The organism is Desulfoluna sp. HI9BLuna, from assembly GCF_056829775.1.
Map to the genome: position 1 here is coordinate 3,938,807 of NZ_CP186555.1, position 57,671 is coordinate 3,996,477.

46 protein-coding genes (2 of these 46 running past the window's edge) are annotated in these 57,671 nt (G+C 61.0%); 20 read left to right on the forward strand and 26 right to left on the reverse strand.

Annotation, left to right across the window (positions count from 1 at the left end; genetic code table 11):
* The 16 genes from ACOYW0_RS15930 to ACOYW0_RS16005 all read right to left on the reverse strand — a co-directional run.
* Positions 1–103, reverse strand: partial view of a hypothetical protein gene (locus ACOYW0_RS15930; RefSeq protein ID WP_482414816.1) — the start only. The gene continues 635 nt to the left of window position 1, outside the view; 103 of the gene's 738 nt are visible here — the first part of the coding sequence; it begins with the start codon at positions 101–103; its stop codon lies off the left edge, out of view.
* Positions 104–638: 535 nt separating this feature from the next.
* Complete coding sequence (locus tag ACOYW0_RS15935; protein WP_482414817.1) at positions 639–1,439, reverse strand: dihydropteroate synthase; 801 nt, start codon at positions 1,437–1,439, stop codon at positions 639–641.
* A 56-nt stretch (positions 1,440–1,495) separates the two neighbouring features.
* Positions 1,496–2,128 (reverse strand): cobalamin B12-binding domain-containing protein, encoded by a 633-nt coding sequence (locus ACOYW0_RS15940; RefSeq protein ID WP_482414818.1) that lies wholly within the window; start codon positions 2,126–2,128, stop codon positions 1,496–1,498.
* 28 nt (positions 2,129–2,156) lie between these two features.
* Entirely contained in the window at positions 2,157–2,537 is a 381-nt protein-coding gene (locus tag ACOYW0_RS15945; RefSeq protein ID WP_482414819.1) for a RidA family protein, read from the reverse strand.
* A gap of 51 nt (positions 2,538–2,588) precedes the next feature.
* Positions 2,589–4,163, reverse strand: coding sequence for a BCCT family transporter (locus tag ACOYW0_RS15950; protein ID WP_482414820.1), 1,575 nt, complete (start codon positions 4,161–4,163; stop codon positions 2,589–2,591).
* Between the two features lie 163 nt (positions 4,164–4,326).
* On the reverse strand, positions 4,327–5,745 hold the full coding sequence (locus ACOYW0_RS15955) for a trimethylamine methyltransferase family protein (protein WP_482414821.1): 1,419 nt from the start codon (positions 5,743–5,745) through the stop codon (positions 4,327–4,329).
* Between the two features lie 58 nt (positions 5,746–5,803).
* Entirely contained in the window at positions 5,804–6,988 is a 1,185-nt protein-coding gene (locus ACOYW0_RS15960) for a mandelate racemase/muconate lactonizing enzyme family protein (RefSeq protein WP_482414822.1), read from the reverse strand.
* 363 nt (positions 6,989–7,351) lie between these two features.
* Complete coding sequence (locus ACOYW0_RS15965) at positions 7,352–8,815, reverse strand: sigma-54 interaction domain-containing protein (protein ID WP_482414823.1); 1,464 nt, start codon at positions 8,813–8,815, stop codon at positions 7,352–7,354.
* Positions 8,816–8,990: 175 nt separating this feature from the next.
* Positions 8,991–10,589, reverse strand: a complete 1,599-nt coding sequence (locus tag ACOYW0_RS15970; RefSeq protein WP_482414824.1) for an ASKHA domain-containing protein — start codon at positions 10,587–10,589, stop codon at positions 8,991–8,993.
* Positions 10,590–11,106: 517 nt separating this feature from the next.
* A complete protein-coding gene (locus ACOYW0_RS15975) occupies positions 11,107–11,907 on the reverse strand; it encodes a dihydropteroate synthase (RefSeq protein ID WP_482414825.1) in 801 nt (266 codons plus the stop codon).
* 55 nt (positions 11,908–11,962) lie between these two features.
* Positions 11,963–12,595 (reverse strand): corrinoid protein, encoded by a 633-nt coding sequence (locus tag ACOYW0_RS15980; protein WP_482414826.1) that lies wholly within the window; start codon positions 12,593–12,595, stop codon positions 11,963–11,965.
* 54 nt (positions 12,596–12,649) lie between these two features.
* Positions 12,650–14,188, reverse strand: a complete 1,539-nt coding sequence (locus ACOYW0_RS15985; protein WP_482414827.1) for a BCCT family transporter — start codon at positions 14,186–14,188, stop codon at positions 12,650–12,652.
* Between the two features lie 23 nt (positions 14,189–14,211).
* Entirely contained in the window at positions 14,212–15,633 is a 1,422-nt protein-coding gene (locus tag ACOYW0_RS15990) for a trimethylamine methyltransferase family protein (protein ID WP_482414828.1), read from the reverse strand.
* A gap of 105 nt (positions 15,634–15,738) precedes the next feature.
* Positions 15,739–17,247, reverse strand: coding sequence for a BCCT family transporter (locus tag ACOYW0_RS15995; protein WP_482414829.1), 1,509 nt, complete (start codon positions 17,245–17,247; stop codon positions 15,739–15,741).
* A 393-nt stretch (positions 17,248–17,640) separates the two neighbouring features.
* A complete protein-coding gene (locus ACOYW0_RS16000; RefSeq protein WP_482414830.1) occupies positions 17,641–19,134 on the reverse strand; it encodes a sigma-54 interaction domain-containing protein in 1,494 nt (497 codons plus the stop codon).
* 185 nt (positions 19,135–19,319) lie between these two features.
* Positions 19,320–19,928 carry a LysE/ArgO family amino acid transporter gene (locus ACOYW0_RS16005; RefSeq protein WP_482414831.1) on the reverse strand — a complete coding sequence of 203 codons (609 nt, stop codon included), beginning with the start codon at positions 19,926–19,928 and terminating at the stop codon, positions 19,320–19,322.
* Positions 19,929–20,166: 238 nt separating this feature from the next.
* On the opposite strand from ACOYW0_RS16005, the gene ACOYW0_RS16010 reads away from it, so the two are divergent.
* Both ACOYW0_RS16010 and ACOYW0_RS16015 read left to right on the forward strand, forming a co-directional pair.
* Positions 20,167–21,078 carry a LysR family transcriptional regulator ArgP gene (locus ACOYW0_RS16010; protein ID WP_482414832.1) on the forward strand — a complete coding sequence of 304 codons (912 nt, stop codon included), beginning with the start codon at positions 20,167–20,169 and terminating at the stop codon, positions 21,076–21,078.
* A gap of 515 nt (positions 21,079–21,593) precedes the next feature.
* Positions 21,594–24,113 (forward strand): response regulator, encoded by a 2,520-nt coding sequence (locus ACOYW0_RS16015; RefSeq protein WP_482414833.1) that lies wholly within the window; start codon positions 21,594–21,596, stop codon positions 24,111–24,113.
* A gap of 454 nt (positions 24,114–24,567) precedes the next feature.
* Here ACOYW0_RS16015 and ACOYW0_RS16020 read toward each other — a convergent pair whose 3' ends face one another.
* Positions 24,568–25,662, reverse strand: a complete 1,095-nt coding sequence (locus ACOYW0_RS16020) for an NADH:flavin oxidoreductase (RefSeq protein WP_482414834.1) — start codon at positions 25,660–25,662, stop codon at positions 24,568–24,570.
* A gap of 109 nt (positions 25,663–25,771) precedes the next feature.
* Positions 25,772–26,644, reverse strand: coding sequence for a PhzF family phenazine biosynthesis protein (locus tag ACOYW0_RS16025; protein ID WP_482414835.1), 873 nt, complete (start codon positions 26,642–26,644; stop codon positions 25,772–25,774).
* 378 nt (positions 26,645–27,022) lie between these two features.
* Here ACOYW0_RS16025 and ACOYW0_RS16030 point away from each other — a divergent pair, with 378 nt between their 5' ends.
* A complete protein-coding gene (locus tag ACOYW0_RS16030) occupies positions 27,023–28,813 on the forward strand; it encodes a VTT domain-containing protein (RefSeq protein ID WP_482414836.1) in 1,791 nt (596 codons plus the stop codon).
* A 67-nt stretch (positions 28,814–28,880) separates the two neighbouring features.
* On the forward strand, positions 28,881–30,083 hold the full coding sequence (locus ACOYW0_RS16035; protein WP_482414837.1) for a hypothetical protein: 1,203 nt from the start codon (positions 28,881–28,883) through the stop codon (positions 30,081–30,083).
* 103 nt (positions 30,084–30,186) lie between these two features.
* Here the strand turns inward: ACOYW0_RS16035 and ACOYW0_RS16040 are convergent, their stop codons facing one another.
* The 5 genes from ACOYW0_RS16040 to ACOYW0_RS16060 form a co-directional block, all read right to left on the reverse strand.
* A complete protein-coding gene (locus tag ACOYW0_RS16040) occupies positions 30,187–31,452 on the reverse strand; it encodes a pectin acetylesterase-family hydrolase (RefSeq protein WP_482414838.1) in 1,266 nt (421 codons plus the stop codon).
* 253 nt (positions 31,453–31,705) lie between these two features.
* Positions 31,706–32,485: a hypothetical protein gene (locus ACOYW0_RS16045; protein WP_482414839.1), complete on the reverse strand. Its 780-nt coding sequence runs from the start codon at positions 32,483–32,485 to the stop codon at positions 31,706–31,708.
* A gap of 419 nt (positions 32,486–32,904) precedes the next feature.
* A complete protein-coding gene (gene cydB, locus ACOYW0_RS16050; protein ID WP_482414840.1) occupies positions 32,905–33,924 on the reverse strand; it encodes a cytochrome d ubiquinol oxidase subunit II in 1,020 nt (339 codons plus the stop codon).
* 50 nt (positions 33,925–33,974) lie between these two features.
* Entirely contained in the window at positions 33,975–35,294 is a 1,320-nt protein-coding gene (locus ACOYW0_RS16055; RefSeq protein ID WP_482414841.1) for a cytochrome ubiquinol oxidase subunit I, read from the reverse strand.
* A 149-nt stretch (positions 35,295–35,443) separates the two neighbouring features.
* Positions 35,444–35,617 (reverse strand): hypothetical protein, encoded by a 174-nt coding sequence (locus ACOYW0_RS16060; protein ID WP_482414842.1) that lies wholly within the window; start codon positions 35,615–35,617, stop codon positions 35,444–35,446.
* 971 nt (positions 35,618–36,588) lie between these two features.
* On the opposite strand from ACOYW0_RS16060, the gene ACOYW0_RS16065 reads away from it, so the two are divergent.
* From ACOYW0_RS16065 to ACOYW0_RS16075, 3 genes are all read left to right on the forward strand, one after another.
* Positions 36,589–37,065 carry a ferritin-like domain-containing protein gene (locus tag ACOYW0_RS16065; protein WP_482414843.1) on the forward strand — a complete coding sequence of 159 codons (477 nt, stop codon included), beginning with the start codon at positions 36,589–36,591 and terminating at the stop codon, positions 37,063–37,065.
* A 606-nt stretch (positions 37,066–37,671) separates the two neighbouring features.
* Positions 37,672–38,244, forward strand: coding sequence for a cytochrome c3 family protein (locus ACOYW0_RS16070; RefSeq protein ID WP_482414844.1), 573 nt, complete (start codon positions 37,672–37,674; stop codon positions 38,242–38,244).
* Positions 38,245–38,423: 179 nt separating this feature from the next.
* A complete protein-coding gene (locus ACOYW0_RS16075; RefSeq protein WP_482414845.1) occupies positions 38,424–39,773 on the forward strand; it encodes a multiheme c-type cytochrome in 1,350 nt (449 codons plus the stop codon).
* A gap of 144 nt (positions 39,774–39,917) precedes the next feature.
* Here ACOYW0_RS16075 and ACOYW0_RS16080 read toward each other — a convergent pair whose 3' ends face one another.
* Positions 39,918–40,604, reverse strand: coding sequence for a Crp/Fnr family transcriptional regulator (locus tag ACOYW0_RS16080; protein ID WP_482414846.1), 687 nt, complete (start codon positions 40,602–40,604; stop codon positions 39,918–39,920).
* Between the two features lie 291 nt (positions 40,605–40,895).
* Between ACOYW0_RS16080 and hcp the strand changes: the two genes are divergently transcribed.
* The 10 genes from hcp to ACOYW0_RS16130 all read left to right on the forward strand — a co-directional run bounded on the left by hcp (position 40,896) and on the right by ACOYW0_RS16130 (position 50,923).
* Positions 40,896–42,509 carry a hydroxylamine reductase gene (gene hcp, locus ACOYW0_RS16085; protein WP_482414847.1) on the forward strand — a complete coding sequence of 538 codons (1,614 nt, stop codon included), beginning with the start codon at positions 40,896–40,898 and terminating at the stop codon, positions 42,507–42,509.
* Positions 42,510–42,639: 130 nt separating this feature from the next.
* Positions 42,640–43,311 carry an HD domain-containing protein gene (locus ACOYW0_RS16090; protein ID WP_482414848.1) on the forward strand — a complete coding sequence of 224 codons (672 nt, stop codon included), beginning with the start codon at positions 42,640–42,642 and terminating at the stop codon, positions 43,309–43,311.
* Between the two features lie 61 nt (positions 43,312–43,372).
* On the forward strand, positions 43,373–44,116 hold the full coding sequence (locus ACOYW0_RS16095) for an ATP-binding protein (RefSeq protein WP_482414849.1): 744 nt from the start codon (positions 43,373–43,375) through the stop codon (positions 44,114–44,116).
* Positions 44,117–44,580: 464 nt separating this feature from the next.
* Positions 44,581–46,545: an anaerobic carbon-monoxide dehydrogenase catalytic subunit gene (gene cooS, locus ACOYW0_RS16100; protein WP_482414850.1), complete on the forward strand. Its 1,965-nt coding sequence runs from the start codon at positions 44,581–44,583 to the stop codon at positions 46,543–46,545.
* Positions 46,546–46,701: 156 nt separating this feature from the next.
* Positions 46,702–47,124 carry a hypothetical protein gene (locus tag ACOYW0_RS16105; protein WP_180137036.1) on the forward strand — a complete coding sequence of 141 codons (423 nt, stop codon included), beginning with the start codon at positions 46,702–46,704 and terminating at the stop codon, positions 47,122–47,124.
* Between the two features lie 26 nt (positions 47,125–47,150).
* Positions 47,151–47,510, forward strand: a complete 360-nt coding sequence (locus ACOYW0_RS16110) for a cupin domain-containing protein (RefSeq protein ID WP_482414851.1) — start codon at positions 47,151–47,153, stop codon at positions 47,508–47,510.
* 29 nt (positions 47,511–47,539) lie between these two features.
* Positions 47,540–48,373: a 4Fe-4S dicluster domain-containing protein gene (locus ACOYW0_RS16115; protein ID WP_482414852.1), complete on the forward strand. Its 834-nt coding sequence runs from the start codon at positions 47,540–47,542 to the stop codon at positions 48,371–48,373.
* A gap of 10 nt (positions 48,374–48,383) precedes the next feature.
* Positions 48,384–48,596, forward strand: a complete 213-nt coding sequence (locus tag ACOYW0_RS16120; protein ID WP_482414853.1) for a heavy-metal-associated domain-containing protein — start codon at positions 48,384–48,386, stop codon at positions 48,594–48,596.
* A 119-nt stretch (positions 48,597–48,715) separates the two neighbouring features.
* Positions 48,716–50,047, forward strand: a complete 1,332-nt coding sequence (locus ACOYW0_RS16125; protein ID WP_482414854.1) for a sigma-54 interaction domain-containing protein — start codon at positions 48,716–48,718, stop codon at positions 50,045–50,047.
* Between the two features lie 138 nt (positions 50,048–50,185).
* Entirely contained in the window at positions 50,186–50,923 is a 738-nt protein-coding gene (locus tag ACOYW0_RS16130) for a DUF1638 domain-containing protein (RefSeq protein WP_482414855.1), read from the forward strand.
* A 180-nt stretch (positions 50,924–51,103) separates the two neighbouring features.
* Here the strand turns inward: ACOYW0_RS16130 and ACOYW0_RS16135 are convergent, their stop codons facing one another.
* Positions 51,104–53,467, reverse strand: a complete 2,364-nt coding sequence (locus tag ACOYW0_RS16135; RefSeq protein WP_482414856.1) for an ATP-binding protein — start codon at positions 53,465–53,467, stop codon at positions 51,104–51,106.
* 463 nt (positions 53,468–53,930) lie between these two features.
* Here ACOYW0_RS16135 and ACOYW0_RS16140 point away from each other — a divergent pair, with 463 nt between their 5' ends.
* Genes ACOYW0_RS16140 through ACOYW0_RS16150 form a run of 3 tightly spaced genes read left to right on the forward strand, consistent with a single transcriptional unit; the run spans position 53,931 to position 57,623 of the window.
* A complete protein-coding gene (locus tag ACOYW0_RS16140; protein WP_482414857.1) occupies positions 53,931–54,947 on the forward strand; it encodes a thiamine ABC transporter substrate-binding protein in 1,017 nt (338 codons plus the stop codon).
* The gene (locus ACOYW0_RS16145) at positions 54,944–56,620 is read left to right on the forward strand and encodes an ABC transporter permease (protein WP_482414858.1); all 1,677 of its coding nucleotides are present in this window, start codon (positions 54,944–54,946) and stop codon (positions 56,618–56,620) included. The genes ACOYW0_RS16140 and ACOYW0_RS16145 overlap by 4 nt, the downstream gene beginning before the upstream one ends.
* On the forward strand, positions 56,601–57,623 hold the full coding sequence (locus tag ACOYW0_RS16150; protein WP_482414859.1) for an ABC transporter ATP-binding protein: 1,023 nt from the start codon (positions 56,601–56,603) through the stop codon (positions 57,621–57,623). The genes ACOYW0_RS16145 and ACOYW0_RS16150 overlap by 20 nt, the downstream gene beginning before the upstream one ends.
* A gap of 4 nt (positions 57,624–57,627) precedes the next feature.
* Here the strand turns inward: ACOYW0_RS16150 and ACOYW0_RS16155 are convergent, their stop codons facing one another.
* On the reverse strand, positions 57,628–57,671 hold the 3' end of the coding sequence (locus ACOYW0_RS16155; protein ID WP_180137027.1) for a bacteriohemerythrin. It continues 370 nt past the right edge of the window; only the last 44 of its 414 coding nucleotides appear in the window; the start codon falls outside the window, past its right edge; the stop codon is at positions 57,628–57,630.

Consider the following 57,671-nt stretch of genomic DNA (forward strand, 5'->3'; position numbering starts at 1 on the left):
CCGGGGCGTCCGGTTGGTCGGACCATGCCGAAGCGGCCAGGGCAAGGACCTCTTCCGGCGTGATGCGTGCATCGATGGTAAGGATGCGTCCCGTGTTTCCCATGATGTTACAAGACTCCACAACCTGATGACCCGTTAGGGACATCGGGTTTTTTTATGCACAAAAAAAGCCCGCGCGAACGGTCCATCCATAAGGACGTTCAAGCGGGCTACATTGCCGATTATGGGGGCTTACGCCATTGTAAGCACCCGTGGTCATTTTTTTAAAAAAAAATAGCACACTCAACGCGCCGAGGGCAAGGCCGAAACGTGGAAAGGCCAGGGCCAACGCATGTAAAAATCCAGTTGCCTCCGGCGGGTCGCTTTTTGAAAAAAGCTCCGCAAAAACGTTCCGGTAATGAAAAAAGAAGAGGGGCTATGCCCTGTAGGGACGCATCCTCAAAAAGCAAAACCTGTTTGTCAAACCCAAGGCATCTAAATTGGCAAACGTTTGGCCCCCGGCAGAGCCGCCGGAGGCAAAAGTCCAAATGCGTTAACCCTTGTGGAAGGGCCGCATGCCGTGACATGGGCCCTTCGGGTCGCGCGCGGGATCCGGCACCGGCAGGGTCGGGGGAATACCCCTGCCGGGCAGGGGCGGATCAGGCGACGATGTCGCCGGCGCGCACGGCTTTCAGGTAGTTCATGCAGAAGTTGTCTTCCCCTTTGAGCATGTCGGCGGTTTTCAGCACGGCCATGATCTCCTTGTCCAGGGGATCCATGATGGCCGAATCAAAGCCTTTGGCCATCATCATGGCCAGGAAGATGCGATTGACCACTTTACGCTGGGGCAGGCCGTAGGAGATGTTGGAGAGTCCGCCGGTGGTGTGGACCCCTTCGAGCTCGGTCATGATTTTTTCCACGGCGTCCATGGCCATGGTCCCGTTTCCTGGGGCCACGCTCATGGGCTGGATGAGGGGATCGATGAAGATGTCGTCCCGTGCAAAGCCGATGCCTTCGAGTTCGGCCACCAGGGCTTTGGCCCGGTGGAAGATGTCATCCACGGTTTTGGGCATGCCCGAGTCGTCCATGCACAGGGCGATGATGCGGCACTCTTTTCCTTTCAGGTACTGCATCATGGGGTCGAACCGGTCCTTTTCCAGGCTGATGGAGTTGATAAGGGGCGTCTGCTCCACCAGGCCGTAGGCCATCTCCAGGATGGCCGGGTCCGGGCTGTCCAGGCACAGGGGGAGCTTGGTGGCCCCCTGGATGACGGAGAGGAGCCACTTCATGTCCTCTTCTTCATGGCCGATGCGGGCCCCGGCGTTGACGTCGATGTAGGTGGCCCCGCAGGCCTCCTGCCGTTTGACGTCCTCTGTGATGTAGTCGGCGTCCCGCTCGGTGACGGCCGCCTTGACCTTTTTCAGGGTGGTGTTGATGCGCTCTCCGATGACGGTAAACATGGTCTCTCCTTACATTGATGAATTCCCGTGAAAAATGAACACCCGCATCGGCAGGTTTACCTGAGCATGGCCTTGGCCAGCTTGCAGGCGGACCCGGCATCGGAGGCGTAGGCGTGGGCGCCGATCTCATCGGCAAAGGCCTGGTTCACCGGTGCCCCGCCCACCATGATCTTCAGGCCCTCGTTTTTGCCGGCCTCGGCGATTTTGTTCACGGTGTCCCGCATGGCCGGCATGGTGGTGGTCAAAAGGGCGGAGAGCCCCACGATATGGGGCTTGAGTTCGTCGATGGCCGCGATAAAGGCGTCGGCCTCCACGTCCACGCCCAGGTCGGTCACTTCAAAGCCTGCGCTCTCCATCATCATCACCACCAGGTTTTTCCCGATGTCGTGGAGGTCCCCCTTCACCGTGCCGATGAGCACACGCCCCGCCGAGGTGGCATCCTCTTCGGAGAGAAGGGGTTTTAAGATCTCCACGGCCTCGCCCATGGCCTGTGCGGACATGAGGACTTCGGGGATGAACATCTCCCCGGTCTCCATGCGTTCGCCCACGATGTCCATGCCTGCGATGAGGCCGGAAGAGAGGATGTCGTTGGGGGCAGTGCCCTGGTCCAGGGCCTGGTTGACCTGGGCAATGAGGGCGTCGCCGTCTCCGGCGATGAGGGTTTGGGTCAGGGCTGTCATGTCACACATCACATTAAGGTCTCCGTTGATTGGGTGATTAATCCAGGGCTGCCACGGCAGCGATTTCAACATCCAGGCCGTCGAAAATTCCGGCAGAGGCCACGGTGATCCGGGCCGGAGGATGGTCCGGGAAGTAGGAGGCATAGACGTCGTTGAAGGCATCGAAGTGGTCCATGGAGGAGAGAAAGACGGTGCAGGAGAGGAGGTTTGCCATGGAACTCCCGGCCGCCTCCAGGACGGCTTTGATGTTCTCCATGCAGCGAAGGGTCTGCCGGGCCACGCTTTCCCGTTCAAAGAGGCCTGTCTCGGGGTTCATGGCGAGCTGGCCGGAGAGGTAGAGGGTGTTGCCGTGGCGAACGGCCTGGGCATACGGGCCCACGGCTTCGGGGGCGCGGGGTGTTGTGATGATCTCTTTCACGGTGTGGTCTCCATGATAAACCGGGCGGCAGGGCCGCCCGGAAAGGTTCGGTTAGCGGGGTACTTCATGTTTTTTGAGCAGCTTGACCATGGCAAAGCAGATGGCGATCATCACAAAGATAATCAGCAGGGAGGCGGCGATGGAGGAGAGCTGCAACCCGGAGATCCCTTCCCCGAAGAGCACCAGGGTGACGCTGATGACACCGATGGAGATGGCCCACAGGGCACGGATGGGTTTGGGTGGCACTTCCGGACCCTGGCTTTTCCGCGTGGAGATCTGTGCGCAGACATAGGCAAAGGAGTCCACGGTGGTGGCCAGGAAGAAGAGGACGAGAAAGAGGAACATGACGCCCATGAGGTTGCCGAAGGGCAGGTTGTTCAGGACCGCAAAGATGATGTCGCCGGAGCCTGATTTCATCTGGCCCACCAGGTCGACTCCTTGCCTGATCTGCTGGTGCAGGGCGGTGGAGCCGAAGGTGGCGAACCACATCCAGGTGGCAAAAGGGGCCACGGCCATGTGAACAAGGACCACCTCTTTGATGGTGCGGCCCCTGGAGATGGAGGCGATGAACATGCCGGTGGCCGGGGCACAGGCGATCCACCAGGCCCAGTAGAAGATGGTCCATCCCTGGGGAAACCCGCCTGCGGCGATGGGGTCGGTGTGGAAGCTGAACTTGAAGAAGTTATTGATGTAAAGGCCCAGGGAGTTGAAGCCCAGGTCGCAGATGAAAAGCGTGGGACCGAGGACCAGCACCATGGCCATCAGGGCAATGGCCAGGGGGATGTTGATGTTGCTGAGGATTTTGATCCCCTTGTCGATGCCCGAGATGGAGCTTGCCGTGTAGAGGACGAGCCAGATACCGGCGATGAGCAGGTAGAGCCCGGCGTTGACCGTCAGCCCGAAGAAGTGGTTGAGGCCCGAGGCAAGCTGCATGATGCCGAAACCGGCCGAGGTTGCGATGCCGAAGATGGTCCCCAGCACGAGGAAGGCATCCAGGGTCTTGCCAAAGCGGCCGTCGGCAAGGGTGCCGATGAGGGGGCGCAGCATGGTGGAAAACCGGGGCGCTTCCTCCCGTCGAAACATCAGGTAGCCGATGGGAGCCGAAATGGCGAGGTATATGGCCCAGGGCGTCCAGCCCCAGTGGAAATAGGTGTAGGCCAGGGCGATCTCTCCGGCCTGCTGGCTCAAGGGGGCGATGCCGAAGGGGGGCGAGGAGTAGAAGCTCAGGGGCTCGGCCGCCACCCAGTAGACCACACCGATGCCGTAGCCGCAGGCAAAGATCATGCTGAACCAGGAGAAGAAGGAGAACCGGGGTTTTTCATTGTCTTTGCCCAGCTTGACGTGACCGAAGGGACCAAAGGCCAGCCAGAGGGCGAAGGCGCAGAAAAAGATGCCGGTGATCAGGTAGAGCCAGCCGAACTGGTGGGTAGCAAAGTTGAAAAAGGCCTTCATGGCTTTGCTCATGGCTTCCGGTGCCATGAGGGTCCAGGCCATGAAACCCACGATGGCGGCCATGGACATGCCCACAACGAACCGGTCCATGCGAAGGAACCAGGCCGCGGGAGGCTCGGCTGGGGTTGGGGTGGGCGGGGTGGTGGTGCTTTCATGTTGACTCATGCTGCTCATCTCACTCCTCCTTACTCTCAGTTGCCGCCGTGTGGGCCGTGACTGTTTGAGGCCAGGGGCACAGGCGGTGGCAGGCATTCCCGGCAGGTCCTGGGGCTGCATGGGCTGCGGACCGGCCGGGAAACAGACGCATACATCATCAAAAAGGGTCAATGGTTTCCGGTCAGGTCAGGTGGTTCAAAACGGTCAGGTCCACTCCTTTTTCCTTCAGGTAATTTTCAAGGTCCCCCTGTGTTTCGGGGGGCAGGGCCGGTTCTTTGTAGGTCCCCACCAGGGACTCCATGGTCTGGTGGACTTTCCCAATGGATGCCTCAAAGGCCGTGGTGCCTTCGGGCAGCGGGCCGCTCAGGGCGATGTCGGAAATCCAGGACGCCTTGCGGCAGTTCTTCATGGTGTGGGGCGAGGTGAGGTATTGCCCCCCCGGACCTGCCGCCCGCACGGCGTCTACGGCCAGGGCGTCGTCATCCACCGGCGTGTCGGCAAAGAACCGCTCGACCCGGCGGATGATGTCCACATCGGCGATGAATTTTTCAAAGGACATGGCCGCCCACCCGTCAAGGATACCGGCGCTGTGGATGACCAGGCTGACCTTCTCCTGCAACGAGACGAACATGGACATCATGGCTTCGGCCCCGCTTTGGGCTGTGGGGCCGTTGGCATCGGTGTTGGTGCCGCCGCAGCGGCAAGGGATGCCGTACATGCGGGACAAACCCGCGCAGTAGGTGACGGCCAGGGCGTGATCCGGTGAGCCGATGTTGACCCCTGCGGTGCGCATGTCCACCGGGGTGGTGTTGATGGCCATGACCACCGGGGTGCCGGGCTGGATGATCTGGGCGATGGCCACACCGGCCAGGGTCTCTGCGTTGCCCTGGGCCAGGCTCCCTGCAAGGGTCACCGGGGCGGTGGTGCCGCACATGACCCCGGCCCCGATGATAACGGGCTGGCGGTGGGTGGCATAAGCCCACAGGGTCTCCAGGGTGTGGGTGTCCATCTGAAGGGGGCTCAGGGTGTTGATCAGGGCAATGAGGCGCGGTTTTTCCCGCAGGGCGTCCGGGCCCCCGAAGAGGATGGCGGCCATCTCCATGACGGCCTCCACCTCCTGGGCGGAGCCGGGCTGGGACATGATGCACTTGTCGGAAAAGCGCATGGCCGCGTAGGTCATGAGGAGCTGGAACTGGGCCGAGGCGATGTCCGAGGGCTGGGCAAGAATCCCCCCGTTGATGCGAAACTCAGGGGTCTGGTGCACCAGCTTGATGAACCGGAGGTAGTCTGCGAAGGTGGCGTTGCGCCTTGACCCGTCGGCTTCAATGATGGCTGGGCTGCCGTACCCGCCGATGTAGGCTGTGGTGCCGGCCCCGACGGTGACGTCATGTTCCGGGTTTCGGGCATGGAGGGTGAAGTGGGACGGGGCCTGGCGAACCCGTTCCATGATCTGTTCCTCGGTGAAGAAGGCGGTGTCTCCCTCCACGCGGATTCCGTTTTTCTCCAAGGTCTCCAGGGTCTGCCGGTGGTGGAGGCGAACGCCCACGTCCCAGAGAATGGTCATGGATGCCTCGTGGATTTTTTGAAGCTTTTGGTTCACGGTGTCCTTATCCTTGACTTGAAGTGGTGGCTTGACTTGGCGCTGGGCCGTTATTCTTTTACCCCAGGGGCACACGCAGGTACGTATTGTTGTTTCCAGGGTTTCGGTACTGGTCCATGGGGCCTTGCTCCACAAACCGCCGGTGGCACCGCTCCATGGCTTCCCGGGAGAGGGTCACCCCGAGGCCCGGCCCTTCGGGGACGGGCACGGTGTTGTTGACGACGTTGTACGGCCCTTCCTCAATGACGTCTTCGGTCATGAAGCGGAAGAGGGACTGGTGGGGCTCGCAGATGTGTCGCACGGCGGCGGTGACGTGCATGTAGGCCGTGGTGGCAAGGCCCGTGTCCCCGCTGTAGAACCAGAACCCGATGCCCATGTGCTCACAGGCCGCGATGAACCGCAGGGTCCGGGAGATCCCCCCCAGGGCCGTAAGGTTCAATACGAAGGTGTCCGGCACCCCGATGCGCGTGGCAAGGGCAAGGTCCGGGGTGTGGGTGGAAAAGGGGATGGCCGAGTGCTTGCGCAGTTTTTCCATTTCCCAGAAGGTGGGGACCGGGTCCTCGAAGTTCCGGATGTTGAGGGGCTCGATGCCGGCCAGGAGCTGCTGTGCCGAGGGAAGGGTCCAGGCCATGTTGCCGTCCAGGCGGATCATGGCGTCCTCGCCCACGGCCTCCCGCACCGCCCGGGTCACCTCAATGTCCAGGGCGGGGTTACCCGTGGAGCATTTGCCTTCAAAGAAGGTGGAGCCGTGCTCTGCGCGCATGCGGGCGCAGTAATCTGCGATCTCTACGGCTGTTTTCAGGCCCCCGGCGTTTCCGTTTTGGGGGCGGAAGGCGTAGTACTCGGTAAAGGGGATCTCCTTGCGGACCGCGCCCCCGAGCAGCTTGTACAGGGGCATGTCCCAGGCCTTGCCGCGGATGTCCCAGAGGGCCATCTCAATGCCCCCGAAGGATTTCAGCGGGGTGTTGCCGTCCGTGTTGGTCAGAACCTTTGTCTCCGGGACACAGAGGAGTTCGCAGGCTTCCAGGTCAAAGGGGTCTGCCCCCATAAGCCTGGGCGCCATGTGATCGTTAATGTCTGCTTCGCACTCCCAGGACGGCGCCTCTCCGATGCCCACGATCCCGTCATCGGTCTCCACTTCCACGATGACGCGCGTGATGCCCGTGTATTCCCCGACGGACCAGATATAAGGAGCGTCAAAGGGGATGCTGACTGCCGTGGCCTGGACACGAGTTATTTTCATTTGTCTTGTCTCCTGTGTGATGTTGGGCATTGCCTGGTGCATGGGAAAACAAACGCCTCACGGAGGTAACCTTCCGTAAATGGCACTGTTTTTTATTGCAAGAGGAGGGCCATGCTTGCCTTTTTGGCAGGAAAAAAAGAGATGAGAGGAGGTCGATTTAAAAAAATAGTCTTGTGTTTCAGTGGGTTGTGGCGGAGTGTCGCATTGTAACATGATGGACAGTTTACGGACAGGGAACACCGAATGACAAATATTTTTGTCGTGCTTGGTGGGGACTGACAAATAAATTTGTCGGAAAAAGAAAAATATATTTGTCTATTTGCTTTGCCGTGCTGTGGCCAGATGGGCGCATAGGGCACTGGGTTATCGGTGCCGGTCTCCCGGGATGCCGAGTTTTCGCATCTTGTGGTACATGAGCTGGCGGGAAATCCCCAGTGAACGCGCCGCTTTGGCCGCGTTGCCGTCATGGGCGGCGAGCTGGCGGTTCAGGATGGTCTTTTCATAGGTGTTGAGCAGTTCAGGCAGCGAAGCACCGGTTTTCATGGGCGGCAGGGGGAGAGTCTCCGGGGCCCGGGGCGCAGTGCCCTTAACCGGTGGGGTGTCGGGTTGGGTCACCGACGCCATGAAGTGGCTGGGCATGTGGATGCGCTCAATCTGGTGCAGGTCGCCCACCAGGTTCATGGCCCCTTCGATGACATGTTCCAGCTCCCGGATGTTGCCGGGCCAGGCGTAAGCATGAAAAAGGCCCATGACTTCGTCGGAGACGCTGCGGATGGCCCGGTTGAGCTTGGTGTTGCACTTGGCGATGAAATGGTCCACCAGAAGGGGGATGTCCTCCATGCGCTCTCGAAGCGGGGGGATGGCGATGTGGACCACGGCGAGGCGATAGTAGAGGTCCTGCCGAAGGGTGGCGGTTTCAATGGCTTTCCGGGGTTCCTCGTTGACGGAGCTGATCATCTTGACTTCGATGCTGATCTCCGTGGCCGAGCCCACCCGCCTGATTTTTTTCTCCTGGATGGCCCGAAGCAGCTTGGCCTGAAGCCCCAAGGGCATGGAGTTGACCTCATCCAGGAACAGGGTCCCTCCGTTGGCCTTTTCAAAGAGCCCGGCCTTGTCCCGGGCATCGGTAAAGGCCCCTTTGGAGGTTCCGAAGAGGATGCCTTCCAGCAGGGTTTCCGGGATGGCCGAGCAGTTGACGGCCACAAAGGGGCTGTCCCGCCAGGGGGCGTCGTTGTGAACGGACTGGGCAAAGAGCTCCTTGCCGGTCCCGCTCTCCCCGTAGATCATGATGGGGGACGGGGAATCGGCCGCCATTTTGGCGGTGTGAAGGCATTGTTGCAGCTCAGGGGAGCTGCCGACGATGTCCCCGAAGGTAAACCGCTTTTCCCTGCCTCTCTCGGTGCTGTTTCCGAGGCGGAACCGCGAGGTTGCGTCCACCTCCCGTTCAATGGCGCTGTACTCCCTGACAAAACAGATGGCTCCCTTGAGGCGTGGCCCGTCAAAGAGGGGGAACACGTTTTGCATGGCAAAGACCGCTCGCCCATGGCGGGTTCGGTAAAACTGGGTGTGGTGGATGATGGTTCGGCCCGTGGCCAGGCAGGCAAGGGTGGGGCTGTCCTCTTCGGTGACGGTGTAGACCTCTGTGAGCTGGCGCCCCAGGGCAAGGCTGCGTTCCGTGCTGTCGATGCGGGACAGGGCCTCATTGTAAAAGAGGATCATTCCGTTGGCGTCGGTGATGAGGACCCCGTCGTCGGTTTCGGACAGGATGCCCGTGAGGTCCTCCAGGCTGAGGCCGATGCGTTTGTAGAGAGTGTCCGGATCCGTCATGGCAGCGTCCCTTTTTTAAAGCGGTGGTGGGGTCATGGTGGATGAAAAGAACTTTAAAGGAGGTGGCGTTGTGGTTTCAAGGGGAAAGTGGTTTTAGCCGGGATAACGCATTCGCAACCCGGGGGGGCCAGGGGATGTATTCCCTGGCCCCCGGAGGCTGGTTTTTCGCGGTGCTTTACGGAAAGCTGAGGGCGTTGATGAAGAGTTCGTTGAACGCCGGGTCATCGGCAAGGTTGAAGACCCGGGTGGTGGCGGCAAGGGCCTCCATGGCGGAGAACTTTTTTCGGTCACACAGGGCCAGCACCGCCCCGGTACCGGCGGCATTGCCCACAAAGCGGATCTTTCCCCGGCTGCCTTGGGGCAGCATGCCCACGGCCAGGGCATCGTCTTCCCGCAGGACGCTGCCGAAGGCCCCGGCCAGGAGCACCTCGGTGGGGGCGTCCATGCCCGCTCGTTTGAGGAGCAGCTCGATGCCTGCCATGAGGGCGCCCTTGGCAAGCTGCAGGGCCCGGATGTCCTTTTGGGTGATGAGGACCGGCGGAAAACCCGATGCCTTGTTCTCCGGGGCAATGGTGTAGGCCGGGAGCCCTTGGGAATCCGTACCCACGGCACCCGGGATGCGCCGGGTGTCGAATCGCCCGTCCGGGAGCACCAGGCCGGTGCGTAGGAGCTCGGCCATGGCGCCTATGATACCGGAGCCGCAGATGCCGGTGGCCCCGGTGCCGGGCTCGCCGATCTGGGTGAAGTCTGCCCGGCCGGTGTCTGGGTTGATGGTGACGCGGTTCACGGCGCCTTCCACCGCGGGCATACCGCAGGAAAGGGCACCGCCCTCAAAGGCAGGACCCGTGGCGCAGGAGGCGGCGTAGATCCCGTCGTGGTTTTTCAGCATGATCTCCCCGTTGGTGCCGATGTCCACCAGCAGGGTCCCGGCGGGCGCGTTCACCAGGTTCACGGCCAGGGCCGCGCTGATGATGTCGCATCCCAGGAACCCCGAGAGCAGGGGCAGGGTGGTCCAGCGGGTGGAGGGGGCCAGGGTGAAGACCCGGTCGTCAAAGGCCAGGCGTCTGATATCTGTGAAGACCGGAGCGTAGGGGGCCACGCCCAACGGGGCCGGGCTGACCCCGGCCAGGATGTGGATCATGGTGGTGTTGCCCACGGCCACAATGCTTTTGAGCTGTTCGGCCTGGGTGCCTGCCTGGGTGAGCAGCTCCCGGCATCCCCACTCGATGGCTCGCACCACAAGGGTTCGCTGGGTGGTAAGGGCCTCGTCGTTTTTGCGCACCGCGTCGATGCGGGCCATGACATCGGCCCCGAAGACGGTCTGGGGGTTTTTCACCGACAGGGATCCCATGAGCTTTTTGCTGGAGAGGCTCACGAGGTAGAGGGCGATGGTGGTGGTGCCCAGGTCCACGGCCACGCCCAGGTCGTCTTCGCGGAAGTCCTCACCTGTCGGGGTGTAGCCGGAAGGGAGAAGGGCCGGGGCCTTGGTGACGGCGGTGGCTGTCATGAGCGTGGCTGCCGGAATGGTGAGTTCGATGTCGCCGTGGATTTTCGTCCGGCAGGCCAGGCGGCTGAGGCCGGTCTCTTCGTCGCCTGAGACCCGGGCCACGGATTCGGACTCAAGGGTCACCCGGCACTTGCCACAGACCCCCTTGCCCCCGCAGTCCGTGCGCAGGAAGATACCGGCCGATGCCAGGGCCGGTGCGATGAATTCCCCGTCCCGGCAGACGATGACCCGTCGTCCCGGCAGGAGGGTGAGGGTGTGTTGTTTCATTTTAAAAAGCCCTTCATTTAAAAAACATGCCTCCGGCGGCCAGGTGGGGGCACCTGGAAACCCTATGGCGAATGCATGGGGGGAGGACGTTATGCGTGTGTTCTCAAGGCATTCGCGTGACGGATGAAATTCGGCAACCGTTTTTGCTGGAGATACCCATGTCATTATGTCGAAAGCCAGGGTCGTGGTTTTTCTGATTAACTTGCTTTCTTTTCGGAATAGCTCCGGTACCAGGGGGGGCGTGGGCAACACCAGCATATGTTTCGGGCGAAGCCCGAGCCGAAGGCCGTTGCGATTTGGCTCGAGGAACGAGGGACAAAACGGAACGGCAATCAGCTTTCGAGGTGGCTCACCTCGCCGCCGGAGGCAGGCTTTTCCATGCATTTTAACCCGTGACGGCCTGCGTTTGCCTCTGGCAAATGGGGAAGGGCCGCATGCCAGGCATGGGCCCTTCGGGTCGCGCGCAGGATCCGGTTCCGGCAGGGTCGGGGGAACGCCCCTGCCGGGCAGGGGCGGATCAGGCGACGATGTCGCCGGCACGCACGGCTTTCAGGTAGTTCATGCAGAAGTTGTCTGCGCCTTTGAGCATGTCGGCGGTTTTCAGCACGGCCATGATCTCCTTGTCCAGGGGGTCCATGATGGCCGAGTCGTAGCCCTTTGCCATCATCATGGCCAGGAAGATGCGGTTGACCATTTTGCGCTGGGGCAGGCCGTAGGAGATGTTGGAGAGTCCGCCGGTAGTGTGGACCCCTTCGAGTTCGGTCATGATTTTTTCCACGGCGTCCATGGCCATGTTCCCGTTTTCCGCGGCCACGCTCATGGGCTGAATCAGGGGGTCGATGAAGATGTCGTCACGTGCAAAGCCGATGCCTTCGAGTTCGGCCACCAGGGTTTTGGCCCGGTCGAAGATGTCGTCCACGCTTTTGGGCATGCCCGAGTCGTCCATGCACAGGGCGATGATGCGGCACTCTTTTCCTTTCAAGTACTGCATCATGGGATCGAACCGGTCCTTTTCCAGGCTGATGGAGTTGATGAGGGGCGTCTGCTCCACCAGGCCGTAGGCCATCTCCAGGATGGCCGGGTCCGGGCTGTCCAGGCACAGGGGGAGCTTGGTGGCCCCCTGGATGACGGAGAGGAGCCACTTCATGTCCTCTTCTTCATGGCCGATGCGGGCCCCGGCGTTGACGTCGATGTAGGTGGCCCCGCAGGCTTCCTGCCGTTTGACGTCCTCTGCGATGTAGTCGGCGTCCCTCTCGGTGACGGCCGCCTTGACCTTTTTCAGGGTGGTGTTGATGCGTTCTCCGATGACGGTAAACATGGTCTCTCCTTCATTGATGAATTGCCGTGAAAAATGAACACCCGAACCGGCAGGTTTATTTGAGCATGGCCTTGGCCAGTTTGCAGGCGGACCCGGCATCGGAGGCGTAGGCGTCGGCGCCGATCTCATCGGCAAAGGCCTGGTTCACCGGCGCTCCGCCCACCATGATCTTGACGGCGTCTTTCTTGCCTGCCTCGGCGATTTTGCTCACGGTGTCTCGCATGGCGGGCATGGTTGTCGTCAGAAGGGCGGAGAGCCCGACGATATGGGGGTTGAGCTCTTCGATGGCCTTCATGAAGGCATCTGCGTCCACGTCCACACCCAGGTCGGTCACTTCAAATCCTGCGCTCTCCATCATCATCACCACGAGGTTTTTCCCGATGTCGTGGAGGTCTCCCTTCACCGTGCCGATGACCACGCGGCCTGCGGTGCTGGTCTCTCCTTCGGCGAGCAGGGGTTTTAAGATCTCCACGGCCTCGCCCATGGCCTGGGCGGACATGAGGACTTCGGGGATGAACATCTCCCCGGTCTCCATGCGCTCGCCCACGATGTCCATGCCTGCGATGAGGCCTTCGGACAGGATTTCACCAGCGGGGATGCCCTGGTCGAGGGCCTCTTTGACTTGAACCATGAGGGTGTCGCCGTCGCCGGAGATAAGGGTTTCGGTGATGGTTTTTAAATCAGACATGATGACTCTCCATTGTTATGTGTCGGGTTGTTGGTGATCCTGTTATTCATCTGCTCAGACCTTGGGTCTCCCTTCCCGGACCAGTTCCCGGGTGAGGGAAACAAGAAGGCAGAGCATGACGAAGACAAAGGGAAAGGCTCCGATGATGGAAGCCGTCTGCAGGGCCTTGAGCCCGCCGGACCAGATAAGGACCATGGCAAGGCCGCCCAGCAGCAGGCCCCAGAAGATGATGAGGAGCCGTCCTTCGGGGGATTCCGGCCCCCCTGCGTGGCCGCCGGTGGAAAACCGGCTGATCACGAGGGTGGCGGAATCGGCCGAGGTGATAAAAAACGAGGCGATGAGCAGGTTTGCCAAAAGGGCCAGCACCCCGTAGAGGGGCATGTGCGCCAGGGTTTCAAACAGCGCAGCCTCCAGGCTCTGGCTCACCGCGTTCATCAGGCCCGCTCCCTGCTCCAGCTCCAGCCAGACGGCGGTGCCGCCCAGGGCCGTGGAGAAGAGGATGGAGAAGAGAGCCGGCAGAAACATGACCCCCAGGACGAACTCACGGATGGTCCGGCCCCGGGAGATGGTGGCGATGAAGGCTCCCACAAAGGGGGCCCAGGCGATCCACCACGCCCAGTAAAAGACGGTCCAGCTTTCGGTCCAGGCACGGTTTCCGAAGAGGCTGAAGGTCGTGGAGAGCGGGAGGATGCCTGTTGTGTAATCGGCCAGGGCGATCCCCAGGGTTTTGATGATGAACCCGAAGGGGCCCTTGACCATGAAAAAGAGCAGCAGCAGGACCATGAAGGCCACGTTGAGCAGGGAGAGCATGCGGATGCCGCGCTTGACCCCGCTCAGGGCCGAGGCGATGTACAGGGCCGTGATGACCCCGATGACTGCCGCCGTGGTGCCCGTGCCTCCGGGAAGTCCCCAGGAGAGGTGAAGCCCGCTGGTGATCTGCAGGGCCCCGAGCCCCAGGGAGGTGACCACCCCCATGACCGTGGCCCAGACCGCCAGCATATCCACCAGTTTGCCCGTGCCCCGCGAGGCCCCACCGTTCCCGGCTGCCCGGGGAAAGAGGCAGTGGGAGACGGTTCCGGGCAGGCCCTTTCGGAACTGGAAGTAGGCCAGGGGCAGCCCCACGGCCACGTAAGTCCCCCAGGCATGGATCCCCCAGTGGTGGCAGAAGATCTGGAAGGCCAGGCGGGCCGACTCCGCGGTTGCCCCGGTCCCCTTCGGGGGGGAGGCATAGTGGTAGAGGGGCTCGGCAATGGACCAAAAGACCAGGCCGATACCCATGCCCGCGGAGAAGAGCATGGCAAACCAGCTGAGCCAGCTGTACTCCGGTTTTTCGTCGTCGCGGCCCAGGCGTATCCTGCCGTAAGGAGAGAGTGCCAGGGCCAGGGCCGCGACGACGAAGAGGTTGACGCTGGAGAGGTAGAGCCAGCTCCAGCTTTGGGTTAGGTAGCCCAGGGCCGCCCCGCTCATGCTTTTCAGCAGGGCGGGGGCTGCGGCCCCGAGCAGGACAAAGGGAACCACCAGGACGGCTGATCCTGTAAAGACTGCTGTGTCTAGGTGACGTCCGATGCGACGGGTGATTCCTCCGGATTCCATGGTGTGTCCTTTCAACTCTTCGGTTAAGCGTTCTTGCGACGGTTCACGTATTCGGTGAGCTCCTTTTCCACGGCCGGGTCGATGTCGGGTTTCTCGTACTTGGCCAGGCGCTGGCTCATCTTGTCGCCGGCCACCTCGTGGATGCGCTTTTTGCCTCCGGCGCTCCAGGCGTCGTAGTTGGTACGGGTCATGAGATCGGGCAGGAAGAACTCGGTGCGGCAGAGCTTAAATGTCTTGGGATTGGTGAGGTACTGCCCGCCGATACCGGTCTGCTTGATCATCTCCACGTCGATGCTCTCTTCGTCAAAGCCGATGGGCTTGAGCATCTGGCGGATCATGCCGGCAAGCTCTTCGTCCATGAGGAATTTTTCAAAGCTCATGGCGATGTAAGAGCCCAGGATGCCCGCGGAGTGGAGGATGAAGTTGATGCCGGACCGGGCTGCCGTGGACAGGGCCAGGGCCGATTCCAGGCCAGCCTGTCCGTCGGGGTAGAGGGCGTCGGTGAGGCCGCCGCCGCTTCGGCTGGGCAGGTCGTAGAATCGGGCCATCTGGGCGGTGACGTTGATGTTCTTGGACAGGGCCGGGGCGCCGATGGACAGGGCCCCTGTCTTCATGTCCATGGCAGAGGAGGTGGACCCGTAGATCACCGGGGCCCCTTCCCGCACCATCTGGGCCAGGGTGATGCCGGCCAGGATTTCGGCGTTCTGGAGGGCGGCCACGCCCCCTAAGGTCACGGGACCCGAGGCACCGGCCATGATGAGGGAGGCCACCACGCAGGCCTGGCCGTGGCGGGCCAGCTCGATGAGGGAGCCCACCATCTCATCGGAGAACTGCAGGGGGGACAGGGAGTTGATGAGGGAGACCGACACCGGGGTGTCCATGATCTTGTCCTTGCCGCCGAAGACGATGGAGGCCATCTCGATGCCGTCCATGGCGCCCTGGCGCGAGACCGGGGAGCCCATGCAGGGCTTGTCGCAGAGGAGGAAGTTGGAGAGCATCATGTCCATGTGGACGGTCTCCGGCGGCATGTTCGAAGGCTCCACCATCATCCACCCGTTCATGTCGATGTACTTGGAGGTGTGGATGAGCTTGCAGAAGGTGTCGTAGTCTTCCATGACCGCTTCCCGCTGCACCCCGTCGGCATCGATGATGTACGGGGCGCCGTAGCCGGGGACAAAGACGAAGTCGTCCTTTCCGATGGCCACGTTTTTCGCAGGATTCCGTCCGGCGACGGTGAAGCTTGCCGGGGCTTTTTCCACGGCGCTTCGCACCTGTGCTTCGGTGAGAAACACCGTCTTGCCCTCGGTTTTTACGCCGTTTTTCCGGAAGATGTCGATGGCTTCCTCATCGTTGAAGACAATCCCCGTGTTCTTGAGAAGATCCATGGCGCTGTCATGGATCCGGGTAAACTCCTCTTGGGTTAGTTCCTGCATTCTGTCGTACATCGATGGTCTCCTTCGTTGGAACATGTCCGGGACATGGTGAAAAACAGGCACCGGCGGAGCCGGTGCCCCGATTTTGCGGGGCGGCGTCCATGCCCCGCGTGCGGTCTATTCGTCGGGTGTCTCCTTGATGTGTTTGTTCAGCCCCCGGAAGGTGCCCCAGAGGCAGATGAGCAGAAGAAAGATCATGGGAAAGGCCGTGGCGATGGAGGCGGTCTGGATGGCCTTGAGCTTGCCGGTACCGGCTAGGACCGCGGCCACGGCGCCCAGGGCGATGCCCCAGAAGGCCCGCAGGTTGCGTCCCGGGTTCTCTTTTCCGGAGACAAAGCAGGCCAGGGAGAGGGCCGCGGAGTTGGCGCTGGTGACAAAAAAGGTGGTGATGAGAAAGATGAGGAAGATGGCCAGGATGCCGGTTAAGGGCAGGTGCTGGGCAATGGCGAAGATGGCGCTCTCCACCCCGTGCTCCTTGAGGATAGGGGTGACATCAAAGCTGATGCCCGAGCCGCCCACCACGCCGTACCAGAGGAAGTTCCCCAGGGTGGGGAGGATCAGGACCGCGGCGATGGTCTCACGGATGGAGCGGCCCTTGGAAATGCGGGCGATGAAAACCGAGACAAAGGGCGCCCAGCTCATCCACCACGCCCAGTAGAAGACGGTCCAGCCGCCGATCCAGTTGCCCTCGATGCCCGGTGCCGTGTAGAGGCTCATGGGCAGGAAGTGAACGAGGTACTGGCCCAGGGCGTTGGTGGTGAGGTTGATGAGAAAGATGGTGGGCCCGAAGACGAGGATAAAGAACCAGACCCCGATGAAGACCCACATGTTGACGTCGCCGACGATCTTGATTCCTTTCTCCACCCCGGTGTAGACGGCCACGGTGAAGATGACGGTGAGCACGGCGATGATGATGTAGATGGCGTTTGTGCCCAGCTCCAGGCCGTACTGGTACTTCAGGCCGCTGGAGAGCTGAAGGGCCACCAGGCCCGTGGTGGTGGCCAGGCCCCCTAAGGTGGCGAAGACGGCAAAGATGTCGATGATTTTTCCCCAGATGCCGTAAATACGGTCGCCGATGGCGTAGTAGAAGGCGCTGGAGAAGTTTAAGGGGAGGTTCTTGGTGTAGCAGGCGTGGGCCAGGGCGATGGTGAGGATGGCGTAGATGGCCCAGGCTGAGAGGCCCCAGTGGAAAAAGGAGTAGGTCATGGCGTTGGCGCCGGTCTCCGGGGTGAGGGCTTCACCGCCGAAGTAAGGGGGCGGGCTCATGAAGTGGTAGGCCGGTTCCGCCGGTCCCCAGAAGACGATGCCTGCGGCAATGGCCGAGCCGAAGAGCATGGCGAACCAGGAGAAGTTGGAGAACTCGGGCTTGTCCCCGGGAAGCCCAAGTTTCAGGCGGCCGTAAGTCCCCCCCATGAGGACGAGGCAGCCGGCCACCAGCAGAAACGCCGTCAGGAGATAGAGCCACCCCCACTTCTGGGTGGTCCATCCGAAGACGGCGTTGATGGTTGTGTTCATGTTCTCCGGAAAGAGGATCGACCACAGGATAAACAGCACGGTGACGGATGCCGAAACCCAGAAGATGATCGGATCGAAGGGCCTTGCGTTTTGATGATCGGTCTGAGACATGTGTAACCCCTTTATTAGCCATGATGTTGCATGCGTACGCGGAGGCCGGACGGCCCGGTACGGACTGGAAACCTCATGACCGCACTAAAGAGCAAGGGGTATGCCAAGGGGTTGTCTTTGCGGTAACATCGGTGGGTTAAAACGTGAGAACGTGCGTGATTGCGGTGGATGGTGCTGAACGCTGTTTTGTGTCAAGGGGGGCGGGCAGGGTGAAAGGATTTTTTCGGTTTTTCGGTTTTGTCAAAAACCTTTTCTAATTTAGCAAAATATTTTTCACCCTGCCCCGGCCGGACAGGTCCGGGGGAAAGGCGACATGATTATTACTTGTTGAGTGGCGGTTTTGCCTTTGAGTTCTGTGTGTTGACTTGATTTGCTGCGGATGCACCTCGCCCCTTACCCGGCGGGCGGATCGGCGAAGGTCTTTCGGTTGAGCTTGTGTTTCTTCATTTTGTAATGGAGGAGCTGCCGGGAGATGCCCAGGATCTTCGAGGCCCTGGAGACGTTGCCGAAGGAGTGGGTCAGGGCATGGGCGATGGTCTGCCGCTCGGTGGCCTTCTGGGATTCCGACAGGTTGCTTGTGGCGGAAAGGGGGGCTGCGGCCGGCATGAGCTGGTGAAAAGGACCCGTATCCGAGGATTCCCAGGCCGTGTCTTCAAGGTTGTCGCCCATGACGTTCAGGGTCTCAAAGGCGGAGGTAAAATGCCGGAGGCCGATGATCTTGTTCTGGCCCGCGCTGTTCATGGCCCCTTCGATGAGGTGCTCCAGCTCCCGGACGTTGCCGGGCCAGCGGTACCCTTTAAACAGGTCGAGCACCCTGGGGGAGACCCCTTTGACGTGGGTCCCGAAGGTGTGGTTGAGGGTGAGGATGAAGTGGCTGATGAGGTTCTCCAGGTCATCGAGCCGGTTTCGAAGGGGGGGGATCTGGACGATGACCACACCCAGGCGATAGAAGAGGTCGGTTCTCAGCTGGCCGTTTTTCACGGCCTCCCGTGGGGAGCCGTTCATGGCGCTGATCACCTTGAGCTCCACCTCCACCTCTTTGTGGGAGCCGATGCGCCGGAATTTTTTCTCCTGCAGGACCCGTAAGAGCTTGGCCTGGAGGGTGGTGGGCATGGCCAGGAGCTCGTCCAGGAAGAGGGTGCCCCCGTTGCCCATCTCCAGGAGGCCCGGTTTGTCCAGGGCACCGGTGAAGGCTCCTTTGACGGTGCCGAAGAGCACTCCTTCCAGGAGGTTTTCCGGGATGGCCGCGCAGTTAAGGGCGGTGTAGGCCTTGTTTTTCCGGGCGCTGTGATTGTGGATGGACTGGGCAAAGAGCTCTTTGCCCGTGCCGGTCTCGCCGATGAGCATGATGGGCGACGACGAGGAGGCCGCCTCCCGGGCCGTGACCATGGCCCGCTGAAGGTCGTAGCTGTCTCCGATGATGTCCCCGAAGGTGTAGCGGGTGCCGTTTCCCTTGTTTTTGTTGAAACTGGGGACGGCGATCATGGGGGTGCTCTTCTGGAGGATGTTGTAGTCTTTGACAAAGCAGATGGCCCCGGTGACGCGGGAGCCATCAAGGAGGGGAAAAATGGAATGGATGGTGTGGGCCACCTTGCCTTTCCGGGTGCGGTAAAAAAAAGTGCGGTTTCGGATGGCGCGTTTTTTGTCCATGCATTTGGCAATCATGCTGGTCTCGTCGGAGAGCTCGTAGACCTCGGTGACATGCTTGCCGATGATCTCCTCGGGATCGGCCCCGTCGATCTGGGCCTGGGTGTCGTTGTAGTAGACGATGATCCCCTGGTGATCGGTGATGATAATGCCTTCGTCAAGCTGGTCCAGCACGCTCAAGAAGTTGATGCGGGTGACATCGAACAGCGATTCGGACCGTGACTTCCTGTGTTGACCCATTGAACAGACTCCACGTATGACTGGGGTTGATACGGTGTTGCCTGGGGCACAGCCTCAGGGCGCCGGCCGAGGGCAGTCGACCGGTCTTGTCATCCCCGGTGAGGGCGACAATGCCTTGAGGGTGAACGGTGCCTGATAGGTGTACCTTGAACGATCTCTTCGTGGATGTCAATCTTGCCGGTGTGTTAGGCCATGTTTACAAGAAGGGAAAACGCGATGCCCCACATGACGAGGCCCACCAGGGTGTCGAGAATGCGCCAGGCCCTTTGCCTTCGAAAGACCGGGGCCAGCAGGTTGCCCCCCAGGCTGAGGAGAAAGAACCAGGCAAAGGAGGCCGTGGCCGCTCCGAACCCGAACCAGGGGCGCTGCTCCAAAGGAAACTGGCCGCTGATGCCCCCCATGAGGACCAGGGTGTCCAGGTAAACGTGGGGGTTCAGCAGGGTGACGGCCAGGGTGGCCAGCACCGCGGTTTTAAGGGGTGTGCGTCCTGCCTCTTCCGCCTCCAGGCTGCCTCCCCGGTGTGCCGACCGGAAGGCGCAGGCTCCGTACCAGAAGAGAAAGGCGGCACCTCCCCAGGCTGCCGTCCGGGTGAGCAGGGGATGGGCGGCCACGGCCGTGCCTACCCCGAGGATGCCCACAGTGATCAACAGGGCGTCGAAGAAGCTGCATATAAGGGGGATCACCAGGTGATGGTTGCGCTTCACCCCCTGGCTGAGGACAAAGGCGTTCTGGGCGCCGATGGCGATGATCAGGCCCGCGCTGGTGCCGAACCCTTTGAGAAATGGCGAAATCATGATGTCGTGTGTCCCTTGTGATGTCAATGCCGGTGCCGCCTGAGGCTGCCGGTGTCGTTCCTGTGGAAAGCCGGGGGGCATCAGCCTGCCCCTGCGATGATGACGCCCCCTTTGTAGGGGGATTCAATTGTAAAAGTAAAATTAATTATATATATACATCATAAGAAAAACGAATAATGTGACGGGGCCTCGCCTGCCCTATTAAGAGCGGCTTTTTAAGAACTTTTCGGAGCACGCCATGTACGATTACAAGCTGATAGAGGCCATGGCACGTGTGGTCCTGGAGGGGGGCTTTGAAAGGGCGTCCAGGGTTCTCAACATCTCGCAGTCTGCTGTCTCCCAACGGGTCAAGCTCCTGGAAGAGCAGGCCGGTCAGGTGCTGTTGAGCCGGACAGCCCCGCCGTCTCCCACCCGGGCCGGTGAGCTCTTTCTGGCCCATTACTTTAAGGTGTCCCATCTGGAGGCGGACCTGGGGGAGACCCTGGCCCCGGGGGCGGATGAGGGCTTTCATACCCTCACCGTGGGGGTCAACGCAGACAGCCTGGAGACCTGGCTCCTGCCCGGGCTTGCCGCGTTTCTGGAGAAGGAGCGAGTCCTCCTTGATTTCTGCGTGGATGATCAGGACGAGACCCTGCGGTTTTTAAAGAGCGGGGAGACCGTGGGTTGCATCACCTCCAGTGCGGAGCCGGTCCAGGGGTGCCGCATGGCCTACCTGGGGGCCATGGTTTACCGCATGGTGGCGTCCCCTTCCTTTGCCGGGCGCTGGTTTGGCGACGGGTTCGGTTCGGGGGCTGCGGCTCGGGCCCCGGCGGTGCTCTTCAATCGCAAGGATGAGCTCCATGGGCGGTTTCTCAAGGCCTGGTTGTCAGATCCTCCCTCGTCTTTTCCCCGTCATTACGTCCCCTCGTCTGCAAGTGTGGTGACCACCATTGTCCAGGGCATGGGGTACGGCATGGTGCCCATGCAGCAGGCCTCGCCCCTGCTTGCCGCCGGGGCGCTCACGGATGTGGCCCCGGGCAGGGAGATAAAGGTTCCGCTGTACTGGCATGTCTGGAATGTGAAGTCGGCGCTTTTGGAGCGGTTCTCCCATGGACTGGTGGAGGGGGCCCGTTGCACCCTCCTTCAGGACACGCCCGGCGAATCGCCGTGACGGAAGGGCGACGAGGCGAAATGAGAGAGACGTCGCTTTCACGGTGTGGGGCTGATGGGCGTGATGCCCCGCCATTCGGTGCATTACAGGGGGCTGGGTGGTGCCGATGCCGCGGGTGGGCACGGACAAGGGGTGCGTCTTTTCGTCAACTGGGAATAAAGGTTTTGTCAACTGTGACGAAAAGTACATTAAGGAAAGGCTTGATGGGGACGTCAGGGTTCGGGGGAAACAATTCACACGGCTGCGTCATGTGGGCCGCCTCTCGGTGTTTTGTATCAGCCTGAAATACATTGAGATTGACCGGCTGTTTTGGGCTTGGGATTGCGCCGCAGCTCGGTGCGTGAGCTCCGTTCATTCCGTGTGGGGTGTGCGGTGCTTTTACGAAACACGCAGGGGACATGTGAATGATCAATTTCTCATCATCAACGATGCGCAGACAGACGGGGGGGCGAACCGGACGTTTACGCCCATGCGCCTTTTGTTGCCTGTGCCCTGTGGCGGTGCTGTTTTGCCTGGTGGTTTATCTTTCGGTCTCCTTTGCCGCTCCTCCGGTTCCGGATCCCCTGACCCCGGAGCAGCGCCAGTGGCTCGAAGCCCGCAAGGGCCAACTCACCCTGGCCTTTGAACCCAACTGGCCCCCGGCCTCCTTTTTTAACGATGAGGGGCAGGTGCAGGGCATCGCCCCTGAGTACATCTCCCTTATCGAAGAAAAACTGGGCTTTGTGTTTACCCGGGTGCGCTACGCCACCTGGGCCGAGATTCTCCGGGCCGGGTACCGGGGCGAGGTGGACGTGATCCCCTCCATAGCCCGGCTTTCATCCCGGGAGCCGCACCTGGCGTTCACGCGGACCTATTTCCAGATGCCCACCACCATTGTAACGGGGCCGGAAACAACGGGGGGCATTAACCTGGAGGGCTTGGTGGGCAAGCGGGTCTGCGTGCTGAAAGGGAGCGTGGACCATGAGATCCTGTCCAGAAAGTATCCGGGGATTCTGGTGGAGCCCGTGGATTATACCCTTGAGGGGCTACTCAAGGTGGATCGCCGGGAGGCCGAGGGCCTGGTGTCCGATGTGGCCTCCACTTCTTACCTGATAGAGAAGCACGGCCTGGTGCGGCTTCAGACCCTGGGATACACCCACTACAGCTACGAGATCTGCATGGGCATCTCCCGTCAGCAGCCCATGCTGGTGGATATCATGAACCGGGGCCTCTCCTTGATTTCGCCGGAAGAGAAACGGGATATTTTTAAAAAGTGGCTCTACCTGAAAACCCACCCCGTCTACAGGGACCCTTCTTTTCGTACCTATGCCATCGGCCTGGTGGTGTGCCTGGTTGTTGCGGTCCTCGGTGGGTTTTTTGTCTGGAACCGGAGCCTGCGGCACGCCGTGGACCGTGCCACCCGGCTGAGCCGGAGGGCGGAAGAGTCCCTTCGGGCCCAGGCCTCGGAGCTGGAGGGGGCCAGGCAGCGGGTGGCCCGGGCCAACCTGGAGCTGACCCAGGTTTTCAACGCCTCCATCCCCATGCTGATCATTGACCGAAGGTTTCGCCTGCTTCGCATGAACAGCACCTTCAGCGAGCTTTTTGGTGAGGATGCCTCCCTTGCCGTGGGCAAGCACTGCTACGAGGTGATTCGCAGCGACATGTGCCGCACCGACGCCTGTCCCCTGGTCCAGGCGCTTTCAGGGGTCACCCCTGTTCGGGGGGAGAGCCTGTTCTCCACGGCGAGTCGGGAGGGCATCCCCTGCATGGTGGCCGCCAACCCGCTCACGGACCGGGACGGTCGTCTTTTGGGCATTGTGGACAGTTTTATCGATATCTCCCGTCTTTTCCAGGCCGAAGAGGAAAAGGAGCTGCTGCGTGCCCAACTCCGGAACTCCCAGAAGATGGAGGCCCTGGGCACCCTGGCCGGGGGCATTGCCCACGACTTCAACAATATTCTCTCCCCCATTATCGGGTACGCGGAGATGACCCAGCTTTCGCTGCCCCCGGACAGTCGGGAGGCGGAGAACATGACGGGCATCCTCAAGGCCTCCCAGCGGGCGCGGGACCTGGTGCGAAGGATCCTGACCCTCTCCAGGCGTCATCAGTCCGAACTCAAACCGGTCCATGTCCAGGCCGTGGTCCAGGAGGCCCTGACCCTCCTGCGCTCCACCCTGCCCAGCACCATCGCCATCCGGGAGAGGCTCCACGCCGAAGGCCGTCTGATATTCGGGGACCCCACCCATGTGCACCAGGTCATCATGAACCTGGGGACCAACGCCTACCACGCCATGGAAGGCATGGGGGGCGGGACCCTGGAGGTGGCACTGGAGACTGTATTCATGAACGAGAAGGAATCGCCGTTTCCGGGAAACCCCTCCGGCTCCTGCCTGAGGCTTGTGGTGAAGGACACGGGGGTGGGCATGGACGCGGCCAGTCGAGACAGGATCTTCGACCCGTACTTCACCACCAAGGAGGAGGGCAAGGGCACGGGCCTGGGGCTCTCCGTTGTCCACGGCATCGTCCGGGAGTGCGGCGGCACCATCACCGTGGACAGCGAGCCGGGCAAGGGCAGCACCTTTACCCTCTGCTTTCTCGAAGTGGAAGGGGAGGCCTTGCTTCCTGAGCCCGTTTCCGCCGAGGCCCCTCCCAGGGGCCGCGAGACGGTTCTGGTGGTGGACGACGACGAAGAACTCGCCTTTTTGCTCAAGCGGATGCTGAGGCGGGCCGGGTACCGGGTGTCGGTGTTTACGGAGAGCAAAAAGGCGCTGGACCATTACCGGGCGAGCCGGGGCAACTACGATATCGTGGTGAGCGACATGACCATGCCCGGCATGACCGGTATGGCCCTGACACGGGAGATCAAGGCCATGACTCCCGGGATACCGGTGATCCTCTGCACGGGCTACAACGACCGCAGGGCCCGCCAGGCAGCCGAGACCATCGGTGTTCGGACGTTTTTGATGAAACCCGTGGAGATGCACACCCTGCTCACAGCCGTGCGACAGGAGCTGGACGCGGGTGATGAGGCGTGGACACCGTCAAAATCAGGTTAAATCCGATGCCCAGCGGGCACAAAGTAAAAGCCAAAAGCGATGTTTTTTATTGTGAAAGTGCATGGCAAAACCAGCCTCCAGAGGCAAGGTGGGGGCACCTTGAAACCCTATGGCGAAGGCATGGAGGCCGTTGCCATGCGAATGCTGCCAGGGCATTCGCGTGAAGGGTGAAGTCCGGCAACCGTCAAGGCAGGGGAGGCCCATGTCATTCTTCTAAAAACATGACGCGGGCGTTCTCAGACTCGTTTGAGTTTTAACGGAATAATTGCCGGTGACAAGGGTGGAGTAACCACTTAAATTAAATGCCCTGAACGCAGGATGCAAATGCGCTTTGTCCGTCGGGAAAAGTCACATTCAACGTTTATAACGGAATCCATTCAAGACGAAACTTTAAGATCTGTTTGTTAAACTTTTTAAAAGTTTAGCCCCCGGCAGGGCCGCCGGAGGCGTCTTTTTATCCTTTTTTCCGTGCCATGCAGCGGATGCCGTCCCCCCTTCGGGCCGGGACAAAGCATCGACAGCAGGAGTTGCACAGGGCGGGGGCGGTGTCTCCCTGTTCCCATCGGGCGATGAGGTTGGGCTCCCGGATGAGGGGGCGGGAGAGACTGATGAGGTCGGCCCGGCCTTCATCGTGCATGGCAAGGGCGGTCTCAAGGGAGCGGATGCCGCCCACGAGCATCACGGGGACCTGCACCGACTCCTTGACGGCTTTGCCTGCATCGCGGAAGTAGGCTTCCTTTTCCGGGGCGTCGATGCGGGGCCGGATGGGGGCAAGCTCCCCGCTTTCCGGAGTGCCGCCGCTTACCTCGATGGCGTCGATCCCCTCGTGGGCCAGACGGACGGCCACGGCGCAGGCCTCGTCCAGGGTAAAGCCGCCTTTGACGTGGTCGGCGCTGTTGAGCTTGATGAGCACCGGGTAGTCGGGGCCCACGGCGTCACGGATGGCGGTGGTGACCTCCAGGAGTAAGCGCATGCGGTGCTCCACGGGGCCGCCGTACCAGTCGCTGCGACGATTTTCCAGGGGCGAGAGGGACTGGCTGAGGAGGTAGCCGTGGGCACTGTGGATCTGCACCCCGTCGAAACCGGCTTTTTTGGCCCTGACGGCTGCCTCGGCAAAGGCGGTGACCACCAGCTTGAAATCGCAGGGACCCATCTCTTTTACCGGGGGCTCTTCGGCGCCGGTGACGGAGATGATGCGGGGGGGACGGCCCGACTCGTCGGTGTTGGCGCGCCTTCCGGCATGGGCCAGCTGGGCCACGATTTTCCCGTTGCGGGCGTGGACCGCCTCCACCATCTTGGTGAGCCCGGGGAGAAACGCGTCGTCGTGGATACCCAATTGTTTCGGGCCTGCCTTGCCTTCGAGTTCCACAAAGGCGTGGCCCGTGATGATGAGGCCCACACCGCCGTCGGCCAGGGTGGCCATGCAGTCGATGAGCCGTTGGGTAACGCAGCCGTCGGGCCCGGCCATCCCTTCCCAGGTGGCGGACCGGACAAAGCGGTTGGCAAGGGTCATGCCGTTGATGGTAATGGGGTCGAAAAGGGGGTGCATTGCGATCTCCTGTCTGGTGTATCAGATATCAATTATCCTGATGAAGCTATATCAAATGGTTGTGATCACGCCAATAAAAATGTGGCGTCCCTTGTCCGGCCACGGAAGGTCAACCCGATGTCGGCGGGGGAACCGTCTTTTCCACAGGGGTGCCGCCGTATCCTCCCACGGTGACCCTGGTGGGTCTTTTCTCATCACAGGCAAGGAGGACATCCATGCGGGACGGGCTGCCCATGGCGTGTCCCTGCTCGAAGATGTAGCGCTCCTGCTGGTGACCGTTCATCCACAGGTAGGCGGCCAGGGCTCCGCTGGCGCTTCCGGTGGCCGACTCCTCATCAATGCCGTATGCCGGGGCAAAGTTCCGGCAGCATGCGGTATGGGCGGGGTTCCGGGGCTCCATGCAGAAGAGGTGGAACCCCACGGTGTCGGTTTCGGTGTTAAAGGCTGCCATGGCCCCGAGGTCCGGGACGACCGCTTCGAGGAGCCTTCGTGAGGGCAGGGGGACCAGGATGTCCGAGAGGCCTGTGGAGACGGGCTGGATGGGCAGGCCCGTTGCGGTGAGGTCCTCGGGCGCAAGCCCCAGGATGGGGGCCACCCGGGCCGGATCAAGTATCGGATTGAAGGCAGGGGGTTTTTGATCTATCCACACCGCCCCGGAGTTATCCAGGGTAACGCTGATCTCTCCTTCCCTGAGCCCTTGACGATGTCGTCCCGGCCGCACAAGGCCCAGGTGGGCCATGACAGTCCAGGCCGCCACAGTGGCGTGGCCGCAGAGATCCACCTCAGCCACCGGGGTAAAATAACGGATGACAGGGCAGCTGCTCAAGAGATCCGAAACAAAGGCGGTTTCCGAGAGCCCCACGTTGCGGGCCAGGGCCTGCATGGCGGCCTCGTCCATGTCGTCGGCGAAAATCGCCACCCCTGCGCCGTTTCCACCGCACCCGGCGTCGGTATAGGCTTGCTGAAGAAAGAGTCGCATCATACTTATTTTGATAGCATGCCGGAGCAACGGGGAAAAGCAGAAACATGGACAAGTAACAACAACGGTTCCTGTTGCGTCGAAGCTTGTGATCCAGCCCGCAGAAATCATCAAGGTTTATGCCGGGCGAAGCCCGAGTCGAAGGCCCTTGCGCTTTGGCCCGAGGAACGAGGGACAAAGCGCAAGGGCAATATGCTTTCGAGGTGGCTCACCTCGCCGCCGGAGGCATGCTTTTAATGCTGGCTTTGCCATAGACGTCTGCTTTTCTCAATGGCTGGCGCTGATGTCATTGATATTATCATTTTGACATCCGGGGGGCGCCCACACCATTCTACCGTTTACCCCTGAATTCCCCTTACCATGACAGGAGAGACCATTTTCGTGAAAACAGGAAGCCTGCGATCCTTTTCCGACCCTTCCCAATCCATTCTTCCCCGGTGCACCGGCTGCGGCAAGTGCCGGGTGGGGTGCGCTTTTTTAAAGGAGCACGGAAGCCCCCTGGAGATTCGGGAGCTGTTGGAGACCCGGCCGGAGGAGGCCCTTCGCCTGGCGTTTCTCTGCTCTCTGTGCGGGCTCTGCACGGCGGTCTGTCCGGAAGGGGTGGATCCCGCGGCCTTTTTTCTTGCCTTACGGCGGGAAGCGGCGGAGAGCGGCAAGGTGGATTTGTCGCCTTACACGCGCCTGCTTGCCTACGAGGCCCGGGGGGTGTCCAAACGGTTTACCTGGGCCCATCTGCCCGAAGGGTGCGATACGATCTTTTTTCCGGGGTGCGGCCTGTCGGGAACGCGGTCCCACAAGACCTTTCGCGTCTGGCAGTACATCAGGGAACAGGTCCCCCAGGCGGGCCTGGTTCTGGACTGCTGCACCAAGCCCTCCCATGACCTGGGGCGGCAGGGGGCCTTTGAGAACGCCTTTGGGGAGCTGCACCGCTGGCTTCTGGATCGGGGCGTGCGCCGCGTGGTGGTGGCTTGCCCCAACTGCTTCAAGGTGTTTCATCACTACGGCACGGGCCTTGAGACCCAGAGTGTCTATGAGCTCATGGCAGGGGACGCGGACCTTGTCCCAACATCTGTAAGCGGGGCGTTGAGGATGCACGATCCCTGTGCGGTGCGGTTTGAAGAAGGGATCCACGGGGCGACCCGGGAGCTGGCCCTGCGAAGCGGGGTGTCCCTGGTGGAGTCTGCCCGCAGCGGCAGGCGGACCCTCTGCTGCGGGGAGGGGGGCGCAGTGGGAGCGGTCTGTCCCGGCCATGCCGAAGCCTGGCGGCAGAGGATTCAAGGGGATCGGGCCGGAGAGGCGGTCCTCACCTACTGCTCGGGGTGCGCCTCGCGTCTCGGCGGCCGGGGAGGCGCCCGGCATCTCCTGGATTTGTTTTTTAATGACGGCAACACGATTCCCAAAGCCACCGGGAGCCCTCTGACCTATCTTCACCGCCTGGGGCTCAAAAGGCGGGTGAAAAAGATCTCGGAGCCTGCAGTGACCCGTGAGCGGCACGTCTCCATGGGCGGCGGCCCAAAGGGGGCATGGTGGGTCAAGGGGGTGATCCTCATGGCCCTCATCGGCATGGCAGCCGCTTTGAAAATTTCAGGCTTCACGGATTCTTTGGCCCCGGAGGCGGTGAGGCAATGGGTGGAAGGCTACGGCCTTGCCGCGCCCCTTATCTTTGTGGCCCTCTACTGCATCGGGCCCTGCCTGCTTCTTCCGGCAAGTCCCCTCACCCTTGCCGCAGGTCTTCTGTTCGGTCCGGTCATGGGGCTGGCCTGCACCATGGTGGGGGCCACGGGCGGTGCCACCCTGGCTTTTCTTGTGTCCCGCTACCTGGCAGGGGACTGGGTGCGCGGGAAGGTGGCGGGCACCGGCCTGGAGCGCCTGGACCGCAAGGTGGCCGAGGAGGGGTGGAAGGTGGTGGCCTTTACCCGCCTGGTGCCGGTGTTTCCTTTTGTTCTCCTCAACTACGCATTCGGGCTGACCCGGGTGCGACTCTCCCACTACGTGGCGGCCACCGTTGTCTGCATGTTTCCCGCCACCCTTGCCTTTATTCTCTTTTCCAGCTCCCTGCTGGACCTTCTCCAGGGGCGGATAACTGCGCCCTTTGTCGGGGGATTTCTCCTTTTGTGCGCCGTGGGCACGATTCCTTTTCTCGTGAAGCGTTTCTGGAAGAAGGCTCCGTGATACGGCCTCGACAAACAGGTTGTAAGGGGCTATGATACCGGTGCGTTAAGCGGATGAAAGGAGGGGTATGGCGCGTGCTCGGGCTTTGCTTACCGGTGTCTCTCTGTTTTACCTTACCTTCTGGGTCCCCCTGGCAGCGGTTGTCTACACGCCGTTCTGGTACGATGCCGCCTGCGGGATCCACGGCCGCTGCGTGCGCCTGAAAGCCGGGCCGCCCAGGGTTCTGGTCCGGGAGCTGACCTCTTTTCTCTCCCATGGCGGGGCCCTTGCCCATGGGGCATGGACGGCCAAAGAGCGCCGTCACCTGGCAGAAGCCCGGGACCGGCTGGATCTTGCTGCGGTGGTCGCGGCGGCAGCCCTTCTCAGTCTTGCCTTTGCCGCGACCCCGTCTTTGCTCAGGGGCAGTGCCCTGGTCAACCTTGTTCTGTTCCCATTGCTTTCGGGAATCTTTCCGTTTTTTACCACCTTCTGGCGGGACCTGTTTCACCCGCTTCTTTTTTCCAATCAACTCTGGCTCAACACCCCTTTGGATGTCTCCTATTACCTGATGCCCAGGCTGTTTTTCTTCTGGACTCTGGCCCTGGGCATCGGCGCTGCCGTGGCTGCCAACCTTCTGGTTCTGGCATGCACGCGGACCATGAAACAAAGGGGCATGGACCGGACCACAACGACAGGAGGCAACATGGCGCGTATCGGCTGGGTGGCAGTGGGTTTGGTGGCAGGTGTTCTTTTGACCTTGGGGGCCCGGATGGTCGTGGGCAAAGGGGATGTCCCGGAACAAGGGATGGATACAGCGGCCCTTGAAGAGACGGTGGCCGGTCAGCACGGCAGTGCGGTCGAGGCCCAAAGCGGAGAAACCGGTGAGAAACCGGTGGCCCGGGAGCCTGAAAAGCAGGAGCCCTTTATGCCGGACATGGACCGCATGCGGGCAAGCCTTCCCGACAACCTGGCCATTCCGCCCCAGACCGAGGAGGAGCGGTGGCAGCGGGAGGAGGAGAAAAAGTCCCGCAACGAACTCTTCGGACGCATCAGCGCCAACATCGCCTCCGAGGACGAGGTCCACAGCTACTACGACGAGCAGGCCCTTCTGACACGGGACAGCATCGCCATGCTGGAGTGGATTTTAAAGGAGCATAAGGGCGAGATGAGCCAGCGGGACCTGGCCCAGCATCAATTTTTGCTGGAGCAGTTCAAGAAACGGCTGGAGGCCATTCCGGAGCGGGAAGCGCGGGCCCTGGATCGGATCGAAACCAAGCAGGCCAACGGGTAAGGGCCGAAGGAACCACAGGGACAAAAGGGCTCAGGGAAAAAGCAGGCCCCCGGCAGGGCTGCCGGGGGCCTGAGGTGAATCGTTACGTTGTCTGTTCCGTGCCTTACAGAGCGCCCATGAGCAGGTCAAGGAGGTTCCAGAGGGGGTAGGGCCTGTTGAGCTCTTCCTCGGTGGGCTCTTCGTAGTACTGCATGGCGGCCATGCCGGCCCCGTCGTTGATGAGGCGATCGGCGTAGTCTCCCACGTTCATGCCCGTGCCGGTGATGTCGGTGTCGTCAAAGGAGAGGATGCAGGAGCAGTGGCTGTCGTTGAAGGGGCGGTAGTAGGGGACGAAATAGCCGATGTTGCCGTTTTCAGCAAAGAGGTCGTCGTACATGGCCATGAGGTAGCCCTGGTCCGCGGCCCACATGGCGTGGATCTCTTCTTTGGGCGGGTAGTCGTAGAACCGCTCGTACGAGTAGCCCGAGTAGTTGCCGTCCATGGTGAACTGGGTATGCGCCAGCTTGTCGGCGGGATACTGACGAGACAGGGCAACGCTTAAGCTGCCGTAGTCATCGGCGTCGAAATCACCGGGGATGTCCTGGCCCAGGATGTCGATGACGCTGTCCACGTTCCAGGCACTGCGGATCTTGGTGTGCAGGGGCAACGAGAACTGGGGAGAGTCTTCGGCCGTGGAGTAGATGGGACCGGAGTCGTTGAGGAGGATGGCCTCGCCCACGCGGTCGCCCAGGCCCTTGCGGATGAAGTGGTAGTTGAGGATGGAGCCGGCGCCTCCGGCGCTGCATCCGCTGACCATGAGCTTGGGAATGGAGTCGAAGTGGTCCTTGAAGGGCCCATTGGTCATCCAGTTGATAATTCCCTGGGTGTTGGTGTAGCCGTTGTGGTGCCACTCCAGGCTCTCATCGGAATCCTCGGATTCGTAGGTGGCGGTGTTGTTTCCGATGAAGATGTCCCCGGTGCAGTACGGAACAAAGATGATGGTCCAGCCCTGGGTGTCCACACGCTCCCAGGGGTGGGCGCGAAAGATAAAGGGCGACATGATGGCGGGGATGGAGAACCCGTCCATGTAGTCGTCGGGGATGCCGTTGGGGTTGGCCGCACCCCGGATCCCGCTTTGTCCCGAGCAGCTGGGATAGTCCCAGCAGGCCCCGCCGGCCTCAAAATAGATAAGCACATTGTCACTGGTCAAAGACGGGTTGACGAAGAATTTGTAAGGGGACCCGTTTCCGCACACATACTCCACGTCTCCCTCGGGTTCAAGCTGCACAAGGTTCCACTGGTAGTACTTGATGTCCTCGTCGCAGCCCCCGAAAAGGAAGGGGAGCAAAAGCACGATGACCAAAAAAGGGATAACGGACCATCTGCGCATGGCTACATTCTCCTGATTTTGGGTTGGTGGGGTGCCCACGCGGGAAGGGTCCGAAGATCGCCCTGAAAGGGCCGACGCCGGGTGTTGAACGGGGATGACACAGGGAGCCGGTTTCTTTCATGTCGCGTGTGCACGGCATGTCATGGGCGGGGGGGAGGCTCCGGTGGCAGTGTGTGGCCCGGGCGGCTGAGGAATGGGATGAATTGCATTTGGTCTATTAAACGCCGTTCAAATGAAAAAATCAACAATTGATTCATTTCGTTAGGGATGCCCGCGGCTCAACGGCCATGATGGTGACAAAGCCGTCGTCGTAAAGGGGAGACACCGGGGGATCCAGGTGAGGGGTGAGGCAATCGGCCACGCTTACAAGGTGGATGGGCTGGTCCATGGCACCTATTGTGGCTGCCAGTTTTCGGTACAGGGGAAGGGTTGTCTCCGAAGGCCTTACCGGGCGGTAGAGGTAAAGGAGGGTGACGCCGGAGAGATCGGTGGCAAAGAGGTCCCCGTGGCGCCAGGAGACGCGGTGGTCGGCAATGCCCAGGATCCGTTGGAAGAGGCGCCCGGCGCTCAGGTGCCCTTTGGAGAGTTCCACCTGCAGGGTGTGGCGGTGGGGGCAAAGGCACTGGAGGAGGAGACCCTGGAGGCCGTTTCCGGCGCCGAGGTCGGCCATGCATGTGTCCGGGGAGACAAGCTCCTTTGTCATGAGCAGGGGCAGGAGGCCCCCGGAGAGGCCGTGGAGGCCCTTTTGCTCATCCAGCTGCTTTTTTTCCTCTTCGGTGTATCCGGCGCCTGCGGTGTGGAGGGTGCGGTAGAGCTCCAGCAGGGCATACTCTTGCTCTTCGGTGTCTCCGTCGACCCGGGCTTCGGCAAGGTGGTTGCGCCAGGTTTCGGCTTCCGGGGCGAGGCGCAGCACCTCGGGGTTGCCGGCCAGGGTCATGAGGGCTTTTTCGATGACCTCCACCCCCTGTACCGTGCAGATGGTGGCCTCAAGGGCGTTGCGGATGGCGGTGAATCGGTTCTGCAAGGCGTCCATGGTCTCTCCTGGTTCAGCTGGCTCGGGGTTGGCAGCACCTGTGGTGCCGGGTCAGTTGACGGCACCTACGGCTCATAGCACAGAGAAGGGCAACTGCAACCAAAAAAGCGTGCCTTCTATGGTTAAAGTGGGCAAGAAAAGCCTGCCTCCGGCGGCCAGGGGATTTTTAGCCTAAGTGGCTTCGCCACCCCTGGACCCCAGGTTGCGAATGCCCTCTCCCTTCGTTCCTCAGGGTGAGGGCATTCGCGAAGGTTTCTGGATAAGTGAGCAAGACCTGTTTGTCAAACTTTTCAAAAGTTTGGCCCCCGGCAGGGCCGCCGGAGGCAAATATCTAAATGCGTCTGCCCTGCAAAAAAAGCCCTGCACGCGTGCAGGGCTTTTTTATTATGGCCTTTGGGTCAGCGGAATGTGTTGCGGTCTTAGTGGGCGTAAAAATCCTCCTCGGTGACCTTGTGGCTGAAGACGCTGTAGGCCCAGACCTGGTAGGCGATGACCAGGGGGATAAAGATGAGCACCACGGTGAGCATGATCTTCAGGGTCAGGGGGCTGGATGAGGCGTTGAAGGCCGTGAGGCTGAAGGCCTCGTCCAGGCTGGAGGGAAAGAGGCTGGGAAAGAGGCCGACGATGCCGTAGAAGGTGGCGCCGAAGATGGTGGTGCAGGAGGCGAACCACGCCTTGAACCAGGCTTCTTTGGCGATGAAGAACCGGATGGCCGCAAGGGCCGCCACGGTGATGGCGATGATCACAAAGAGCGCGGGCTGGGCAAGGTAGTTGCCGTAGAGATCCGTTGCAAACCAGCTGGCGCCCAGGAAGGTGACGGCGGCCACCAGGAGGATGGGCCAGAGGATCCGTGCCGTGCGGATGGTGCGTGCCTGGAGGTCCCCTTCGGTGCGGATGCAGAGCCACAGGGCACCGTGGAGGGTGAAGAGGAGCACGAAGAGAACGCCCCCGGCCAGGCCGTAGGGGTTCAACAGGGTTAAGAGGTTGCCTTCGTAGACACCCTCTCCGTTGAAGGGGATCCCTTGGAAAATGTTGGCAAAGGCCACTCCGAAGAGGAGGGCGGGTACAAAGCTTCCGATGAAGATCGTGGTGTCCCAGACCCTTGTCCAGACCGGGCTGACGATCTGGTCCCGGAACTCAAAGGAGACGCCGCGGATGATCAGGGCAAACAGGATGAGCATCAGGGGCGTGTACAGGGCTGAGAACATCACAGCGTACACCGTGGGGAAGGCGGCGAAGGTAACGCCCCCTGCGGTGAGGAGCCACACCTCGTTGCCGTCCCACAGGGGGCCGATGGCGGCCACCATGGTGCGCTTGTCCGTTTCGCTCTTGCCGAGGAAGGGGTAGAGAGTGCCAACCCCGAAGTCAAATCCGTCGGTGATAAAAAAGATGGCCCAGAGGAGCCCCCAGAGAAAAAACCACGTTGACTGCAAAACCATGAATATATCCTCCCTAATTCAATTCTGAAGATGTGTGCTGCGTTTTCAGCTTAAGCGGCGGTTTCCTGTGCGGGTGCCGGGCCGGTTTTGGCGTGCTTGATCATGAGCCAGAAGCCCACGAAGCCCAGGAGGCCGTACACCACGATAAACCCGATGAGGCTCGCCAGGACCTGGGACGAGGCCACCGGCGATGCTGCCTGGGAGGTCTTCATGAGGCCGTAAACGATCCAGGGCTGCCGCCCCACCTCGGTAAGGACCCATCCGGCTTCGATGGTGAGCAGCGGCAGGGGAATGGCAAGGACCATGGCCGTGAGGAGCCTGCGACTCTCAAGGAGTTTGTTGCGTTTGACAAAGGCCCACACCGTGAGAAAAATCAGCAGGGTGGCGCTGCCCACCATGGTGCGGAAGGCCAGGGAGGTGATGAGGACCGGGGGCCGTTCGTCTTTGGGGATGTCCTTGAGGCCGATGATTTCTGCGTTGAAGTCATGCTTGCCCAGGAAGCTCAAGAGGCCGGGGATGCGTCCGAACTCGATGAGGTTCCGTTCGTTCTTTTCATCGGGAATGGCCAGGATAAAGGAGGGAGCCCGGGTGGTGGTTTCCCAGTGGGATTCCATGGCAGCCAGTTTGGCGGGCTGGGTGTTGGTGACGTTGACCCCGTGCATGTCGCCGGAGACGGCCACCACGATAGCGGAGAAAACCCCGAAGATCAGGCCGAGGCGGAAGGCTCGTGTGAAGAGCTCCACGTTCTGCTTCTTAAGAAGGTGCCAGGCGCTGATGCCCATGACAACGAAGGCGCTGTACATGTAAGCGGCCGACAGGGTGTGAGAGATCTCCAGCAAGGCATACTTCTGGGTGATGACCGCCATGAAGTCGGTGAGTTCGGCGCGGCCGTTGCGGATGGTGTAGCCCACGGGGTTCTGCATCCAGGCGTTGGCGATGAGGATCCACACCGAGGAGAGGGAGCCGGCCAGGGCCACCAGCCACATCACCGTGGCGTGGGCTTTGGCCGAAAGCTTTTTCCAGCCGAAGATCCAGATACCGATGAAGGTGGACTCCAGGAAAAAGGCGGCGGTGGCCTCAATGGCGAGGAGGGAGCCGAAGACGTCCCCTACATATTCGGAGTAGCGGGACCAGTTGGTGCCGAACTGGAACTCCAGAGTGATGCCGGTGACCACCCCCAGTGCCACGTTGATGAGAAAGAGTTTGCCAAAAAATTTGGTCATGCGAAGCCAGGTCTCATCCCCTGTTTTCGCGTAGCGGGTCTCCATGATGGCCACCAGAACGGAGAGCCCCAGGGTCAATGGGACAAAAAGAAAATGGAACATGGTCGCAGCGGCGAACTGCAGACGGGAGAGCATTACGACATCCATGAATTCCTCCTTACAGCCGGGTCCAGGTCAAGGTAAATCTTTATAATTAAAGTTAGTGGTGTATACGTCGCCTCCGCACAGACGGCTTCGCGTGCCTTGCCAAAGGGGGCCATGCGAAGCCGTCGCGGGTCGGTTTGTCCTCGTGCGCGTTAACCTGCGGTGTTTTTCACATCCAGGACCTCTTTGCAGGAACGGCACGTGTGGGTCTTCTCCACCTCGTCCGAGAAGACCTCATTGACGGTCCCGCATTTTTTGCAGGTTACTTCAATGGGTTGAATGCTTTTAAAGGGCTCGTGCCCGGGACAATGTTGGGTGGTGTTCATGGGTGCCTCCTTAAGTGAAAGTGGCTCTTAAACCATCGTTCATTGTGGGTGGGCCCGGCGGTGTCAACGGTGCGGGCCTCTGCATTCAAACAGGGACGAAACGGGTCGGCGAACCGAGTGCCAGGAAGAAAAGCAAAACATGTGCCAAAAATGAGCGCAGGCAGGGGCTCGGTCGCCGGTAACTGGGGTCGGTCAAAAGCAACCACACCGTTGGGTGCGCGGATTGGGATAAAAAACGAATAGCGGTCGGTCCGTCTGTCCAACAGGGGAATCATACGGCTTAATACCATGGGGTGCAAAGGGAAAATGCTTTTTTTTGCTGCAATCTCGAAGGGATGGGGTGATGCGACCCCGGCTGGGCCGGAGACGCTACTGTCTCGAATCGTTTTTGAGACAGGCCGGGTCGCATATGCGATACGTCCTTTTTCTAAACATTTCGGATGGGTTAAAGAAGAACGCTGTCGGGGAGCCCTTGGCGGGGCAGGGGGGAAGGCGTCCTTCTCGGGACCGGCGGCCGGTTGGAATGTCTCATTTTTCTAATGGATGGAACAGGGGCGATGGTTCATGGACAGGGCAGGTCGTCGCTTTTGGTGCCCTGCTTGGTAACGCCGGAAAGCGAAAAATAGCGCACTGACTTGACTTGTTCGGGTTAGGAATTATATATGTGTCTGAAACAGAGGCGGCTAACTGACGGAATATTAGGGGCTTTGGATGCCCCGTTTTTTTCCGGGACGGTTCGTGCCGCTGCGCCGTACCCATTGGGTGGCACGAATCTTGAAACAATTGTCCCTTGAAGTGAAGCACAAGAAACTCCGGCTCCGGGGCCTGGCGGCCTGAGATTGTCAGCGTCGCGGGGAACTCGATGTCATCAGACAAAGCCGGAGATGCAGCAGACGTCTAATCGGTTTGAAGGCGAATCGGTTCTTCGCTTTCGACACGTGATCATTTACCATTCTTTAAGGAGAAGAGAGATGGGCCTGGGTTTTAATGCAGACGAAATTTTCGAGATGGCAGAGCAGATTGAACGCAACGGAGCCAAATACTACCGCGATGCAGCCGAGGCGGTAACCAACGCAGATGATAAGGACTTCCTCGTTGAATTGGCCGCCATGGAAGACGACCACGAAGTGACCTTTGCCGGCCTGCGAAAAGAGCTGAGCGCCGACGACAAGGCCGAGGTAACCTTTGATCCCGAAGGGGAAGCGGCTCAGTACCTCAAGGCCCTTGCCGACACCCGCGTGTTCTATGACAAGGCCATGGACCTCTCCTCCATGGAGGGCATCCTCAAAGGCGCCATTACCGCGGAAAAAGACTCCATCGTCTTTTACCTCGGCATGAAGGACCTGGTCGCCGGAAACCGTGGCAAAGCCCGCATCGACGACATCATCAAAGAAGAGATGAAGCACATCAAGCTTCTTTCCGGCCGTCTTCTTGCCAACGGCAAGTAAGTGACGGCTTCCGGGGGGCTGTCGGCCCGTTGAGGGTGACTCCCCGGATATGCGGATTTCAAGGCACCTGCTTCCTTTCCATGGCACGTGAAAGGGGGCAGGTGTTTTTTTTTCGGTTTGTCACGGTTGAAGACCCATAAAGCAATGATTCAGGAGTGCCTCCTATGGTTCACGTCGGGTCAGAGCGCAAGGCCATCGATTCGGGCTGCGCCGCCACCACATTTGTTTGTCGGACGTTTCAAGGGCTTTGTCCCCAACAGGGCTGCCTGCGGTGACAGCAATCCGGATCGTGACAGGATAACTTCTCCTTGAAAAAAAGCTGTAAAAAGGATAAATTTCCAGAATGATTATCAATCATGCCTCAACCGGCTGCCAACGCCCCTTCTTCCTCCTCCTGAGATAGTCTGCCACTCCCCTCCGGCGTGTTACTCCCTGCAATCGGTGCCGGTTTTTCTGCTTGTGCCGGTGGTGACGTTATTTTATGCGGCGTTGCCTCCCGGTGTTCTTGATGCGTCCGCCGTTTTTTTGAATCCACGACGAGACCGGCCGTGTCGCCTGAATCACGGGCGACGGCGTTTCCGGTGACATGCATGAAGGAGGCACGGTATGACCCGACCCGCGTGGCTCACGGGAAAGACCCCTTTAAAAATCCTGGGGTGGGGAGCAGGCTTCGGCATTATGGCGACGGTGCTTCTGGTGCTTGCCTCAGGATTTATGATCGAGTCCACCAACACCGACACCTTCTGTGTCCGGTGTCATTACATGCATCCCTTCCGGGATTCCTGGCGTGCCTCTGTCCACGGCGGCAGCAACCCGCGGGGCGTGGTGGCCCAGTGCGTGGACTGTCACCTGCCCCACGACAACTACATCCAGTACCTTGTGATCAAGGCCAAAACCGGAGCAGGTCATATCTATAACCACCTGTCCATTGATCCCTACACCTACGACTGGGCAGGAAAAGCTGAGGCCAACCGCCAGGAATTTACGTTTGACAGCGCCTGCAGGGCCTGTCACATGGACCTGACCCCTCCGGGGATGAGGCGGGGTGGCTTTATCGCCCATCGGGCCAAGCTGCGCGGCGAGACGGATATGACATGCTCCAAGTGCCACCCCCATGTTGGCCACCGGGACATGCTGGATATGGTGGAACGATATTTCTCCAAAGGCAAGGCCATGTAAGGCAACCGGAAACGGTTGCCTTTTTTTATGGTTCCCTTATGGGCTTTTCGGCTCCGTTGGGGGCTTCCTGTGCCAATCAGAGGGCAGTCTCCACAAGGCCGTTGTCCCTGGGGACGGCTCCGCAATGTTCATACGACACGCGTGTTGATGCAAACCCAAAGTAATGTGAGGAGGTGTTCATGTTGAATTCAGGCAGACGGGTTTTGTTGTGGGGTTTTGCTTTTCTAACGGGGATGGTTGCCCACGGGGCTGCGGAGACCGGGTATCCGGACCTGGCGACCAAGGAATTCAAGATTGTCCGGGGCTACAGCCAGGAGGCCCTGGCATGCATCGAATGCCATGCGGCCAAGACCCCCGGGGTGGTGGAGGGCTGGAAGCTCAGCAAGATGGCCCATGCCGGGGTCTCGTGTTACGACTGCCACACCGTGACCAAGCGCTCGCCCATGGCCTCCCAGTGCGAGGGGCTCAAAGGGACGGACACCTTTATTTCCCCCATGGTCTCCTCCGGGACCTGCAGCCGCTGTCACCCCGTGGAGGTGGAGCAGTTTCTTAAGAGCGGCCACGCGGAGCTTGCCTCGGCGCCGGTGGTGGAAAACGAGAAGTTCCTGAAGCTCATGTACCATTACGAAGGGGCCGAGTTCATCGGCAACCCCCTGGGTTCCTTTTCCAACCGGGCCGCACGGTCCAGCGGCTGCCAGATGTGCCACGGCACCCAGGTGGAGGTGGGACCCGACAACAAGCCCATCAAGGAGACCTGGCCCGGAGGTGTCGGTACCCGGTACCCGGACGGCAGCATCGGCAACTGCACGGTGTGCCACACCCGCCACCGCTTTTCCATTTCCGAGGCGCGGAAACCCGAGGCGTGCGCCAGCTGCCACCTGGGCCCGGACCACCCCAACATCGAGATCTATATCGAGAGCAAGCACGGGCAGATGTTCCTGGCCCACGGGGATGAATGGGAGTGGGACAGCGCCCCGGATACCTGGGAACCCGGGGACTATACCGCCCCCACCTGCGCCACCTGCCACATGAGCGGTATCGGCGAGCTGGCCACCTCCCATAACGTGAACGAGCGGCTCAAGTGGGACCTGGTTCATGCGCGCAGCGAGCTCAGGAGCGGGGTCCGGGGGGACGGCAAAAAAGGCGAGGAGATGATGAAGAAGGTGTGCGCCAACTGCCACGGGACCAGCCATATCAAGGCCCAGCGGGACACCCTGGACAGCACGGTGGAGCTGTACAACTTCTACTGGGACAAGGCCGTGGCCATGAAAGAGGGCCTGCAGGCCAAGGGACTCCTGAAGGACGATCCCTGGAAAGACGGGTTCCAGGAGCTGATGTACTACCTCTGGCACCACACGGGCAGAAGGGCGCGTCACGGCGCAGCCATGGGCGGGCCGGATTATGCCCACTGGCACGGGTTTTTCCAGATCTTTCAGGTCTACAAGGACATGGAGGACCTGTATGATTTTCGTATGAAGGCCAACAAGATCGAACCGTTGAGCCCAGTGATGAGCACCGGGCCCCTCTGATAGTGGGGAACGTCGGAGACATAAGGGCGGTTCCGCATGCGGGGCCGCCCTTTCTGTGTGGCACGGATCGTGCGTAAGAAACGTCAAGGGAGGAGACGTTCGGCCCGGGCATCGCCCTGGAAAGAAAGAGACCGCGGCCCCTGGCTACAGCTTGCCGTTTTCCGCCAGGTCCTCCAGGCGCTCCACGTCCAGGATAGTGATCTCGCGTCCGGAAACCCGGATGAGTCCCTCGGAGGCCATCTTGGCCTGGATTCGGGAGAGGGTCTCGGGGATGGTGCCCAGAAGGCTTGCCAGCTGGCCTTTGGAGATGGTGAGGGTCACTTTTTCCCGGTTGTTCTGTTCTCCGGCAAGGAAAAGCAGGTGGGAGGCGATGCGTCCCGGCACCTCCTTGAGGGAGAGGTTTTCCACCTGGACGGTGAACTGCTTGAGGCGCATGGACAAGACAGCCAGGAGCTTCATGGCCAGGGCCGGTTCCTTGGCGATGAGGCGGATGAAGGCCTCCCTGGGGAAGAAGAGCAGGGTGGTCTTGGCCAGGGTGGCCGCAGAGGCCGGAAAGGGGATGCCTGCAAAGACGGCCACTTCCCCGATGGGCTCCCCCGGACCGAAGACGTGGAGGATCTGCTCCTTGCCCTCGGCCGAGGCCTTGAAGACCTTCACCTGGCCGTCGGCCACGATGTAGAACCCGTCTCCGGGGTCTCCGTCGGAGAAGATGAGTTCGCCTTTCCGGTACTGCTTCTGAATGGCCAGGCCGGCCAGGAGGTCCAGGTCGTGGGGTTCCAGTCCGCTGAACAGGGGAACCGAGGCGAGGATGGCTGGGATGGATCGGGACATGGGCATACATCTCTTGTGCGGTGAAGGGCCCACTTGTTGTCGGACCTGATTTAAACAGTGACCACGATTTTTTCTGTTTTTGCACGCTCCTTGACCTAAGTCAAGGTACGGGGACGGGCAGTGGGGTAGGTTGGGATCACGACGGAGAAAGCCCCTTTGCCGACAAAGCGGCTTTCTCGGCATACACGAACCAACAATGACCCAGACGCCTGGTGAAGGAAAAAATGCCGGCGGGCATGACTCGGGTCCGATAGAGACAACAACCATAAAAAAATGAGCGAGGAGACCACCATGTTTTGTTTTCAGTGTGAGCAAACGGCTAAGGGAACCGGGTGTACCAAGATTGGCGTCTGCGGAAAACAGCCTGAGGTTGCAGCCCTGCAGGACCTTTTGATCCACGCCCTTAAAGGCCTCTCCCTATACGCGGTGAAGGCCGCCGAGATGGGCTACCGGGATGAGAAGATGGACCTTTTCACCTGTGAGGCCGTCTTTTCCACCCTCACCAACGTGGATTTTGACCCGGCCCGCTTTGTGGAGCTCATCGCCGAGTGCGAGGCATACACCAAGGTACTGAAAGAGAAGACCGGCCTCAGCCTCGAAGGCGCTTCCTGCACCTGTGCCGGCAAGAGTCAGGCCGAGCTGGTGGCCCTGGGCGAAGGCGTAGGGATCAATGCGGACCCGACCCTGGATGAAGACATCCGCTCTTTGAGGGAGCTCCTCGTGTACGGCATCAAGGGCCTTGCCGCTTACGCAGACCACGCGGCCATCCTCGGCCAGAAGGACCCCGCGGTCTTCGCCTTTGTCTACGAAGCCCTGGCAGCCACCCTGGACAGCACCCTGGGGGTCAACGACCTGGTGGGGCTCTGCCTCAAGTGCGGTGAGGTGAACATCCGCGCCATGGAGCTGCTGGACGCGGGCAACACCGGTACCTACGGCCACCCCGTCCCCACGGAGGTGCCCCTGGGCGCCAAGGCGGGCAAGGCGATCCTCGTCTCCGGCCACGACCTCAAGGACCTGGAGATCCTGCTCAAGCAGACCGAAGGCAAGGGCATCAACATCTACACCCACGGTGAGATGCTTCCCTGCCACGGGTACCCGGAGCTCAAGAAATACGACCACTTCTACGGTCACTACGGCACGGCATGGCAGAACCAGGCCAAGGAGTTCGACGCCTTCCCCGGCGCCATCCTCATGACCACCAACTGCATCCAGAAGCCCAAGGAGACTTACAACGACCGCATCTTTACCACCGGACTGGTGGGATGGCCCGGCGTGTCCCACATCGGCGACAGCAAGGATTTTACCCCGGTGATTGAAAAGGCCCTGGCCAGCGAAGGGTTCCCGGCGGACACCGACAAGGACACCGTCATGGTCGGGTTTGCCAGAAACGCCGTCCTCGGCGTGGCCGACAAGATCATCGACGCGGTGAAGGGCGGCGCCATCCGTCACTTCTTCCTGGTGGGCGGCTGTGACGGCGCCAAGCCGGGCCGAAACTACTACACCGAGATGGTGGAGCAGATCCCCCAGGACTGTGTGGTGCTGACCCTGGCCTGCGGCAAATTCCGCTTCTTTGACAAGAAACTCGGTGACATCGGCGGCATCCCCAGGCTCCTGGACGTGGGCCAGTGCAACGACGCCTACTCAGCCGTGCGCATCGCCATGGCCCTGGCCGAGGCCTTTGACTGCGGGGTCAACGATCTGCCCCTCTCCTTTATCCTCTCCTGGTACGAGCAGAAGGCCTGCGTCATCCTGCTCTCCCTGCTTCACCTGGGGATCAAGGACATCAAACTGGGGCCCTCCCTGCCGGCCTTTATCTCCCCCAATGTGCTCAACGTACTGGTGGAGAACTTCAACATCGCCCCCACGGGCACCGTTGAGGATGACCTGAAGGCTGCTTTGGGATAGGCAAAACCAGGTGATCGCACCACGCGATCACCTTCAGGACCCAAGGCGCCCCGCACCGGATGAGGGGGCGGGGCGCCTTGTTTGAGATGACCGCCGGGCGGGAAACCGCCCGAATCAAAGGGGGTGTGCCATGAAATGTCCGGGTCAGGATACCCAGTACTGGGGATACGGTGCCATCTTTGAGGCCGACTGTCCCGAGTGCGGGACCACGGTGGAGTTCTTCAAGGACGACACCATGCGCACCTGCAAGGGGTGCGGCAAGCGGCTGGCCAATCCGAAGCTCGACTTTGGCTGCGCCTCCTATTGTCAGTTCGCCGACGCCTGTCTGGGCTCGTTACCCCCGGAGCTGCTGGCGGAAAAACGGAACCTGATCAAAGACCGGGTGGCCGTTGAAGTGAAAAAACGGTGTGGAAAGGATTTTGCCAGGATCGGCAGGGCCGCGCGACTCGCCGCCCATGCCGAGCAGATCGCCACCCGCGAGGCCGGGGCCGATCTTGCGGTCCTGCTCTGCGGGGCGTACCTGGCCGCGCTCTCCCGGGAAGAGGCCCGGGAGGTGCTCGGGGCCATTACCGCACCGGAGGGGCTCATCACCGAGGTGACAGCCCTTTTGGAAGGGGATGTCCCTGACCACAAGGCGGATACGAACCGGATGATCCTTGAGGATGCCCGCCGCATCGCCGATGAAGAGGACCGGTGCGGGGGATCCCCCCTGGACGAGGCGGCCTTTGAAGAGGGACTGGCTCGCCGCCTGAAGACGGCCGGGGCCGTGGACGAGGCCCGCAGGGTCCTTGTGCGACCGTAAGAACCACCACGCTTAAGATAACATCGCCGGCAGCGGCGTAACGATACAAAGGGGAATGACCATGAAAATCATGCGAAATATCATCGAAATCGACGAAGAAAAATGCACCGGATGCGGGCTCTGTGTTCCTGCCTGTGCCGAAGGGGCCATTGAGATCATCGACGGCAAGGCCAAGGTGATCAAGGACCTGCTCTGCGACGGCCTGGGGGCCTGCATCGGGGAGTGCCCCGAAGACGCCCTGCACATTGTGACCCGCGAGGCCGATGCCTTTGACGAGGAGGCGGTGCACGCCCACCTGGCCGCAAAAGAGACCGCGGACAAAGGGGCTGCCCAGCCCGCGCCCCGACCCGGCGGCTGTCCGTCTGCGGCCCTCATGGACTTTTCGGACCCCTCGGCCTGCCAGAAGGCCAATGTGCCCAAGGATCAGGTGTCCGGTGTCTCGGCATTGTCTCACTGGCCGGTACAGATTCGTCTCATTCCCCCCACGGCGCCCTTCCTCAAGGGGGCGGACATCCTGGTGACCGCCGACTGCGTGCCCGTCTCGTACCCTGACCTTCACACCACCTATCTCAAGGGCCGCAAGGTGATGCTGGGCTGCCCCAAGTTCGACGACGCCCAGAGCTACATCGAAAAGTTCCGGGACATTTTTTCCGTTGCCGGCATCAAGAGCGTCACCGTGCTCATCATGGAAGTTCCCTGCTGTTCGGGGCTCCCCACCATCGTCAAGAAGGGGATGGAGCTCGCAGGCGTGGATGTTCCCGTGGAAGTGGTGGTCGTCGCCCTTGACGGACGCATCAAAGGATAGGCCTTTTTTAGCCTTTTGTCCCAAAGGCAGGGGCTGCCATGCCGCAACGCATGTTGAGAAAATGATCCCGGTGGGGTATTGTGAAATATACCCCCATCGGCACGAATCATGCAATTGTTTCGGTAAGATCTCCGTATCGGTGACACAGGTGAGGCCTTGAGCCTCACCTGTTCTCCCGCTCGATCTGGTTTGTATTTCGAATGAGACATGATGTCAGGGACTCGGAAACGATGAACGAGGACATACGGAGGTTGCGGCCGGTTCGGCGATGACGCCGACGGTCGGTGATCCTGGCTGCGTGAGACCGAAACAGCCTTTCTGTCCTCCCCTTGTTGATTTCCATGTCCCTCCCAATCAATCGGTCTGCAGAAGCAGGCTCAACACCAAGATCCGGTGGCCGCGCCACTCCGGTCCAGGTTCCATCCCCGTCTTCGATATCGGCCGGCTGCCCAGGGGAGTGAGTTATGGAAAAATTGGACAAGAAGGTCAAGAAGGCCGTTCCCATCAACGAGGTGACCCAGTGCGAGGCCACCGGCCGCATGCTCGAAAAGGCGAGAAGAGACGGCGTGGTGGTGGCTTTTGACCGGGCCGCTGAGATGAAACCCTGCCCCATAGGGGCGGAGTCGGCCTGTTGCAAGATGTGCTATATGGGGCCTTGCCGCCTCAACGCCAGGGACCCCTACGGCAAGGTGGGGGTGTGCGGCGCCACCATCGATACCATTCAGTCCCGGAACCTGGCCCGCATGGTGGCCTCGGGTTCTGCGGCCCATAACGACCACGGCATGGCGGTCCTGGAACTCTTCAAGGGCGTGGCCAACGGCACCATCACCGATTACACCATCAAAGATCCCTATAAACTCGATGCCCTGTGCGCGGAGCTTGGCCTGGACGTGGACGGCATGACCGTCCAGGAGAAGGCCCTGGCCCTGGCCGACGAGCTGGAGAAGACCTATACCCAGACCGAAGGGGAGATTCCCTTTGCCAAGCGCGTTCCTGAAAAGACTCTGGAGACCTGGCGCAAGCTCGATATCGTCCCCCGGGGTGCCATGATCGAGGTGCTGGGCATCATGAGCCGGACCCACATGGGGTGCGACCAGCACTACGAGAACATCACCAAGGCCATCAGCAAGGCGGCCCTGGCCGACGGGTGGGGCGGCTCCATGGTGGCCACGGAGCTTGGGGACATCATGTTCGGAACCCCCTCTCCGGTCCAGGCCGACGTGAACTTCGGGGTCCTTAAAGAGGACCACGTCAACGTCATTGTCCATGGCCACGAACCCAACCTTTTTGAGTCCATGCTGGTGTCCGTGAGTGACCCCTCCCTGGTGAAGATCGCCCGGGAAAAGGGTGCCAAGGGCATCAACCTGGTGGGCATGTGCTGCTCCGGCGCGGAGATGATGTCCCGCCACGGCGTGCCCCATGCCGGAAACTTCATGAGCACCGAGCCCGTTCTGGTGACCGGTGCCGTGGACGCCATGGCCGTGGATATCCAGTGCATCCAGCAGGGCCTGGTGAAAACCGCCGAGTGCTACAAGACCCACCTCATCACCACCAACCCCCGCTGCCACATCGAAGGGGCCCGTCACATCGAGTTCGACGAGCATGTTCCCAGGGAGTGCACCGACGAGATCGTCACCCTGGCCATTGCCCGCTTCGGAGACCGGGGCGTGGACGTGGAGATTCCCAAGATCGTCAACTCAGGGATCCACGGCTTCTCCCACGAGTACATCAACTACATGCTGGGCGGCAGCTTCCGCAGCAGCTACGCCCCCTTGAACGACAACATCATCAACGGCCGCATCCGAGGGGTGGCAGGGGTCGTGGGCTGCGTGAACCCGCGGGTGAAACAGGACTGGGTCCACGTGGAGCTGGTCAAGGAACTCATCAAAAACGACGTGCTGGTGATCCAGACCGGGTGCTCGCAGATCGCCCTGGCCAAGGCCGGGCTCACCGTGCCCGAGGCAGCGGTCCTTGCCGGGCCGGGCCTCCGTGAGGTGTGCGAGGCCGTGGGCATGCCGCCGGTATTGGGCCTGGGCTCCTGCGTGGACAACACCCGGATCCTCATCGCCGCCACGGCCATGGTGAACCAGGGCGGCCTGGGTGACTCCATCGCGGATCTGCCCGTGGCCGGAGCCGCACCCGAGTGGATGAGCGAAAAGGCCGTTGCCATCGGCCAGTACTTTGTGGCCTCGGGAGTGTTCACGGTCTTCGGGGTGGGCTTTCCCACGGTAAAGGAGACCAAATTCCACGACCTCCTCTTTGGCGGTTTGGAGAATCAGGGGCTGGGCAAGTGGGGCGTCACCAAAGATCCCTATGAGATGGCCGCCATGATGGTGGCCCATATCGACAAAAAACGTAAAGAACTCGGCATTGACAAGGCACGGGAACGCGTCTTGACGGACATGGCTTCACGCCGGGAGCTGGCCTGATAAAACGCGGGCACAGGGGCGCTGGAGGGCGCCTTGTGCCCGGAAGACAGTGTTGTTCAAAGCGGGATGCCCGATCGGGCATCCCGCCGCAAGGTTTAGAATTCGCCGATTGGGTCTCAACAGGGCCCAGCGGCACAACCCATGCAGGAAAAAACCATGATTTTATATGACGGCATCTACTCCTGGTCGGGAAAGACAAGCTCGGGAAAGCGGCCGGTCAGCTGGTGGCCCGGGTCCTACCGGGTGAAAATTGTCGACCTGTCCGACACCACGCCGGACGGGGTGTTTCATATCAAGCCCGTAATCTGCCTTTTTGCCGATACGGGCAAAGGGTTCAACGTGCGGAACCATTTTCAGTATTTTGCCCAGTCCATCTGTCAGGAGTTCGGGCTTACGTTGAACAAGGTGCTCTGGGTGGAGTATTACCCGGAAGGGACCGCCATGGATGTGGCCACCCTCAACGAAGGGGCCATGGTGGGCAAGGAGAGACTCTATACGGTCCACTGGCGACCCGTCCACGAGGACGAAGCCCAGTTGATCGGGGCCCATAAGGGGACGACAAACGGGCTGTTTGCCTGATCTATACATACGAAGGAGTGAAACCCATGAGCGACGAGCTGATGAAGAACATTGAGATGTCCTGTGCCGTGGTAATGAAAGACCTGGTCTCCTATGCGCCGAATCAGGTGGTGAGCCGGACCCTGGCCACCACCCCCGGGGTGGTCATCACCCTGTTTGCCTTTGACGAGGGCGAGGAGATCAGCGCCCATACCGCCCCCGGAGATGCCCTGGTTCAGGTGCTGGACGGGCGCGTCAAGATCAACATCGACGGTGCTGTCCTGGAGGCTGGGACCGGAGAATCGGTGGTCATGCCCAAAGACGTGCCCCACGCCCTTGAGGCCCTGACCCCGTTTAAGATGCTGCTGACCGTGGTGAAAAAACCAAAAACCATCGGCACGTTGTGATGCGGCCGTTCCAAGGAAATGGATTGAGCATGAAGTGGACTCCAGAAGCAGAAGCAGCGATCAAAAAGGTGCCGTTTTTTGTCCGCAAGCGGGTGAAAACCCGTGTGGAAGAGGAGGCCGCAGAGGCCGGTGTGGCCGTGGTGACCTTGAAGGAGGTCAACCGGACCCGGGCGCGGTTTTTAAACAAAATGGAGGATGAAGTGGCAGGCTTTCAGGTGGAAGCCTGTTTCGGCGACGGGGGCTGTCCCCGGCAGGCCTGCGGGAGCAGGGGGCTCCAGGAGAAGGTGAAGGCGCACTTAGAGGCCGAGGACATCCTCGGGTTTCTCCGGGAGCGGGTCAAGGGCAAGCTCAAGTTTCACCATGAGCTGCGCGTGGCCTTTGCCGACTGTCCCAACGCCTGCTCGCAGCCCCAGATTCGGGACATCTGCATCATCGGGGCCATGGTACCGGAAACCTCGGAGACCCCGTGCACCCAGTGCGGTGCCTGCGTCACCGCCTGCGCCGAAGAGGCCGTGACCCTGTCGGACACAGGCCCTGTGCTGGACATGGAGCGCTGCCTGGTCTGCGGCAGGTGTGTTGCGGTCTGCAAACCCGGAACCCTGGTGGGGCTCCGCAGGGGGTATCGCGTCCTTCTGGGTGGGCGGCTGGGGCGCCACCCGCGCCTTGCCATGGAGGTGCCCGGGATCTTTGATGAAGAAGCCGCCTTTGACATCGTCCGGCACTGCGTGGCCTTTTACAAGGCCCGAAGCACCGGCGGAGAGCGGTTTTCCCGCCTTTTTACCGAGGCTGACTTTCATGAGGTGGTGCTGCGTTTCCGCGACAGGTCCCTGACCGCCGTCGGAAGCTCACGGGCTGCCGGGTGAGGAGGAGAAGATGGCTGAGAGGCGTGAGTTGAAAGTGGCCGGCATGAACTGCATGCATTGCGCCGGCGCGGTGACCCGGGCCGTGGAGGCGGTGTCCGGGACCGACAACGTCATGGTAAGCCTCGAAGGGGCCTGCGTCACCTTTGAGGTGGACGACGAAGGGGTCGTGGAGAGGGTCAGGCGGGCCATCACCGCGGCGGGTTATTCCGTCACCATGGCGTGAGACTAACCGGGGCCCGGGGTGGCCGGGATACGTTGCGTGTGACGGCGTGATCTCTTTGCGATGGTAATTGACTTTCCTATCATAATATTCTAACTAAGCTCATTATGAGTGGATTGTCATTGAACAACATAGTCGGCAACGTCAAGAACCTTGAGCGCATCCTCGATAACCTCAAGGACGGCATCGTTGCCCATGATTTCCAGCGCAGGATCTTTTACTTCAACAGTGAAGCCGAGCGCATCACCGGATTCTCCCGGGAAAACGTCATCGGCAGGGATTGCCACGATGCCCTGGGCGGGCCCCTGTGCGGTGCCCGGTGCTCCTTTTGCGGCGAGTCCGTGGACCTGGCCGAAACCACCTCCTACCAGACCAACATCGTCACCCGAAGCGGGGAGACCCGCACCGTGGAGATGACCGTCTCCATGATGAAGGACGACGAAGAGCAGCCCTTCGGTGTGCTGGCCGTCTTCCGGGATCTCACCGACCTTCTCGAACTGCGCCGAAAGGCCGGCGAGATGGTGAGCTTCTCCAACATCATCGGGCGCGACGTCAAGATGCTTGATGTGTTTCAGCAGGTGCGGGACGTGGCCGAATACGATTTCCCCGTTCATCTCTTCGGGGAGACCGGCACCGGCAAGGAGCTGGTGGCCGCGGCCATCCACAACGAAAGCCAGCGGGGCGGCGGTCCCTTTGTGCCCATCAACTGCGGTGCCCTTCCGGAGAACCTCATCGAAAGCGAGCTCTTCGGTCATGTGAAAGGGGCGTTCTCCGGGGCGGTGCGGGACAAGAAGGGACGCTTTGAGCTGGCCGAGGGCGGCACGGTGTTTTTGGACGAAGTGGCCGAACTCTCCCTGGAGATGCAGGTGAAGCTCCTGCGCTTTCTCCAGGAGGGGACCTTTGAAAAGGTGGGGGGAGAAAAGACCCTGACCTCCGACGTCCGCATCATCAGCGCCACCAACAAGGACCTCAAAAAAGAGGTGAAGGCCGGCAGGTTCCGCGAAGACCTTTTTTATCGCCTCAACGTCATCCCCATTATCCTGCCTCCCTTGCGCGAACGGCGCAACGACATCCCCCTTCTCGTGGACCATTTCCTCGACAAGTGCACCATGCGCCACGGGCGAAAGTCCCCCGATTTTTCCAAGGACGCCATGAGCCGTATGGTGGCGTATACCTGGCCCGGTAACGTCCGTGAGCTTGAAAACGCCGTCCAGTTCTCCATTGTCCGGTGCAAGGGAAAAACCGTCATGCCCTCGGACTTGCCCATGGAGCTTGGCGTGGTGCAGGAAGAGTCGGTGAAACGGGGCCCCACCCGGAAGCTGGAGGACGCCTCTGTGAGGGAAGCCCTGGTGAAAACCGGCGGCAACAAGGCCAAGGCGGCCCGTATCCTGGGGGTCGGCCGGGCAACCCTCTACCGGTTTCTGGACGATCACCCGTCCCTTGCCGACGAGTAAACCCACGCAGACAGTGTTGTGATTTTTTAAAGGCGTGCCTTCCTTGTGAGGGCACGCCTTTTTTGTTGCCGGTGGAGGGGCGGGGTGGCAGACTGAAGGCAGTATTCCAACCAACATGTCAACCCGAGGAGGCCGGGCATGGAGACGTCAGAACCCCGCAGACAGGTGTTTATCGGATGCAGCGTGATGAAGGAGGAGGCAACCCGCCTTGCCTCCTTGAGCCGGCACCTCACCACCCTGTCGTTTATCGACATGGGGCTTCACGACACACCGAAACGGCTCCATGAATCCATTCAGGAGGCCGTGGACAACGTGGACGCGTCCCAGGATGTGATCCTGCTGGGCTACGGCCTCTGCAGCAAGGGACTGGAGGGGATCCGGGCCGGGGAGCTTCCCCTGGTGGTCGCCAGGGCCCATGACTGCGTGACCCTCTTCCTGGGCTCGGCGGAGCGGTACCGCCGCCATTTTTCACGGCACCCCGATACCTACTGGTACATGCCGGGGAGTGTAGAGGGAGGCGAGGTGCGCGGGCCGGAGCGCCATGCCCGGCTCATCCGGGACTATACCGAAAAATACGGGGAGAAAAAGGCCAGGATCCTTGCTGATTTGGACCGTCAATCCGTGGCCCATTACAGGCGGGCCGCCTTTGTGGACCTGGGCATGGGGGACAGTGCAAAGGCCCGGGACAAGACAAAGGAGGCGGCCCAGTGGCAGGGCTGGGAGTATGAGGAAATCCCCGGGGACAAAGGGCTCCTTTCAGATCTCCTGAACGGTCCCTGGGACCGGGAGCGATTTCTTGTGGTCAAGCCCGGCCAGGTCATCGTCCCGGTTTATGACGACACAACCATTATCGATGCCCGGGACCCGGATGCATAGCCACCTGTGCCTCCGCGCGCAGGCAGGCCCGGGCCGTGAATCACTATCTCAATAACCGGGAGCCCCGCTATACCCAGAACTTCTGGGGCTTTCCCTGCAGGATGGACCGCACCGTCCTTCCGTTGACCTCCGTTTTATCCCAAAAAACGCCCCCGGTTCCCGGACCGTGCAGGGCGTTTTTTAGTGCTCGTCCGGGCAGTCGGTCTTGGGCGGGGAGAGGTAGGTCTCCATAAGGGCAAAGAGGGCGGCCTTTTTAAATGGCTTGCCCAGGAAGTCATCGCATCCGGCCTCCAGGGCTTTTTGCCGGTCCATGCCGAAGGTGCAGGCCGTGAGGGCGATGACCGGGGTGACGGCCCCTTCGGGGGTGGCCTTGATAAGTTTGGTGGCTTCTATGCCGTCCATCACCGGCATCCGCAGGTCCATGAAGATCAGGTGGGGCCGGATGTCCTGGAACCGTTCAACGGCCTCCTGGCCGTCCACGGCGCAGATGACCTCAAAGCCTGCGGAGGCGAGAAGGCGTTTCAGGAAGAGGCGGTTGGCGGCGTTGTCGTCCACCACCAGGATGCGCCGGGTCTCCGTTGGCATCTCCTCGCCGTCGGCGGACCGCTGCCTGGACGGGGCACAAGGGGGGGCCACCTTTCGGGTGCGCAGGGACAAGCGGAAAAGGGAGCCCTTACCCGGGGTACTGGTGACGGTGATATCGCCAGACATGAGGCGGGCCAGCTGGCGGCAGATGGTGAGGCCGAGGCCGCTGCCCGGCTTGTTGTGGGGCATGCGCCTGCCCTGGGCAAAGGGGGCGAAGATGTCGGCGAGATCTTCTGACGGGATGCCCTGGCCTGTGTCCTCAACGTAAAAGAAGAGGTCCGTCAGGTCCTTGTCCCCAGGGCACGGGCGGTGGCTGACATACAGGTGGATATAGCCTGTCTTGGTGAATTTTAGGGCGTTGCCCAGAAGGTTCATCAGCACCTGGCGAAGACGGAGCCGGTCCCCCACGATAACCTCGGGGAGCCCCTCTTGCCAGGTGCAGTGAAATTCGATCTCTTTCTCTTTGGCCCGGTGGGCAACGACCTGGAGGATGGAGGCCAGGCCGTTTTGCAGGTGGAAGGGGGCATTGACCACGGAAATATCCCCTGACTCGATCTTTGTGAATTCCAGCACATCGTTGATCAGGTCCAGAAGGTGTTCCCCGTTTTTCAGGATGATCTCCAGGCTCTCCACGTGACGGCCCGGGAGATTCTTCTCCTGTTTGATGAGGCCGGAAAACCCGATGATGGCATTAAGGGGGGTCCGCAGCTCGTGGCTCATGTGGGCAAGGAAGGTGCTTTTGGCCCGGTTGGCCGCCTCGGCCTCCTCCTTGGCCCGTTTGAACTGGGCGGTTCGTTCATGGACCTTCTGCTCCAGAAGGGTTCGGGACTGCTCCAGGGCGCGGGCCACCTTCCTGCGGCCCGACAAGTGGACGAGGAGCAGGCAGATGCCCGTGGAGATGAGCAGGGTGTAGGCGCCCACCAGCCACACCAGGGTCTTGTAGGTGGCGTAAAAGGAGAAGGGGCGGTGAACCAGGGTGCTTTCACGGGGAAGGAGATGCTCGGAGATTCCGAATCGCTCCAGCTGGCGGTGGTCGAACAGGTTGCGGTTGGCTCCGCTCTTGACCACGGGGATGGCAAAGGGGGGCGTCCCTGACAACACCTTTTTGGCCAGGACAACCGCCTGTTGCCCCTGGCTGCCGCCGTTGATGAGGTTGCCCCCGAGCAGGCCGTGGCCCAGGTAGAGGTCCAGCAGGCCGTAAACGGGGACGGATGAGGCCCGTGAGATGCGCTCCATGCTCTCCTGCTCGGTGAAGTAGCGGTTGGCGGCGTCCCGGAAATAGACCCCCATAAGGAGGATGGCCGTGTCGGGCAAGGCGGCTAGGCGCTTTTCCAGGTTTTCCATGGTCAGGTCCGGAAGGTAGGTGATGGCAAGGCGCTCTTCATAGGGCCGCAACTGTTCTCGGATGGTTTGGGCCCAGGCCACCCCCGTGGGCAGGTGGTCGTTGAGGACGTAAACGTGGGTGGCATCCGGGTGAATGGCCAGGGCGATGTCCAGGGTCCGGGGGGCATCAAAGGCTTCGGCCACCCCGGTGAAGAGGGGCAGGGCCTCGATCTGTTCGTCGTGGAAAAAGTTGACGCCGCAGAAGACCACCGGCGTTTTGGGGAAAAGGGCCTTGTGGCGGGTGCGCATGAACTCAAAGGCGTTGTTGTCGCAGGCGATGACAAGGTCCGGTGGACGGCGGGTGAACTTGTGCCGGAACAGATCCGTGAGCTGGGCTTCGTAGGACGGGTCGTAGGGCGTCCTTTTGGTGTCCATGTGCTCCACGTGAAGGTCCACGGGGTAGGGGGCGTTCTTCAGCCCCTCCTTGACGGCGTGGTAGATCTCTTCTTCCCACACCAGGCTCTGGTGGTAGGAGAAGAGAAGAAGCACTCTGACAGGCGCGGGGGGCGGCTCCGGTCCGGGGACGGAGAACACCATCGACGGCAGCCAGGTCAGGAGGAGCACCATGCCCCACATAACGGCAGGCCGTGTCCCGGGCCATGGGCGGCCCCGGCGATGTCTGGGGGCAGGGGTCATAACGGTTGTGTCCCTTGATGTTACGACTTTCAAAGGGGCGAGGGCATTTCAGGACAACGGGAGGGAGGTGCGGCAAAAGGGTGCCATGGAGCGGGGAAACGCGATGTCACGGGGGGAATCAGATCCTTTATGTATACCATACTTCCCTGGCGGAGGGGACTCTGAAAAATGAAATCCGGGGCCGCCCCTTTCCCGTCGGGACCTGTACGGATTTCACCAGAAAGCCGTTGACAGGGGCCGCTGTCACCGACTACTTAAGAGCCAGCCACCGATAAATCCCGGCCGACAGGATAAAGGCCTCGAATATAAACGTGAAGCGTGCCGTGGCGTCCATGGCCCGCAGGGTGTTTTAGAGACGTTTTTGCAAACCTTTTTGAATTCAAAGAGAAAACGAGGGGTACCCATGATGAAACGAGTGATGCTGGCCGTGCTGTGCCTGTGCCTATCCGCACTGCCCGCCTATGCCGCGGATGAAAAAAATGACGACACATTGGTGATTTACACCTACGACTCCTTTGCCTCGGAGTGGGGCCTGGCCCCCAAGGTGATTCCCTCCTTTGAGAAGATGACCGGGATCAAGGTGGAGCTGATCTCCGTGGGCAGCTCCGGTCAGGTGCTCCAGCGCGCCATGCTGGAGAAGGATCACCCCAGGGCCGACGTGGTCATCGGCATTGACAACAACCTGCTGGCCAAGGCCAGGAAAGCCGATGTGCTTTCCCCCTACCGCTCCAAGGGGATCGATCAGGTGCCCGAGGCCCTTCGGTTCGACCCCGAGTTCCAGGTGACGCCCTTTGATTACGGCTACTTTGCCCTGATCTACGACAGCGAGGTGGTCAAGAATCCTCCCAAGAGCCTGGAAGACCTGACCTCCGAGCGTTTCAAAAAGTCCGTTATCCTCATGGACCCCCGCACATCCGGCCCCGGCCTGGGTTTTCTGCTCTGGACCGTGTCGGCCTATGGCGACAATTTTGCCGATTACTGGAAGCGCCTGACCCCCAGCATCCTCACCATCACCGACAGCTGGAGCTCCGGCTACGGTCTCTTTACCAACGGGGAAGCCCCGGTGGTGCTGAGCTACAGCAGCAGCCCCGTCTACCATGTGGCCTTTGAAAAGAGCGACCGCTACAAGGCCCCGGCCTTTGAAGAGGGGCACTACATGCAGATCGAAGGGGCCGGGATCCTCAAGGGGGCACCCCATCGCAAGGCCGCCGAGGCCTTCATCGACTTCATGCTCTCCGAGACCTTCCAGAAGGAGATTCCCTTAACCAACATCATGTTCCCGGCCAACAGCGCCACCCCCCTTCCCGAGAGCTTCTCCCACGCGGTGAAGCCGGGGAAAAACCTCCAGCTTTCTCCTGTTGAGATCATGACCAAAAACGAATCCTGGATCTCTACCTGGGTGGATACCGTCTCGAAATGATCCTGTCATCGCACAGGGGGTGGGGGGCGCGGCTTCTCTGGCTCGTGCCCCTCGTTCCCACCCTGATTCTTTTTTACTTCCCCCTGTCGGTGATCCTGATGGAGGCCCTTGACGGGGGGGCGGGACCCTCGCCCTTTGTGCGTCTCTTCTCAAGCCCCTACACCTTCCGGGTCATCGGGTTTACCCTGTGGCAGGCCCTGGTGAGTACGGTGGTCTCCCTGATTCTTGGATTGCCCGGGGCCTGGCTGCTGGGCCGGGCCTCCTTCCGCGGTAAGCGGCTGCTCAAAGCCCTCACCGCCATTCCCTTTGTGCTTCCCTCCATTCTCGTGGTGCTGGCCTTTGTGATTTTTTATGGTAACAGCGGGGTGCTCAACCGGTTCGCCATGGGGGTGCTGGACCTGAAGCGGCCCCCCTTTCCCATTCTCTACTCCTTTTCCGCCATTATCCTGGCCCACGCCTTTTACAATTTCCCCCTGGCCGCGCGGCTCATCGGCTCGTTCTGGGAACGGCACAACGACGGCCCGGCCCAGGCAGCACGCACCTTGGGGGCCGGGCCTTATCGCACCTTTTTCACCGTGACCCTGCCCGGGCTCCTGCCCGCCATCTTTTCCGCCGCCGGGCTCATTTACCTCTTCTGTTTCATGAGCTTTGCCGTGGTCCTGGTGCTGGGGGGCGGGCCCCGGTACACCACCATCGAGGTGGAGATCTACCGCGCCGCCCGCATCAGCCTGGACCTGGACATGGCCGCGGCCCTTGCCGTGGTGGGGGCCGTGCTCACCCTGGCCCTTCTTTTTCTCACCGTAAAGATGCAGCACCGGGCAAGCCATGTGGTGAGGGGCCAGGCCGCCCGGCGCGGGACCATGCGCCTGACGGGACCGACGCGCCTGGTGTGGGGCCTTTACATCCTCATGGTGGTCCTGGTGGTGGCCTCGCCCCTTCTGGCCCTTGTGGGCCGGTCCTTCCTGGCCCAGACCTCCCGTTCCGGTCCTTTGGTGTGGACCCTGAAGTGGTACGGGATGCTCTTTACGGACACCGGGCCGTCCCTCTCCCTTGCGGCGGTGAAAAACAGCCTCACCTTTGCAGGGCTCACCGTCTGTGCCGCCTTGCCCCTGGGTCTTGCCGCGGCCTGGGTCACCACCCGGAGCAAGGGACCGTTGGGGCGGCTTACGGAGACGGCCATGATGCTTCCCATGGGGGTCTCCTCCGTGGTCCTCGGGCTGGGCTATTTCAAGTGCCTGGCCCTTTTTTTTCCCGATTACAGCGGAAGCCGGGTCGCGGTGGTGGCGGCCCACGTGGTGGTGACCTACCCCTTTGTGCTTCGTTCCGTCTCCGCCTCCCTCAAGCGCATCAGCCCCTCTCTGCCCCAGGCGGCCCGTACCCTGGGTGCCGGGCCCTTTCGCACCTTTTTGACCGTGGAGCTGCCCCTGATCCGATCCGGCCTGGTGGGCGGGGCCTGTTTTGCCTTTGCCCTCTCCATGGGAGAGATCAACGCCACCTTGATCCTGGCACGGGCCGATACCGTGACCATTCCCCTTGCCCTGTACCGACTCATCGGGGCGTATCGCTATTTTGCCGCCTGTGCCCTGGGAGCCCTTCTCATGGGGTTGTGTGCGGGCTGTTTTTTACTGCTTGAATGGATGGGAGGAGAGAGCCTTGACCCTGAACGTGACTGACCTGTTTCGGACCTACGGCGACTTTCAGTTGCGCGTGGACCTCACCGTGGCCCAGGGGGAGTTTCTGTCGGTGATCGGCCCGTCCGGGTGCGGAAAATCGACCCTCCTGCGCATGGTGGCGGGGCTGGAACCCGCCGACGGCGGAAGCATTGCCTTAAACGGGGACGAGATCTCCGGCCTGGCCCCTGAAAAGCGGGGCATCGGCATGGTGTTCCAGGATTATGCCCTGTTTCCCCACATGCGGGTGGCCGACAACGTGGCCTACGGGCTGAAGCTGAGGCACATGGACAAGGCAGGCAGGGAAGCCAGGGTGAGGGAACTTCTGGACCTGGTCCGCCTCACGGACAAGGCCGATGACTTTCCCGCCACCCTCTCCGGCGGGGAGCAGCAGCGGGTGGCCCTGGCCCGGGCCATTGCCCCGAGCCCGTCGGTGCTGCTCCTGGACGAGCCCCTTTCGGCCCTGGACGCCAGGCTTCGCATCGATTTGCGCCGGGAGATCAGGGAGGTCCACGACCGTCTCTCCCTCACCACCCTTTACGTGACCCACGACCAGGAGGAGGCCCTGACCCTTTCGGACCGTATCGCCGTTATGAAGCAGGGGCAGATCCTCCAGGCCGGCAGCCCCAGATCCCTGTATGAGAGCCCGGAGAACCTTTTTACCGGGACGTTCCTGGGACTTTCCAACACCCTTGAAGGGCGCCTTCAGGCAGGGTGGTTTGTCACCGAGGAGGGGATTCAGGTGGTTCCTGCAGAGGGAGAGGATGGGAACGGTGTGCTGTTTTTCCGGCCCCATCATGTGACGCTTCACGGGGAGCCCGCTCCGGGGAGACTTCCCTTTGCGGTGACGCGGGTGGAGTATTGCGGGGGATGGTCCCTGGTTCATGGAGCCGCAGGGGCCCACAGGGTGGTGGTGTTTGAACCGGCCGACACCCGGTGGACCGCAGGCAAAAAAGGCCACCTGGCGGTGGGGGCCGACCGGGCGCGGTTTTTCCGGGGGGAGTAAGGCGTCAGGGGATGTATCCCTCGTTTCTGAGGTAGGCGGCGAATTTTT

What these genes read in the sequence shown, in the direction of transcription:
- ACOYW0_RS16095 (WP_482414849.1), top strand. Translation starts at nt 43,373, where the DNA reads ATGAAAATCATGCGAAATATCATCGAAATCGACGAAGAAAAATGCACC.
- ACOYW0_RS15970 (WP_482414824.1), bottom strand. Translation starts at nt 10,589, where the DNA reads ATGAAACAACACACCCTCACCCTCCTGCCGGGACGACGGGTCATCGTC.
- ACOYW0_RS15995 (WP_482414829.1), bottom strand. Translation starts at nt 17,247, where the DNA reads ATGTCTCAGACCGATCATCAAAACGCAAGGCCCTTCGATCCGATCATC.
- ACOYW0_RS16060 (WP_482414842.1), bottom strand. Translation starts at nt 35,617, where the DNA reads ATGAACACCACCCAACATTGTCCCGGGCACGAGCCCTTTAAAAGCATT.
- ACOYW0_RS16080 (WP_482414846.1), bottom strand. Translation starts at nt 40,604, where the DNA reads ATGTCCCGATCCATCCCAGCCATCCTCGCCTCGGTTCCCCTGTTCAGC.
- ACOYW0_RS16000 (WP_482414830.1), bottom strand. Translation starts at nt 19,134, where the DNA reads ATGGGTCAACACAGGAAGTCACGGTCCGAATCGCTGTTCGATGTCACC.
- ACOYW0_RS15965 (WP_482414823.1), bottom strand. Translation starts at nt 8,815, where the DNA reads ATGACGGATCCGGACACTCTCTACAAACGCATCGGCCTCAGCCTGGAG.
- ACOYW0_RS16055 (WP_482414841.1), bottom strand. Translation starts at nt 35,294, where the DNA reads ATGGATGTCGTAATGCTCTCCCGTCTGCAGTTCGCCGCTGCGACCATG.
- ACOYW0_RS16135 (WP_482414856.1), bottom strand. Translation starts at nt 53,467, where the DNA reads ATGTGGGGCATGGTGCTCCTCCTGACCTGGCTGCCGTCGATGGTGTTC.
- ACOYW0_RS15990 (WP_482414828.1), bottom strand. Translation starts at nt 15,633, where the DNA reads ATGTACGACAGAATGCAGGAACTAACCCAAGAGGAGTTTACCCGGATC.
- ACOYW0_RS15940 (WP_482414818.1), bottom strand. Translation starts at nt 2,128, where the DNA reads ATGTGTGACATGACAGCCCTGACCCAAACCCTCATCGCCGGAGACGGC.
- ACOYW0_RS16075 (WP_482414845.1), top strand. Translation starts at nt 38,424, where the DNA reads ATGTTGAATTCAGGCAGACGGGTTTTGTTGTGGGGTTTTGCTTTTCTA.
- ACOYW0_RS16090 (WP_482414848.1), top strand. Translation starts at nt 42,640, where the DNA reads ATGAAATGTCCGGGTCAGGATACCCAGTACTGGGGATACGGTGCCATC.
- ACOYW0_RS16120 (WP_482414853.1), top strand. Translation starts at nt 48,384, where the DNA reads ATGGCTGAGAGGCGTGAGTTGAAAGTGGCCGGCATGAACTGCATGCAT.
- ACOYW0_RS15960 (WP_482414822.1), bottom strand. Translation starts at nt 6,988, where the DNA reads ATGAAAATAACTCGTGTCCAGGCCACGGCAGTCAGCATCCCCTTTGAC.
- cooS (WP_482414850.1), top strand. Translation starts at nt 44,581, where the DNA reads ATGGAAAAATTGGACAAGAAGGTCAAGAAGGCCGTTCCCATCAACGAG.
- ACOYW0_RS16035 (WP_482414837.1), top strand. Translation starts at nt 28,881, where the DNA reads ATGGCGCGTGCTCGGGCTTTGCTTACCGGTGTCTCTCTGTTTTACCTT.
- ACOYW0_RS15950 (WP_482414820.1), bottom strand. Translation starts at nt 4,163, where the DNA reads ATGAGCAGCATGAGTCAACATGAAAGCACCACCACCCCGCCCACCCCA.
- ACOYW0_RS16045 (WP_482414839.1), bottom strand. Translation starts at nt 32,485, where the DNA reads ATGGACGCCTTGCAGAACCGATTCACCGCCATCCGCAACGCCCTTGAG.
- ACOYW0_RS16140 (WP_482414857.1), top strand. Translation starts at nt 53,931, where the DNA reads ATGATGAAACGAGTGATGCTGGCCGTGCTGTGCCTGTGCCTATCCGCA.
- ACOYW0_RS16105 (WP_180137036.1), top strand. Translation starts at nt 46,702, where the DNA reads ATGATTTTATATGACGGCATCTACTCCTGGTCGGGAAAGACAAGCTCG.
- ACOYW0_RS16130 (WP_482414855.1), top strand. Translation starts at nt 50,186, where the DNA reads ATGGAGACGTCAGAACCCCGCAGACAGGTGTTTATCGGATGCAGCGTG.
- ACOYW0_RS15975 (WP_482414825.1), bottom strand. Translation starts at nt 11,907, where the DNA reads ATGTTTACCGTCATCGGAGAACGCATCAACACCACCCTGAAAAAGGTC.
- ACOYW0_RS16065 (WP_482414843.1), top strand. Translation starts at nt 36,589, where the DNA reads ATGGGCCTGGGTTTTAATGCAGACGAAATTTTCGAGATGGCAGAGCAG.
- ACOYW0_RS15935 (WP_482414817.1), bottom strand. Translation starts at nt 1,439, where the DNA reads ATGTTTACCGTCATCGGAGAGCGCATCAACACCACCCTGAAAAAGGTC.
- ACOYW0_RS16070 (WP_482414844.1), top strand. Translation starts at nt 37,672, where the DNA reads ATGACCCGACCCGCGTGGCTCACGGGAAAGACCCCTTTAAAAATCCTG.
- ACOYW0_RS16040 (WP_482414838.1), bottom strand. Translation starts at nt 31,452, where the DNA reads ATGCGCAGATGGTCCGTTATCCCTTTTTTGGTCATCGTGCTTTTGCTC.
- ACOYW0_RS15980 (WP_482414826.1), bottom strand. Translation starts at nt 12,595, where the DNA reads ATGTCTGATTTAAAAACCATCACCGAAACCCTTATCTCCGGCGACGGC.
- ACOYW0_RS16145 (WP_482414858.1), top strand. Translation starts at nt 54,944, where the DNA reads ATGATCCTGTCATCGCACAGGGGGTGGGGGGCGCGGCTTCTCTGGCTC.
- ACOYW0_RS16005 (WP_482414831.1), bottom strand. Translation starts at nt 19,928, where the DNA reads ATGATTTCGCCATTTCTCAAAGGGTTCGGCACCAGCGCGGGCCTGATC.
- ACOYW0_RS16025 (WP_482414835.1), bottom strand. Translation starts at nt 26,644, where the DNA reads ATGATGCGACTCTTTCTTCAGCAAGCCTATACCGACGCCGGGTGCGGT.
- ACOYW0_RS16110 (WP_482414851.1), top strand. Translation starts at nt 47,151, where the DNA reads ATGAGCGACGAGCTGATGAAGAACATTGAGATGTCCTGTGCCGTGGTA.
- ACOYW0_RS15985 (WP_482414827.1), bottom strand. Translation starts at nt 14,188, where the DNA reads ATGGAATCCGGAGGAATCACCCGTCGCATCGGACGTCACCTAGACACA.
- hcp (WP_482414847.1), top strand. Translation starts at nt 40,896, where the DNA reads ATGTTTTGTTTTCAGTGTGAGCAAACGGCTAAGGGAACCGGGTGTACC.
- cydB (WP_482414840.1), bottom strand. Translation starts at nt 33,924, where the DNA reads ATGGTTTTGCAGTCAACGTGGTTTTTTCTCTGGGGGCTCCTCTGGGCC.
- ACOYW0_RS16010 (WP_482414832.1), top strand. Translation starts at nt 20,167, where the DNA reads ATGTACGATTACAAGCTGATAGAGGCCATGGCACGTGTGGTCCTGGAG.
- ACOYW0_RS16115 (WP_482414852.1), top strand. Translation starts at nt 47,540, where the DNA reads ATGAAGTGGACTCCAGAAGCAGAAGCAGCGATCAAAAAGGTGCCGTTT.
- ACOYW0_RS16020 (WP_482414834.1), bottom strand. Translation starts at nt 25,662, where the DNA reads ATGCACCCCCTTTTCGACCCCATTACCATCAACGGCATGACCCTTGCC.